Origin of the sequence: Pseudoselenomonas ruminis (assembly GCF_008271295.1) — a bacterium.
GTDB lineage: Bacteria > Bacillota > Negativicutes > Selenomonadales > Selenomonadaceae > Selenomonas_A > Selenomonas_A ruminis.
In genome coordinates this window covers 57672-112072 of record NZ_VTOY01000008.1, presented here as the reverse complement: position 1 = coordinate 112072, position 54401 = coordinate 57672, and the positions used below count along the sequence as shown (strand labels likewise).

At 50.2% G+C, this 54401-nt stretch carries 47 protein-coding genes, 2 pseudogenes, 1 riboswitch and 1 other annotated feature (1 of these 51 only partly in view); of the genes and pseudogenes, 46 read left to right on the top strand and 3 right to left on the bottom strand.

Annotated features, from left to right (window positions below; translation table 11 throughout):
- Nucleotides 1-266 precede the first annotated feature (266 nt).
- Together FZ040_RS10005 and lgt are read right to left on the bottom strand one after the other, a co-directional pair.
- Entirely contained in the window at nucleotides 267-725 is a 459-nt protein-coding gene (locus tag FZ040_RS10005) for an S-adenosylmethionine decarboxylase family protein (RefSeq protein WP_149171845.1), read from the bottom strand.
- Nucleotides 726-791: 66 nt separating this feature from the next.
- Entirely contained in the window at nucleotides 792-1580 is a 789-nt protein-coding gene (lgt, locus tag FZ040_RS10000; RefSeq protein ID WP_149171844.1) for a prolipoprotein diacylglyceryl transferase, read from the bottom strand.
- A gap of 413 nt (nucleotides 1581-1993) precedes the next feature.
- On the opposite strand from lgt, the gene ileS reads away from it, so the two are divergent.
- The 40 genes and pseudogenes from ileS (at nucleotide 1994) to cbiE (ending at nucleotide 47142) form a co-directional block, all read left to right on the top strand.
- A complete protein-coding gene (ileS, locus tag FZ040_RS09995) occupies nucleotides 1994-5125 on the top strand; it encodes an isoleucine--tRNA ligase (RefSeq protein ID WP_149171843.1) in 3132 nt (1043 codons plus the stop codon).
- A gap of 132 nt (nucleotides 5126-5257) precedes the next feature.
- Entirely contained in the window at nucleotides 5258-5638 is a 381-nt protein-coding gene (locus FZ040_RS09990; protein ID WP_149171842.1) for a metal-sensing transcriptional repressor, read from the top strand.
- A gap of 29 nt (nucleotides 5639-5667) precedes the next feature.
- Nucleotides 5668-6036: a histidine kinase gene (locus FZ040_RS09985; protein WP_255448837.1), complete on the top strand. Its 369-nt coding sequence runs from the start codon at nucleotides 5668-5670 to the stop codon at nucleotides 6034-6036.
- Nucleotides 6037-6230: 194 nt separating this feature from the next.
- Nucleotides 6231-6758 carry an acyl-CoA thioesterase gene (locus FZ040_RS09980; protein ID WP_149171841.1) on the top strand — a complete coding sequence of 176 codons (528 nt, stop codon included), beginning with the start codon at nucleotides 6231-6233 and terminating at the stop codon, nucleotides 6756-6758.
- Nucleotides 6759-6829: 71 nt separating this feature from the next.
- Nucleotides 6830-7071, top strand: a binding site (T-box leader).
- A 36-nt stretch (nucleotides 7072-7107) separates the two neighbouring features.
- A complete protein-coding gene (locus tag FZ040_RS09975; protein WP_255448836.1) occupies nucleotides 7108-8778 on the top strand; it encodes a 2-isopropylmalate synthase in 1671 nt (556 codons plus the stop codon).
- Nucleotides 8779-8854: 76 nt separating this feature from the next.
- Complete coding sequence (locus FZ040_RS09970; protein WP_149171840.1) at nucleotides 8855-9823, top strand: alpha/beta hydrolase; 969 nt, start codon at nucleotides 8855-8857, stop codon at nucleotides 9821-9823.
- A gap of 9 nt (nucleotides 9824-9832) precedes the next feature.
- Complete coding sequence (dtd, locus tag FZ040_RS09965; protein WP_149171839.1) at nucleotides 9833-10276, top strand: D-aminoacyl-tRNA deacylase; 444 nt, start codon at nucleotides 9833-9835, stop codon at nucleotides 10274-10276.
- Nucleotides 10276-11508, top strand: coding sequence for an aminopeptidase (locus FZ040_RS09960; RefSeq protein ID WP_149171838.1), 1233 nt, complete (start codon nucleotides 10276-10278; stop codon nucleotides 11506-11508). Before dtd ends, FZ040_RS09960 begins: the two co-directional genes overlap by 1 nt.
- A gap of 93 nt (nucleotides 11509-11601) precedes the next feature.
- Nucleotides 11602-12261, top strand: a complete 660-nt coding sequence (locus tag FZ040_RS09955) for a hypothetical protein (RefSeq protein WP_149171837.1) — start codon at nucleotides 11602-11604, stop codon at nucleotides 12259-12261.
- Nucleotides 12258-13169, top strand: coding sequence for a YitT family protein (locus tag FZ040_RS09950; RefSeq protein ID WP_149171836.1), 912 nt, complete (start codon nucleotides 12258-12260; stop codon nucleotides 13167-13169). Before FZ040_RS09955 ends, FZ040_RS09950 begins: the two co-directional genes overlap by 4 nt.
- Nucleotides 13159-13905 (top strand): MBL fold metallo-hydrolase, encoded by a 747-nt coding sequence (locus tag FZ040_RS09945; protein WP_255448834.1) that lies wholly within the window; start codon nucleotides 13159-13161, stop codon nucleotides 13903-13905. The genes FZ040_RS09950 and FZ040_RS09945 overlap by 11 nt, the downstream gene beginning before the upstream one ends.
- Nucleotides 13902-14474, top strand: coding sequence for a peptidylprolyl isomerase (locus FZ040_RS09940; RefSeq protein ID WP_149171834.1), 573 nt, complete (start codon nucleotides 13902-13904; stop codon nucleotides 14472-14474). The genes FZ040_RS09945 and FZ040_RS09940 overlap by 4 nt, the downstream gene beginning before the upstream one ends.
- Nucleotides 14474-14743: a GIY-YIG nuclease family protein gene (locus FZ040_RS09935; protein ID WP_149171833.1), complete on the top strand. Its 270-nt coding sequence runs from the start codon at nucleotides 14474-14476 to the stop codon at nucleotides 14741-14743. The genes FZ040_RS09940 and FZ040_RS09935 overlap by 1 nt, the downstream gene beginning before the upstream one ends.
- A gap of 45 nt (nucleotides 14744-14788) precedes the next feature.
- Nucleotides 14789-15265: a transcription elongation factor GreA gene (gene greA / locus FZ040_RS09930; protein ID WP_033170528.1), complete on the top strand. Its 477-nt coding sequence runs from the start codon at nucleotides 14789-14791 to the stop codon at nucleotides 15263-15265.
- A 32-nt stretch (nucleotides 15266-15297) separates the two neighbouring features.
- The gene (gene lysS, locus FZ040_RS09925) at nucleotides 15298-17235 is read left to right on the top strand and encodes a lysine--tRNA ligase (RefSeq protein WP_149171832.1); all 1938 of its coding nucleotides are present in this window, start codon (nucleotides 15298-15300) and stop codon (nucleotides 17233-17235) included.
- A gap of 113 nt (nucleotides 17236-17348) precedes the next feature.
- Nucleotides 17349-18983 carry a hypothetical protein gene (locus FZ040_RS09920; protein WP_149171831.1) on the top strand — a complete coding sequence of 545 codons (1635 nt, stop codon included), beginning with the start codon at nucleotides 17349-17351 and terminating at the stop codon, nucleotides 18981-18983.
- 145 nt (nucleotides 18984-19128) lie between these two features.
- The gene (locus tag FZ040_RS09915) at nucleotides 19129-21693 is read left to right on the top strand and encodes a type I restriction-modification system subunit M (protein WP_149171830.1); all 2565 of its coding nucleotides are present in this window, start codon (nucleotides 19129-19131) and stop codon (nucleotides 21691-21693) included.
- A complete protein-coding gene (locus tag FZ040_RS09910; protein WP_149171829.1) occupies nucleotides 21693-22967 on the top strand; it encodes a restriction endonuclease subunit S in 1275 nt (424 codons plus the stop codon). Before FZ040_RS09915 ends, FZ040_RS09910 begins: the two co-directional genes overlap by 1 nt.
- Nucleotides 22968-23141: 174 nt before the next feature.
- Nucleotides 23142-24176, top strand: a pseudogene (locus FZ040_RS14250) (restriction endonuclease subunit S); the annotation flags it as partial.
- Between the two features lie 60 nt (nucleotides 24177-24236).
- A complete protein-coding gene (locus FZ040_RS09905) occupies nucleotides 24237-27395 on the top strand; it encodes a type I restriction endonuclease subunit R, EcoR124 family (RefSeq protein ID WP_255448839.1) in 3159 nt (1052 codons plus the stop codon).
- A gap of 48 nt (nucleotides 27396-27443) precedes the next feature.
- Nucleotides 27444-28385: a site-specific integrase gene (locus FZ040_RS09900; RefSeq protein ID WP_149171827.1), complete on the top strand. Its 942-nt coding sequence runs from the start codon at nucleotides 27444-27446 to the stop codon at nucleotides 28383-28385.
- 95 nt (nucleotides 28386-28480) lie between these two features.
- Nucleotides 28481-29300, top strand: a pseudogene (locus tag FZ040_RS09895) (Rpn family recombination-promoting nuclease/putative transposase).
- Between the two features lie 184 nt (nucleotides 29301-29484).
- Entirely contained in the window at nucleotides 29485-30735 is a 1251-nt protein-coding gene (gene pepT / locus FZ040_RS09890) for a peptidase T (RefSeq protein ID WP_149171826.1), read from the top strand.
- Nucleotides 30736-30775: 40 nt separating this feature from the next.
- Nucleotides 30776-31243, top strand: a complete 468-nt coding sequence (def, locus tag FZ040_RS09885) for a peptide deformylase (protein WP_149171825.1) — start codon at nucleotides 30776-30778, stop codon at nucleotides 31241-31243.
- Nucleotides 31240-32175, top strand: coding sequence for a methionyl-tRNA formyltransferase (gene fmt, locus FZ040_RS09880; protein ID WP_149171824.1), 936 nt, complete (start codon nucleotides 31240-31242; stop codon nucleotides 32173-32175). The genes def and fmt overlap by 4 nt, the downstream gene beginning before the upstream one ends.
- 63 nt (nucleotides 32176-32238) lie before the next feature.
- Complete coding sequence (locus tag FZ040_RS09875; RefSeq protein ID WP_149171823.1) at nucleotides 32239-33051, top strand: DUF116 domain-containing protein; 813 nt, start codon at nucleotides 32239-32241, stop codon at nucleotides 33049-33051.
- A 19-nt stretch (nucleotides 33052-33070) separates the two neighbouring features.
- Nucleotides 33071-34402 carry a 16S rRNA (cytosine(967)-C(5))-methyltransferase RsmB gene (rsmB, locus tag FZ040_RS09870; RefSeq protein WP_149171822.1) on the top strand — a complete coding sequence of 444 codons (1332 nt, stop codon included), beginning with the start codon at nucleotides 33071-33073 and terminating at the stop codon, nucleotides 34400-34402.
- Between the two features lie 4 nt (nucleotides 34403-34406).
- On the top strand, nucleotides 34407-35450 hold the full coding sequence (gene rlmN / locus FZ040_RS09865; protein WP_149171821.1) for a dual-specificity RNA methyltransferase RlmN: 1044 nt from the start codon (nucleotides 34407-34409) through the stop codon (nucleotides 35448-35450).
- A gap of 87 nt (nucleotides 35451-35537) precedes the next feature.
- The gene (locus tag FZ040_RS09860) at nucleotides 35538-36281 is read left to right on the top strand and encodes an FhaA domain-containing protein (protein WP_149171820.1); all 744 of its coding nucleotides are present in this window, start codon (nucleotides 35538-35540) and stop codon (nucleotides 36279-36281) included.
- A 10-nt stretch (nucleotides 36282-36291) separates the two neighbouring features.
- Complete coding sequence (locus FZ040_RS09855; RefSeq protein ID WP_149171850.1) at nucleotides 36292-36735, top strand: FHA domain-containing protein; 444 nt, start codon at nucleotides 36292-36294, stop codon at nucleotides 36733-36735.
- Nucleotides 36736-36739: 4 nt separating this feature from the next.
- Nucleotides 36740-37444 (top strand): Stp1/IreP family PP2C-type Ser/Thr phosphatase, encoded by a 705-nt coding sequence (locus tag FZ040_RS09850; RefSeq protein WP_149171819.1) that lies wholly within the window; start codon nucleotides 36740-36742, stop codon nucleotides 37442-37444.
- Nucleotides 37441-38712: an FtsW/RodA/SpoVE family cell cycle protein gene (locus tag FZ040_RS09845; RefSeq protein WP_149171818.1), complete on the top strand. Its 1272-nt coding sequence runs from the start codon at nucleotides 37441-37443 to the stop codon at nucleotides 38710-38712. Before FZ040_RS09850 ends, FZ040_RS09845 begins: the two co-directional genes overlap by 4 nt.
- Nucleotides 38705-40102, top strand: a complete 1398-nt coding sequence (locus FZ040_RS09840) for a peptidoglycan D,D-transpeptidase FtsI family protein (protein ID WP_149171817.1) — start codon at nucleotides 38705-38707, stop codon at nucleotides 40100-40102. The genes FZ040_RS09845 and FZ040_RS09840 overlap by 8 nt, the downstream gene beginning before the upstream one ends.
- Nucleotides 40103-40148: 46 nt before the next feature.
- The gene (pknB, locus tag FZ040_RS09835) at nucleotides 40149-41921 is read left to right on the top strand and encodes a Stk1 family PASTA domain-containing Ser/Thr kinase (protein WP_149171816.1); all 1773 of its coding nucleotides are present in this window, start codon (nucleotides 40149-40151) and stop codon (nucleotides 41919-41921) included.
- A 32-nt stretch (nucleotides 41922-41953) separates the two neighbouring features.
- Nucleotides 41954-42862, top strand: a complete 909-nt coding sequence (gene rsgA, locus FZ040_RS09830; protein ID WP_149171815.1) for a ribosome small subunit-dependent GTPase A — start codon at nucleotides 41954-41956, stop codon at nucleotides 42860-42862.
- Nucleotides 42859-43503, top strand: coding sequence for a ribulose-phosphate 3-epimerase (gene rpe / locus FZ040_RS09825; RefSeq protein ID WP_149171814.1), 645 nt, complete (start codon nucleotides 42859-42861; stop codon nucleotides 43501-43503). Before rsgA ends, rpe begins: the two co-directional genes overlap by 4 nt.
- A 23-nt stretch (nucleotides 43504-43526) precedes the next feature.
- Entirely contained in the window at nucleotides 43527-44315 is a 789-nt protein-coding gene (folE2, locus tag FZ040_RS09820) for a GTP cyclohydrolase FolE2 (protein WP_149171813.1), read from the top strand.
- 28 nt (nucleotides 44316-44343) lie between these two features.
- Nucleotides 44344-45333, top strand: a complete 990-nt coding sequence (locus FZ040_RS09815; protein WP_149171812.1) for a lysylphosphatidylglycerol synthase transmembrane domain-containing protein — start codon at nucleotides 44344-44346, stop codon at nucleotides 45331-45333.
- Nucleotides 45334-45394: 61 nt separating this feature from the next.
- Nucleotides 45395-46507: a cobalt-precorrin-5B (C(1))-methyltransferase CbiD gene (gene cbiD, locus FZ040_RS09810; protein ID WP_149171811.1), complete on the top strand. Its 1113-nt coding sequence runs from the start codon at nucleotides 45395-45397 to the stop codon at nucleotides 46505-46507.
- Nucleotides 46489-47142, top strand: coding sequence for a precorrin-6y C5,15-methyltransferase (decarboxylating) subunit CbiE (gene cbiE / locus FZ040_RS09805; RefSeq protein WP_149171810.1), 654 nt, complete (start codon nucleotides 46489-46491; stop codon nucleotides 47140-47142). The genes cbiD and cbiE overlap by 19 nt, the downstream gene beginning before the upstream one ends.
- 73 nt (nucleotides 47143-47215) lie before the next feature.
- Here cbiE and FZ040_RS09800 read toward each other — a convergent pair whose 3' ends face one another.
- Nucleotides 47216-48283 (bottom strand): type II asparaginase, encoded by a 1068-nt coding sequence (locus FZ040_RS09800; RefSeq protein ID WP_149171809.1) that lies wholly within the window; start codon nucleotides 48281-48283, stop codon nucleotides 47216-47218.
- Nucleotides 48284-48529: 246 nt separating this feature from the next.
- Between FZ040_RS09800 and FZ040_RS09795 the strand changes: the two genes are divergently transcribed.
- From FZ040_RS09795 to FZ040_RS09770, 6 genes are all read left to right on the top strand, one after another.
- Nucleotides 48530-49126, top strand: coding sequence for a biotin transporter BioY (locus FZ040_RS09795; protein ID WP_149171808.1), 597 nt, complete (start codon nucleotides 48530-48532; stop codon nucleotides 49124-49126).
- 2 nt (nucleotides 49127-49128) lie between these two features.
- Nucleotides 49129-49815 (top strand): dethiobiotin synthase, encoded by a 687-nt coding sequence (gene bioD, locus FZ040_RS09790; protein WP_149171807.1) that lies wholly within the window; start codon nucleotides 49129-49131, stop codon nucleotides 49813-49815.
- A 10-nt stretch (nucleotides 49816-49825) separates the two neighbouring features.
- On the top strand, nucleotides 49826-51175 hold the full coding sequence (gene bioA / locus FZ040_RS09785; RefSeq protein ID WP_149171806.1) for an adenosylmethionine--8-amino-7-oxononanoate transaminase: 1350 nt from the start codon (nucleotides 49826-49828) through the stop codon (nucleotides 51173-51175).
- Between the two features lie 91 nt (nucleotides 51176-51266).
- On the top strand, nucleotides 51267-51845 hold the full coding sequence (gene cbiT, locus FZ040_RS09780; protein WP_149171805.1) for a precorrin-6Y C5,15-methyltransferase (decarboxylating) subunit CbiT: 579 nt from the start codon (nucleotides 51267-51269) through the stop codon (nucleotides 51843-51845).
- A 64-nt stretch (nucleotides 51846-51909) separates the two neighbouring features.
- A riboswitch (cobalamin riboswitch) is annotated at nucleotides 51910-52102 on the top strand.
- A gap of 146 nt (nucleotides 52103-52248) precedes the next feature.
- Nucleotides 52249-53241, top strand: a complete 993-nt coding sequence (locus tag FZ040_RS09775) for an ABC transporter substrate-binding protein (protein ID WP_149171804.1) — start codon at nucleotides 52249-52251, stop codon at nucleotides 53239-53241.
- Between the two features lie 26 nt (nucleotides 53242-53267).
- Nucleotides 53268-54401, top strand: the 5' portion of a protein-coding gene (locus tag FZ040_RS09770; protein ID WP_187620303.1) for a TonB-dependent receptor plug domain-containing protein. It continues 762 nt past the right edge of the window; only the first 1134 of its 1896 coding nucleotides appear in the window; its start codon is at nucleotides 53268-53270; its stop codon lies off the right edge, out of view.

Below are 54401 nucleotides of genomic sequence, written 5' to 3'. Positions count from 1 at the left end.
GCAGCGAATCAAAGATGAAGGAATGAAGTGACGCACAGATTTGTATGAGTCGCTTACTCCGAGCGAAACGAAAGTGGAGCGAGTGAGTTTCCTTTAAAAAGAAATGTTCGTGATATATTTTAACTTCTGTATAGTTTTGAGTGGACATAATGATTATCAGGCGAGCTTTTGGCTCGCTTTTTTGGTATATTTTTTGTATATATATCAGGAATCGTAAAATAAAAACAGCTATCGCGTAATGCGTTAGCTGTTTTTTCATAAATATCTTATTGATGATTTCTTCTCGCTAGGATGCGGATGACCTTGGCGCCCGTGTTGTGAATCTTACGCAGGGGAGCAACTTTGGTCTTGACTTTTGGTTTGATGTCTTTGGCGTTGCCAAAATTGCCGCGTTTTAAAACCGTTGTTTTCGTCTTGTCTGGTTTAAAGAAGTTGCGAATCTCTTTGGAAATTTTATCCGGCTCCGCATCTTCATGGCAGAGGAAAATGTCTAAGGCGACATATTTGAGGTCTGCATAGATATGAAGCGTGATGTGACCATCGGGCAGGATAGCCATGAGAAGATAATGTTCCTCGCTTAATTGCTGGATTTTCGAATCGATGACCTGGAGATTGTGGTCAGCCAGAGCATCGTCGAGGTTTGCTTTGATTAAGTCTATATCAGTAAGTTTGTTGTTTTTGCAGTTGAATAAATCGGCCGTTAAATGACGGGCTAAGATTTTCACTATGTTTTTCGCTCCTTTACTTCAATACATACTTATGTATATTATAGTTTATCGTATGGAGGACCGTCAAGTGTTCGAGACCGAGGAGGTTTTTTTCCAACCCAGATACAGGAAGATGAGCAGGGCAATGGTGAAAGCAAAGAAGCTGGTGGTTTGGGCGCTGGTCATAAATGCCAAAACCTTTTCGGCATAGTCGCCGCGCAGAAATTCCAACCCGAACCGGGCCGCACTGTATAACATCACATAGAGGGCAAAGCACTGGCCTTTGGCGTGATTGGTGCAACGGAACATCAACAGCAGGGCGAAGATGACCATATCGAGCTGGCCTTCCCAGATTTCAGCAGGCCAGAGTGGCTGTGTACCATAGGTGTGAGCGGCAAGGGTCGTCGATGGATAGACGATTCCAAAGGAGCTGCCAGTAGGCGCGCCAAAAGCATCGCCGTTTAAGAGATTGGCGCAGCGGCCAAGTGCCTGTCCGAGGATGATGGCTGGGGCTAGTACATCCATGAGGTGGACGGTATCAAGCTGATGATGACGGCAGTAGAGAACTCCGGCCAGTACGCCGAGAAAGACGCCGCCCTGGATGGCCATGCCGCCCTGCCAAACATTGAAGAGCTCGGTGAGGTGGTGGCTGTAATAATCCCAATCGAAAAAGAATACATCCCATAGCCGGGCTCCGAGAAGCCCCGCTATGCCACAGTAAATTCCCAGGTCAATCAAATATTTTTCTTCGCCATGACCCTCTTTTTTGACGAGAAAATAGCCAACACCGGTGGCTAATATAATGGAAAGCGATAAGACGAGCCCATAAGCACGTACAGGAAAATCGCCAATAAAGAACAAATACTGATGCATGAATATCCTCCTGCTATTTTAATAAATTCACAATCCATTATAACGCCATCCTTCCTATTTTGCCAAAGTCAAATCAGAAAGGATTTTTATTCCACTGAGGAAAATATCATTTGAATTATGTGCGCGCCTATGGTAAAATATGTCATGTTAACATGTAAATGCGTAGATGAAGAGAGTAGGCTTTTACAGAAAGCTAAAGCGAACCGGGGCAGGTGAGAGCCGGGAGCGAGTAGGAAAAGCAGAAAATCACTTCGGAGCAGCAGGCTGAAAGATGACGACTAGGCCGGGCCGGTATTCCCCGTTACGGAATAGCGTATGATGGTACGTGAAAAATAGGTGGTTTTTGTGTAGGTATTACAGCCTGCATCCTGTTTTGGGGTGCAGGCTTTTTCTATTATGAGGAGGAATCCGCTTTGTACAGTAAGGTAGACACCAACCTGAACTTCGTGGAACGCGAGAAAGAAGTCCTGAAGTTCTGGAAAGACAACAACATTGCCCAGAAGGCTATCGACCAGCGCGAAGGCTGCGATACGTTTACGTTCTATGATGGCCCGCCGACGGCTAACGGCAAGCCGCATATCGGTCACGTACTGACGCGTGTCATCAAGGATATGCTGCCGCGTTTCCAGTCGATGAAGGGCAAGAAGGTCCTGCGCAAAGCTGGCTGGGATACGCACGGCCTGCCGGTTGAGCTCGAGGTCGAGAAGGCTGTCGGCATCAACGGCAAGGAGCAGATTGAAGAGTACGGCATCGAGCCGTTCATCAAGAAGTGCCGTGAGTCCGTCTGGAAATACAAAGGCATGTGGGAGGAATTCTCCGATGTCGTCGGTTTCTGGGCTGATATGGACAACCCGTACATTACTTATGAAAACAACTTCATCGAGTCCGAGTGGTGGGCCCTCAAGGAAATCTGGAACAAGGGCCTCCTGTATAAAGGGTATAAGGTTGTTCCGTACTGCCCGCGCTGCGGCACCCCGCTGTCGAGCCATGAGGTAGCCCAGGGCTATAAGGACGTAACTGAGCGTTCGGCTATGGTCACGTTCAAAGTCAAAGACGAGGATGCGTATTTCCTCGCCTGGACGACGACGCCGTGGACGCTGCCGTCGAACCTCGCGCTCTGCGTCAACCCGGCTGTTGATTATGTAAAACTGCGTGTGAATGGCAAGGTATATATCCTGGCTGAGGCCCTCGTGGAACGCGTCTTTGAAGGCGTGGAAGGCGAGCGCGAAGTCCTGGAGAAATTCAAAGGGCAGGAGCTCGAGGGCCGTGCCTATGAGCCGCTTTATCCGTTTGCCAATGCCGCTATTGCCAAACAGCCGGGCAAGAAGGCTCATATCGTGACCTGCGATGATTATGTCACGACCGAAGATGGTACGGGTATTGTTCATCTGGCTCCAGCCTTCGGTGAAGACGATAACCGCGTCTGCCAGAAGTATAATATCGCATTTGTCAACCTCGTCAATGGCAAGGGCGAACTGACTGAGGAGACGGATTGGGCTGGCGTATTCGTCAAGAAAGCTGACCCGATGATTCTGGAGGATTTGGAGAAGAAGGGCCTGCTCTTCAAGGCACCGGAGTTCACGCACAGCTATCCGCATTGCTGGCGCTGCGATACGCCGCTGCTCTACTATGCGCGTTCGACCTGGTTCATCAAGATGACCGATGTCAAAGACGAGCTTGTTGCCAATAACAACACGGTCAACTGGATTCCAAAATCCATCGGCAAAGGCCGGTTCGGCGACTGGCTTGAGCATGTTCAGGACTGGGGTCTTTCGCGTAACCGCTACTGGGGTACGCCGCTGCCGGTTTGGGAGTGCGAATGCGGTCATCAGCATACGATTGGTTCCATCGAGGAACTCAAATCGATGTCGGACAACTGCCCGGATGAAATCGAGCTGCATCGTCCGTTCATCGATAAGGTTACGATCAAATGCCCGCAGTGCGGCAAGGAGATGCACCGTGTATCCGAGGTTATCGACTGCTGGTTCGATTCGGGTTCGATGCCGTTTGCCCAGTGGCATTATCCGTTTGAGAACAAGGACATCTTCGAGAAACGCTTCCCGGCTGACTTCATCTCCGAGGCTGTCGACCAGACGCGCGGCTGGTTCTACTCGCTGATGGCAATCTCGACGCTGCTGTTCCACAAGGCACCGTACAAGAATGTCATTGTTCTCGGCCATGTTCAGGATAAGGATGGCCGCAAGATGAGCAAGTCGAAGGGCAATGCCGTTGACCCGATGGATGCACTGCGCCAGCATGGTGCCGATGCTATCCGCTGGTACTTCTATGAGAACAGTGCGCCATGGCTGCCGAACCGCTTCCATGATGATGCGGTACAGGAAGGTCAGCGCAAGTTCATGGGCACGCTCTGGAATACTTACGCTTTCTTCGTGCTCTATGCAAACATCGACCAGTTCGATGCGACGAAATACACGCTGGACTACGAGAAGCTCAGCGTCATGGATAAATGGGTACTCTCGCGTCTCAACACGATGGTCAAGGAAGTCGACAAAGACCTTTCGAGCTATCGTGTAACTGAGGCTGCCAAAGCCCTGCAGGAATTTGTTGACCAGCTGTCCAACTGGTATGTCCGTGGCAGCCGCAGCCGTTTCTGGGCTAAGGGCATGGAGCAGGATAAGATCAATGCCTATATGACGCTCTGGACGGCGCTGGTCACGACGGCCAAGGCGGCCGCTCCGATGGTTCCGTTCATCACGGAGTCCATCTATCGCAACCTCGTCTGCAGCATCGACAAGGCGGCACCGGAGTCCGTACATCTGGCTGACTTCCCGGTTGCTAATGAAGACTGGATTGACGAAGAGCTCGAGGCCAACATGGAACTCGTACTCGAAATCGTTGTGCTCGGCCGTGCGTCCCGCAATGAGACGAATATCAAGAACCGCCAGCCGGTTGCCAGCATGTTCGTTCATGCGGAGCGCGAGCTGCCGGAATTCTTCAAGAAGATTGTCGAGGATGAACTCAATGTCAAGGCTGTGACGTTCAAAGACGATATGGAGGAATATCTCTCCTACAGCTTCAAGCCGCAGTTCCGTGTACTCGGTCCGAAGGTTGGCAAGCAGATCGGCGAAATCAAGGCTGCCCTTGGCAAACTTAACGGCTCTAAGGCTAAGGCTGAGCTTGACAGCACGGGCACGCTTAAACTGGCGCTTGCCAGCGGCGAGGTCACGCTGACGCCGGAGGATGTCGAAGTCTCGATGGCACAGAAAGAGGGCTTCAACTGCCAGCGCTACAATGGTGTGACGATTGCGCTCGATACGACGCTTACCGAAGAGCTGCTCGAAGAGGGCTTTGTGCGCGAGGTCATCAGCAAAGTCCAGACCATGCGCAAGGAAAATGGCTTTGAAGTTACGGATCATATCACGGTCAGCCTCAGCGGCAACGAGAAACTTGAAGCTATTGTCAAGAAAAACGAACAGTATCTGAAAGATATCACGCTGGCCGATGCAGTATGCTACGGCAGCCTGGAAGGTACGGAAAAAGAATGGAACATCAATGGTGAGTCGCTTACGATTGCCGTAAAGTAATTGTTCCAGCATAATGAGGAAAACCTTCTCCGCTTGCGAGAAGGTTTTTCTTATAATTATTTGCTTGTCGGCAGGAAAATCGTAGAAAAAAAAAGAATAGATAAAAAAGATTCTAATCGAGGAGGGCAGTTCATGGAGGAAAAAATAAAAACGGAATCAGTTGATAAGCAGCACGAATATGAGCACGAACATGAACATACTCATCAATTGGCAGATGGGACGATTATCCGCCATTCTCATGGACATCATCATAGTCATACCCAGACAAAGGCGGTGCTAAATCGCATGGCAAGGCTTATTGGCCATTTGGAAGCGATTAAGCGCATGGTGGAAGAGGGGCGCGACTGCAGCGAAGTCCTCGTGCAGCTGTCCGCAGTACGCAGTGCCATCAATGGCGTCAGCAAGATTATCCTTAAGGATCACATGGAGCATTGCGTGGTCGATGCAGTACGGGATAATGATAAAGAAGCTCTTGAACAGTTGAACAAGGCGATCGACCAGTTCCTGAAATAAGCGAACGGTCAAGGAGGGAGGGCGAATTTATGGAACAACTTCAGATAAAGGCGATGCTTGAGCAGGTCGGTGTAGATTATGATAAAGGGTTGGAACGCTTTATGGGGAATGTGGCGCTTTATCACAAATTCCTGTTGAAATTTCTAAATGATGGTTCCTATGAAGAATTTGTCACGAGCTTGTCGGTTCAGGATATGGCTATGGCAGAAAAAAGCGTTCATACCCTGAAGGGAACCGCTGGCAACTTAAGCCTGATGAAATTATTCCAGGCAGCTGATGATACCGTACAGGCCATTCGCACGGCACAAGACCGTGAGGAAATCCAGAAACTGGCTGATTCGGTAGGAGAAATTTACCGTGAAACTTGTGATGCCATTCGCAAGAGTGTCGGGGATTGATGACAAAGGCATTCTTCCTAAAGAAGGATGCCTTTTGTGTTTGTGATACATGTTACGGTAAAAATGGGGAAAATCCGCTATGCTGGATGTGTTGTTAACGCGTAATGGATAAAAGAAATATATTTTTATATTGATACGTGATACAATATAGTTATATCAAACGTATGGAAATCGTTTCCTAGGAGGTCCCATTTATGGCACAGAATAAAATCGTAATCAGTCAGGTAATGATGCCGAGTCAGGCGAATCCGAATGGCAATGTCCATGGCGGGGAAATCATGAAAATGATGGATTCAACGGCTTATGCGGCAGCTCGCCGGTATGCTCGTTCCAATGTGGTTACGGCTCGCGTTGATGAGCTGGAATTTCATCTTCCCATCTTGATTGGCGATTTGGTGACGTGTTCTGCGGAAATCGTTTTTGTGGGTCATAGTTCGATGGAGATAGCGGTCAACGTGGATGTGGAGGACCTGGAGCAGGAGGGAAAACCGCAGCGCGCGCTTACGGCTTATTTCACGATGGTGGCATTGGATCGCAATGCTCGCCCGAAGGCTGTTCCCCCGTTGATTCTTGATACGGAAGAGGCAAAGCGGGCCTTTGAAGATGGACGCCGCCGCTATGAGGCACACAAAGAGCGCAAAAGAGTCCAGCGTGAGAAGGAAAAAGCCCGCCTGGTGGCGAAGAAATCTCCGAGAGAACCGGAAGACAGTCACAAAAAATAAAAAAGTTTACAGTTTTACACAGAAAAGCTTGCAAAATGTATTTTATTGTGATATTGTAGTATGCAACACAGGGAAATGCATTGCAGAGGAATAGTACGCATCCGGATATTACCAGCGAGTTGTCGGTTGGTGTGAGACAATAGTTGATGGATGGGGAACTCGCCTTGAAGCAGTCCGCTGAAAGCCCGGCAGGGTGAGTAGACCGGAACGGTTCCTGACCGTTATCGAACAGGAGGACTTGATGGAGTCTGTATGAGGTGCCGGCAGGCACGAATTGGAGTGGTAACACGTAAGCTAGCCTTTCGTCTCTTGGAGATGAAAGGCTTTTATTTTTAGGAGGGATTCGCAGATGATGAATTATCAGAAGTACAGCAAGGGTTATTTCATGCCACCGGAGATTGACCTGGAATGGGCGAAGAAAGATGCGCCAGACCATGCGCCAATCTGGTGCAGTGTGGATATGCGTGATGGCAATCAGGCCCTTATCACGCCGATGAACCTTGAAGAAAAGCTGGAATTCTATAAGATGCTCATCAAAGTCGGATTCAAGGAAATCGAAGTTGGTTTCCCGGCAGCTTCCGAGACCGAGTACGAGTTTTTGCGCCGCCTTGTCGAGGATGACCTGATTCCCGATGATGTGACAATCCAGGTACTCACGCAGGCCCGCGAGCATATCATCCGCAAGACGTTTGAGGCACTTAAAGGCGTCAAGAATGCCATCGTCCATGTCTACAACTCGACGTCGGTTGCTCAGCGCCAGCAGGTCTTCCGCAAGTCGAAAGAGGAAATCAAGCAGATGGCAGTCGATGGGGCAAAACTTTTGCAGCAGCTGACCGAAGAGGCTGGTGCCAATTATCGCTTTGAATATTCGCCGGAGTCCTTCACGGGAACGGAGCCCGAGTATGCTCTCGAGGTCTGCAATGCCGTGCTCGATGTCTGGAAGCCGACGGCTGACCGCAAGGCGATCATCAATCTGCCGGTAACAGTCGAGATGAGTATGCCGCATGTTTATGCAATGCAGGTCGCTTACATGAATAAGCACCTCAAATACCGCGAGAATGTCGTCTTGTCGCTGCACCCGCACAACGATCGCGGCTGCGGTGTCGCCGATACGGAGATGGGAATCCTGGCTGGTGCTGACCGCGTGGAAGGGACGCTCTTTGGCAACGGTGAGCGCACGGGCAACGTGGATATTGTGACCGTGGGCATGAACATGTTTGCCCTGGGCGTTGATCCTGAGTTGGATTTCTCGAATATGTCCGAGCTGGTAGATACCTATGAACGTCTTACGCGAATGGAAGTCAGCTATCGTCAGCCTTATGCGGGGAAATTGGTCTTTGCCGCGTTCTCCGGTTCGCATCAGGATGCCATCGCCAAAGGCATGAAGTGGAAAGAGGAAAAGAATCCGGATAAATGGACGCTTCCTTATCTCTATATCGATCCGAAAGATGTTGGTCGTGAATACGACGGCGATGTTATTCGCATCAACAGCCAGTCCGGTAAGGGTGGTGTCGGCTTTATTATGGAGCAGAAATATGGGATCGAGATGCCGAAGAAGATGCGTGAGGATTTTGGTTACTGTGTTAAGAGTGTATCCGACCACAAACACAAAGAACTCATGCCGGATGAAATTTTCCAGATTTTCCAGAACGAGTATGTCAACATCGTGGAGCCTTATGAGTTAGTGGATTTCCTGCTCAAAAAAGAACCAGATGGAACGCGTTCTGGTACGGTCGACCTCAAGGCCGATGGGAAGGAAGTCACGTTTGAGGCACGTGGTAATGGCCGCCTGGACGCTGTTTCAAATGCCCTGCAGAAAAATCTGGGAATCGTCTACAAAGATTTGACGTACAGTGAGCATGCTATGGAGGTTGGCCAGAATTCCCGGGCTATGGCGTATATCGGCATTACTGCGGAGAATGGTCACATCACTTGGGGCGCTGGCATGGACACGGATATCATCACGGCATCCATTCAGGCACTATTCAGCGCGATCAACCGTATGAAGGCTGGGAAATAATTTCATACTTTTCTAGGAAAAAGATGTTATAATGGAATCGCATTTTGTTTGGTGTGATAAATAAAAGGGTGATTCCATGAAGAAGCTTCTCTTATCCTGTCTCCTGACAGCGGTTATTACGATAATCGTTGCTGTGACGGCCTTCGTCATGGGGACAGGATATTTTATTGGCAATTATGCCGTTCATTTTGGTTTGGAACGCGGTACGGCGGATAATCCGCAGGAACCGCCAAGGGCGTATGCGTTATTGATGCCACCTGAGGCACGGCGGTTCAACAAGCCGGACTATACCGATGAAACCTGGCACATGACTTCTGCGGATGGCCTTAGACAGACCGCTACGCATTTTATGCCGGACACGGATAGCGACCGTTGGGTTATCGTTGTCCATGGTTATGGCTGTACGCAGCAGAATTCCTGGTATATCGCGGAGAATTATCTCATGATGGGGTATCATGTGTTGACGCCGGATCTTAGAGCATCGGGAGATAGTGAAGGAAGGTTCTTGACGATGGGCTGCAGAGAAAGCGAAGATATTGCCGCTTGGGCAAGGCTCGTAGCGCAGCGTCATCCGCAGGCAAAGATTGTGCTGCATGGAGTATCGATGGGGGCAGCTTCGGTTATGATGGCCGCCGCTCGAGAGGATTTGCCCACGCAGGCAGTTGCCTGTGTCGAAGACTGCGGATATACCAGTGCGTTTGATTTGCTAGTGCATCAGATAACAGAGTCTTTTGGGCTGCCAGCTTTTCCAGCTATGCAGCTTTTGGATTGGCGCTGTCAAAAGGTGGCTGGTTTCAGCCTGCGGGAGGCAGAACCAGTCGCGGCAGTCAAAAAATCCAAGCTGCCGATTCTCTTTATCCATGGCTCGAAAGACCCATTGGTGCCAGTGTCTATGGCAGAGGAGCTATACGAGCAGGCGGAGACGCCGAAAAAGCTTTTGATTATCGATGGAGCTGTTCACGCTATCGCATCACAAAAAGAGCAGGAAAAGTATTTTAAGACGGTCAATGATTTTGTAAGTCCCTATGTGGGGAAAAAGGAGTAAAGATAAGGTATGAAGGCTGTTGTCACGCGGGTAAAATCTGCGTCGGTAATAATCGAAGGAAACGTAAACGGAGCGATTGAACAGGGCTTTTTGGTCCTGCTCGGTGTTGGGCCGGAGGATACGCCTGAGACTTGTGCACGGCTGGCGGAGAAAGTCGCTAATGTGCGGGTGTTCTCGGATGAAGCCGGCAAGATGAATTTGAGCATCAGCCAGGTCGGCGGGGCGTTTCTGGTTGTTTCTCAGTTCACGCTTTATGCCGATTTGAAGAAACGCCGCCCCGGTTTTAGCCACGCGGCGAAACCGGACCTGGCCAATGTACTTTATGAACAGTTTATGCAGGAGCTGCGCGATAAGGGCTTTGCGGTCGAGCATGGTGAGTTTGGTGCCGATATGCAGGTTGAATCGGTCAACGATGGTCCGGTGACGCTGCTTTTTGATACGGAGGAATTGTAATGGAAAAAGCATTATTGCAGAAATATGCAACGTTAGTCGTAAAGGTCGGGGTTAATCTGCAAAAGGATCAGATTCTCGTCATCAATTCGCCGATTGAATGTGCCGAATTTGCGCGTTGCATTGCCGAGGAGGCGTTTGCCGCCGGGGCCCATGATGTCGTGGTGAGCTGGGGCGATGAGCTGCTGGCACATATCCGCTATCAGCAGGGGCAGAAAGAACTGTTTACGGAGTTTCCGGAATGGCGTCAGAAGTTTTATATGGATTACGCTGAGCAGGGCGCGGCGTTTGTTTCGATTGCCGCGCGTGATCCGGAGATATTCAACGACATTGAGCCGGAAAAATTAAAACTTTCCCAACAGGCGGCTGGGGCGGCACTGCTGGAGTATCGTGCCCGCCTGATGAATAACCGCAACACCTGGTGCGTGGTTTCGGTGCCAACGGCCAGCTGGGCGGCGAAGGTTTTCCCAGGCGTTTCGGAAGAAACGGCAGTCGCAAAACTTTGGGATGCGATTTTTAAGACTGTCCGCATTGAGCCAGATAATGACCCGGTGGCTGTCTGGCGGGAACACATTGCGTTCCTGCAGAAGGCGGCAAAGTTCATGAACGAACATGACTTTGCTTCGCTTCACTACACCAACAGTCTGGGGACGGACCTCACCATCGAGCTGCCGGAAGGCCACATCTGGGCAGGCGGCGCCGAGCTTTCGGAATTGGGCATTGAGTTTGCCGCCAATATGCCGACGGAGGAAGTCTATACGCTGCCGAAACGGGATGGTGTCAATGGCACCGTCGCAGCGGCGAAACCGCTCAATTTCAATGGCAATCTGATTGAAGGATTCAAACTGACCTTCAAAGATGGCAAAGTCGTGGATTACTCGGCCGAAAAGGGCGAGGAAATCCTAAAGGGCTTGCTTGAAACGGACGAAGGGGCATGCTATTTGGGCGAAGTGGCCTTGGTGCCGTACGATTCGCCAATTTCCAAGAGCGGTATCCTGTTTTACAATACGCTCTTTGATGAAAATGCCTCCTGTCATCTGGCGCTGGGCAAGGCGTATCCGACCTGTATCAAGGGCGGTGAGACGATGGACAGCGTAACGCTTTTGCAGCACGGTGTCAACGATTCACTGCTGCATGAGGATTTCATGATTGGCACCCGGGATCTGGCGATTGTCGGAACGACGAAAACAGGGGAAAAGATTCAGGTATTTGCCAACGGCAATTTTGCCTTTTGATGAATTTTTCACGGCAAAAGACAAATAATGATGATATAATAAGGGCCGGATTTATAGGAAAAGCTGCGCGATGGCGCAGGGAAAGAGGCTGTTATGAAACAAAAATGGTTTTCGGCCGGCGTTTTTCTGGCGCTGGTGTTTTGTCTGCTGGCTGCCTGGCCGGCAGCGCCGGCAGGGGCTCAGGCGAAATTGCTCGATGAGGATTTTGCCTGCCATACGGTTACGCTTGGTGACGATGACGATAAGGTAATCGTGGCGTTTGGTGCACCAATTTTTGACCGCACGGTGCGCATTGCGGGAATTTTGGTAAAGGAATGCGACTTTGCAGGTGACTTTACGATTGGTTTTGCGGTAAATACCGGCAAAGTCGTGGACATTACCATCAAAAACAAAAAGTATGAGGCGCGCAACGGGGTCCGCTATGGGGCGACGGCTTCCTGGATTCAGCAGACCTATGGCACGAAGAAAGCCCGCCGGATTGATGGGAATAGATTTTACGTTTACGACAATCCCAAGGACCGCTTTCAGCACTTGATGCTGCAGATGAATGCGGAGGATAATTCGCTGCTGGTCATGCGCATTACGGCACTGCCTATCGATGATAGCGAACGGCAGGAGCTCATGATTCGCAAACCGGAACTCTTCCGTGAGAAAGAGCAGAAGAGTGTTTGGTTCATTCCAAGCGAAAAGGAAATCGATATGTCGGCAATGCCGGAGGATAAGCCAATCAGACTGGGAGGTTTGACAGAATGATTCAGCTGCGGATGCTGGAACATCGCTTGCTGCGCTATTTGGGAATTACCCTTGGCTGCTTGATTGCGAGCTGTTCCATCAATCTGTTCCTGGTGCCGGCGCATTTGCTTACGGGTGGTGCGACGGGCATTGCAATTATTGTTTACTATTTGGCCCAGCTGCCCATTGGTTTGCAGACCTTTGCCTACAATATTCCGCTATTGGCGGCGGCCTGGAAAACCTTGGGGCGCGGGTATACCTTTGATGTCATTATCGGCACGGCGATTTTTTCGTTTTGCCTGGACTTTACCCGGTTTTTGAACGCCTATGCACCAGTCAATGATATCATGCTCGCGGCGATTTTCGGCGGCGTGTTCAACGGCATTGGCTATGGCATCGTATTCCGCATGAATGGCAGTACGGGCGGCTTTGATATCATTGGCGCCATCGTGAAGAAGTATTATTCGCTCAACATGGGGGGCGTAATCTTCGGGTTCAACTGCCTGATCATGCTGGTGGCCGGTTTTCTGTTTGGCGTCGCTCCGGCGATGTTCACGCTTATCTGCATGTATATGAATGCCATGGTCACTGACAAGGTCATCGCGGGCTTCAACAGCCGCAAGGCGGTGCTGATTGTTTCGAATCAGTCGGAACATATCGCGGAGGCCATCATGGAGGTCGGCCGCGGGGTTACGTTCCTGCACGGGCAGGGCGCTTTTACGCGGCGCGAACGCAATGTGGTCTTTGTCGTGGTAACGCTTACCCAGGTGGCCAAAATCAAGATGATTGCCAATGCCATCGACCGCGATGCCTTTATGATTATCATGTCGGCTAACGAGGTCATGGGGCGCGGCTTCAGCTCGCCGGGGATACGCGTGGGCAATGTCATCAAGCGGTATGGCAGAAAGGATGAGGAAGATGAAGGCTGAGGTTACCTATCTGCTCAACAGCGGATTTCTCGTGCGCGTCGGCCGCACGCTGCTGATTTTTGATGATTTTGAAGATGAACAGGATTTCGTCGGCAGGGCATTACGAGAGACGGCGGAGTACGATGCGGCTTATCTTTTTGCTTCGCATGCGCATTTTGACCATTTTGACGAACATATTCTATCGTATCAGGAAGTGGCCAGGCGCTATGTTTTTGGTTATGACATCCGCCGCACCAAACGGGGGCGCAAATTCCCTCAGGATAAAGTCACCTATATGAAGCCCTATGAACTGTGGGAGGATGAGAATATCAAGGTGGAATCGTATGATTCTACGGATATTGGCGTCGCGTTCCGCGTCACGGAGAAAAAGACTGGGGCCGTAATATTCCATGCCGGAGATTTCAACTGGTGGGATTGGACCGGGGAGTCGGCTGAGAACCGCAAATTGGCGGAAAATGCCTTCCGCAAGCAGCTCAAACGGCTGGAAGGCATGAAGGCGGACCTGGCATTTTTCCCGGTGGATGGGCGCCTCGGTCCCATGCAGGATAAAGGTGTGCGCGCGTTTATCCGCGTGGTGGATATCGGTGCGCTGATTACGATGCACGACCTGGAGGAATCCGGCTGGAAGCCCGGGGCGGACTTTTTCCCCGAGGGAAAGCACTTCCCCGTGTGGTCACCGGCTGCGCATGGGGACAAAAAACTGGTTGAAATGACGGGAGGTATTACGGTAAAATGAAGAAGATAATGATTTTGCTGCTCGCAAGTATTATGGTGCTCACTGGCGGGTGCCTGGCGGCGGACGGCTCAGATAATGGAGGAAACAAAAAAGTGGCTAATCGCATTGCAGTAATTCAGACGAATAAAGGAACGATTGAAATCGAGCTCTTCGAGGACAAGACGCCGATTACGACGAAGAATTTCATCGATCTGGCAGAAAAAGGTTTTTATGATGGGGTTATCTTCCATCGCGTTATCGATGGTTTCATGATTCAGGGCGGCGACCCGGATGGCCTCGGCACGGGTGGCCCAGGATATACGATTGAAGATGAGTTCCGTGATGACTTGAAGTTCGATAGCGAGGGCATCCTGGCTATGGCCAACACGGGCATGCCGCACACGGGCGGCAGCCAGTTCTTCATCACGCTGGATAAGACGCCGTGGCTCAACAACCATCATACGATTTTCGGCAAAGTCGTAAAGGGCATGGATGTCGTTCGTGATATCGGACACACGCAGACTGGTTTCCAGGATCGTCCGGTTCATGACGTGGTGATGGAAAAGGTTACCATCAAAGAAGCAGAATAATGGCTGAGGCCTACACCTATATCCTTGAGTGTGGGGACGGCAGCCTCTATACCGGCTGGACCAACGATCTTAGGAAACGGGTGAAGACGCACAATGCCGGGCAGGGCGCGAAATACACGCGTTCCCGCCTGCCTGTGCGTCTTGTCTATTTCGAGACCTTTGCGGACAAGCAGGCGGCGCAGAGCCGTGAGTGGCAGATAAAGCAGCTCACGCGGGCACAGAAGCTGGCTCTCATTGACAAGGATTTAAAAAAAAATTATAATAAATAAGTTACTATGGAATATTAATCTGATTTTGCAAAGGGGCGTTTCTACATGGCAGATAAAAAGGTCATGCTGACCGAAGACGGCTATAATAAACTGGTGGAAAAGGTTAACTATCTCAAGAGCGTACGCCGTATTGAGATTGCTGAGCGACTGAAGGCAGCAATTGCCCTCGGTGACCTTTCGGAGAACTCCGAGTACGATGATGCGAAAAACGAGCAGGCATTCCTCGAAGGTGAGATTCAGGAACTCGAGGCTAAAATCCGCAATTCCGATATCATTAAAGCTGGCAGCAGCGATACGGTACAGATGGGTTCGAAAGTCGTCGTTCTCGATGTAGAGTTCGCCGAAGATGGCCCGCAGACGTTCATGCTGGTTGGTTCGACTGAGGCAGACCCGGACGAGGGCAAAATCTCCAACGAGAGCCCGCTTGGTCAGGCGCTCTTGGGCCAGAAGGTCGGCGCTACGGTTGATGTACACGCCCCGGCTGGCATCATCCAGTACAAGATTGAAGAAATCAAAGGCTAAGAATCGCCGTATAGATAGGAGTAATTGCTTTTATGGCAGAAAACAAAGAAAATGCGCAGCAGAGCCAGGAGCAGGATCTCAATGAGATGCTTAAGGTTCGCCGCGAGAAAATGGAAGCGTTCAAGGAACTTGGCGTTGCACCGTTTGGTCATCGCTACGAGGTGACGGATTACGCCGAGGACATCAAAAAGAATAACGATGGCCTCGAGGGCGACGAAGAGGGCCCGGAAGTAAATATTGCCGGCCGTCTTATGGCTATCCGCGGGCACGGCAAGGCTTCGTTCTGCACGCTCAACGATCGCACGGGCAACATCCAGGTTTATTTCAAGATTGATGTCCTGGGCGAGGAGAAATACAAGCAGCAGTTCCGCAAACTCGATATCGGTGATATCGTCGGTATTCGCGGCGTAGTCTTCAAGACGCACCGCGGTGAAGTTACGGTCCGCGTTGAGGATTTCGAACTGCTCAGCAAATCGCTGCGTCCGCTGCCGGAGAAATTCCACGGCCTGCAGGATGTCGATATCCGTTACCGCCAGCGTTATCTCGACCTCATCATGAATCAGGATGTTCGTGAGACGTTCCGCCGCCGCACGAAAACCATCAACTCGATTCGTGAATATCTCGATGAGCGCGGCTACCTTGAGGTAGAGACGCCGGTACTGTCGACGATTGCCGGCGGTGCTGCTGCCCGTCCGTTCATCACGCATCACAATACGCTGGACATTGACCTGTATCTGCGCATTGCCACGGAGCTGAACCTCAAGCGCCTTATCGTTGGCGGTTTGGACCGTGTTTATGAAATCGGCCGCATCTTCCGCAACGAAGGCATGGACGTCCGTCACAATCCGGAGTTTACTTCCATTGAGTTCTATCAGGCATTCGCTGATTACACGGATATGATGGACCTCACCGAGGGCATTGTTGTCAATGCTGCCATGAAGGTTCTGGGCACGCCGGTCATCAACTATCAGGGTGTTGAGATTGACCTTTCCAAGGTTAAACGCATCAGCATGAACGATGCGGTCAAAGAAGCTACGGGCAAAGACTTCATGTCCTGCGAGACGGTCGAAGAGGCCCGTAAGATGGCCGATGAAATCGGGGTACCTTACGAAGAGCGTCATGGCATTGGTGGTATTCTCAACGCTGCATTCGAGGAAAAAGTGGAAGAGACGCTCATGCAGCCGACCTTTATCACGGGACATCCGACGGAAATCTCGCCGCTGGCGAAACGCAATGCCGAAGACCCGCGCATCACCGATCGCTTTGAGTTCTTCATCTATGGCCGTGAACTAGCCAATGGCTTTACCGAGCTCAACGACCCAATCGATCAGAAGGGCCGTTTCGAGGATCAGCTCAAACAGCGTGAAGCTGGCGACGATGAAGCACATGGTATGGATGAAGACTTCGTCATGGCACTGGAGTATGGCTTGCCGCCAACGGGTGGTGTCGGTATCGGCATCGACCGTCTCGTCATGTTCCTGACGGATGCCGCTTCGATTCGCGATGTCCTGCTGTTCCCGACGATGAAACCGCTTAATGCACCGGCACATATTGACCGTCCGGAGAATTCGGCTGCCGCTGCTCCGGAGAAGATTGACTTCTCGAAGGTTGAAGTGGAGCCGCTCTATGAAGATATGGTTGATTTTGATACCTTCTGCAAATGTGATTTCCGTGCGGTTAAGGTAAAGGCTTGTGAAGCTGTCAAGAAGAGTAAGAAGCTCCTGCAGTTCACGCTGGATGATGGTACGGGCACGGATCGCACGATCCTTTCGGGAATTCATGCGTTCTATGAGCCGGAAGAGCTCATTGGCAAGACGCTCGTGGCAATTGTCAACCTGCCGCCGCGCGCTATGATGGGCATTGAGTCCTGCGGTATGCTGATTTCTGCCGTTCACACGGAGGAAGGCGAAGAGAAACTGCATCTGTTGCAGCTTGACCCGCATATTCCAGCTGGCGCTAAAATGTGCTAATCGGTCAAAATTGACATTTGACTTTTGACAAATGACCGGTCAAATCTGACTTTTGTTGGATTTGACCGGTCATTTTTTGACTTGTCAAACGGTATGCTATAATAGGAGTAATTATGGAACGTACCCCGCGTGAGAAAGGATATGACGAAATGACAGCAGCGATAGAACCGCAGAGGGCAACCGAGGATAGACCGATAATCGATGAATCGTTTCACTTACGGCTGGAGACGGGCGAAAAGCGCTGGATTCCCTGGGATGAAACCGAGCGCGCCAAGGTGTACCAGGCCATGCGCCATATGAAGAATCACGAGGGCGAAAGCGATGAATTGGAAATAGAGCTGACGTCCTCGTGCCTGCGCGGTTATGCGGAAAAACGTGGCTTTGCCGTTGATGCAAGCTATCGCGGGCTGGCGGCTGTGCAACAGCATATCGAAATGATGCGGGAACCGCAGGCGGCGGCGTACCGCACGCCGCTTTTTGCCGATGCGGTACGCTGGGCGGGAAATTATACCGAAGCTTACGAAAGCATGGCAGCTGCGGAGGCAGAACTCGATGAAACGGCCAAGACGGAATATCTGCCGCAGGAGGGCATTATCTTAACGGAAAACGAAGGGATGGATTCTGCCAAATGGGATTGCCAGGTCATGATAGCGGTGAAACTTTTGGCGCTTCAGCAGCGTTTCGCGGAAGAAGCACTGCCGGAGGAAGCGCGGGTGGTCTTTTTTGAGCAGCTGGCAGCTGTTGTGCAGAAATTTCTGTACCATCAGATAACCGATGCGTATCGGCTCGAAGATTTTTCGCCGCAGGTTTTGGAACGTCAATATCATGAGCTTGCTTCAGGTCATTCAGCAGAGCAAACGGGGGAAGCAAATGGCCTTGCTTTTGAACTCGCTGCGATTAAACAGGAAAAACCTGACTTGTTTGAACGGCTCAGGCGGGAGACGGAACTACTGCTGCCCAAACTTACGGCGGAAGAATACGCCGATGAACTGCGGGAAAAAATCGAGCAGCAAGGGCTGGCGGCGGAATTTATCGCGGCAGAAGAAGTGGTAAGGCGCCACGAGCGGGAGGCGCGATCATGGCTTCGCCACCAGCGCCGTCTGCGGGAAAGTGGCGAGGAAGAAGAAAATTTACCCGAAGAGGTGTTACCCGAAGCAGCTTTGTCCGCAGAAAGTTTGTTAGAAGAAAATATGCCTGAGGAAAAGATGCTGGGAGAAGGAGAGCCCGTTGCACCCGAGGAGCCTTTGCTGCCGGAAATAGAAACCGTATCGCTAAAAGAATGGGTACCTGAGCCGGTGACGGCGGCAGAATTTGATTCGCTTACGAAGGATGGAGCCGGTGAGATGCTGGAACTTGCGGCGGAAGAACAACTGGCGGATGAGGAAGAACAGGAAGTGCCCCATCGGAACCGGGCCGTCATTCCCTGGACGACTTGTGAGTATGTTTATCTTGTCGACTGGTTCCTGCATCGGGAGGCCGAGGCGGATATTTCTGCTGAGATTCAAGGGATTTCTGAACGGCTTATCCGGTATCAGCAGCAAAAGACGGGCTTTGATGAAGCTGTGCAAGAAAATCGCTCGCCTGCTCAAGTCGGAGAGCGCGTCTTTACCATGACCCTTTTGCAGCACGGCGAGTCCTGGCAGCAAAGCGGTGCCACGCGCAAAGAAGCCGAACTCTTCTCACAAGGGGCAGGAGAAGAGCCGCTATTTCAGCAGCTGGCCGTGCTGGCCAGAAATATTATCGGATAATTTTTTATAGAACCTACGGAGACTGGACTTTCCGCCTGTGAACTGTTGGCGAATCCTAGAGATTCGCCTGCTTTTGTGATATACTTTACCTTATCTGAAATTTAAGATTAGTTTTAGCAATTAATCATATAGGGAGAGCAGGTTCATGAATAAACAGCAGTTAGCCAACAAGATATGGGAATCCGCCAACCGTATGCGGTCAAAAATTGAGGCGAATGAATATAAGGATTATATTTTAGGCTTTATTTTCTATAAATATTTGTCGGACAAGGAAGAACAGTGGCTGGAATCTGAGGGCTATACTGCTGAAGATATTAGAAATGACGTCAATGAGGATAAAAAAGAAGAGTTGTCTTATATTCAGTCTAATATGGGATATTTTATTTCCTATAAAGATTTGTTTTCTACATGGATTGGCATGAAGACGGATTTCACGGTGGATAATGTCAGCACGGCACTGTCTTCCTTTACCCGGCTTATGTCACCGACGCATGCAGATGTGTTCAAGGATATCTTCAAGACACTGGAAACAGGGCTGGGAAAGTTGGGCGACAACACGCAGTCCCAGACTAAGGCAGTGCGTGACCTCATCCATCTTATCAATGAGATTCCTATGGATGGGCGGCAGGATTATGACGTGCTGGGGTTCATCTATGAATATCTGATTGAAAAATTTGCCGCTAATGCTGGCAAGAAGGCGGGGGAATTCTACACGCCGCACGAAGTGTCACTTTTGATGTCGGAGATCATTGCCAGCCATTTGCAGAACAATCAGCAGGGAATCAAAATCTATGACCCCACGAGCGGCTCAGGTTCCCTGCTTATCAATATCGGCCATGCCATTGAGAAATACACAGGCAGTCATGACAAAATCCGATACTATGCCCAGGAACTGAAGGCGAATACCTATAATCTGACTCGCATGAATTTGGTTATGCGGGGGATTAAGCCTGCCAATATCGTAACCCGCAATGCAGATACGCTGGAGGAAGACTGGCCTCAGGATGCTGATGGAACCGGACAGCCGCTTTATGTGGATGCGGTGGTCAGCAACCCGCCATATTCCCAGCGTTGGGATTCTAAAAATAAGGAACTAGACCCGCGCTATGCCCGCTTTGGTCTGGCCCCCAAGGCAAAGGCTGACTACGCATTCTTATTGCATGACCTCTACCATTTGAAGCCCAATGGCATGATGACCATTGTTCTGCCGCATGGGGTGCTGTTCCGTGGCGGTGAGGAAGGGAAAATTCGCCGCAACCTCATAGAGGAAAATCACATTGATGCAATTATCGGTTTGCCCGCCAACATCTTTTATGGCACGGGGATTCCTACGATTATCATGGTTCTGCGTCAGCAACGTGAAAATGATGAGGTGCTGATTGTGGATGCTTCCAAGGGATTTATCAAAGAAGGCAAGAATAATAGACTGAGGGCTTCGGACATTCGTCGCATTGTGGATGCGGTTATCGGGCGGCTGGATATTGCCAAATTCTCCCGTCGTGTCACTCGTCAGGAAATTCGTGACAACGATTACAATCTGAACATTCCCCGCTATGTGGATTCCTCGGAAGAAGCGGAAAACTGGGATACTTATGCCCTGATGTTTGGTGGGATTCCTGAAACAGAACTGGCAAGCCTGAATAAGTTCTGGCAGGTGTTCCCTACGTTGAAAGCAGATATACTGGATAGTGATGGACAGTATGCAAATCTGAAGGTAAAGGATATAAAGACTGCTATTCGGCAAAATGGGGATGTGCAGAACTTCCTGCAAAAATATGAGGGGAGTCTGGCGGACTTCAAGGATATAATGCGTAGTGCGCTGATTGAAAATGCCACACAGCTATCCATTGCTAAAACACAGGAAGAGGAAAATCGTGCCTTGTTGGCAAGGTATGAGAATATCCCACTGATTGACAAATATGAGGCTTATGAGATTTTCCATGAGGGTTTTGTTGACTTGTCCGGGGATTTGGAAATCATTCAGGCCGAAGGCTGGGAGGCAGTGCGTCAGGTTGATGCCAATATGGTCATCAAAAAAGTACGTGGCCGTGAACAGGAAGTGCAGGACGGCTGGAAAGGTCATATCCTGCCCTTTGAACTGGTACAGCAGGAAATGCTGCCGGAAGAACTGGCATCCATAGAAAGCAAAAAGCAGAGACTGGCGGATATTCCTTCCTTGCAGAATGACATTTTCGAGGAATTGAGTGAGGATGACAAAGAAACCATCAGCGATGCCCTGACGGATGATAACGATGCCTTTGTGCTGAAAAATATTCCTGCTATGCTGAAATCACTGGCTGGGGACGAAGAACAAAAGGAATTGGTTCAGAAACTAAAAAAGGTTGATGCCCTGACAAAAGAGGAAAAGCAACTCAAAGCTGCTATCAAGGAGGAAGAGCTTCGCTTGCATGAAGAAACCAAGCAGGTAATCGAGGCTCTTACTGATGAGGAAATGAAGGATTTGCTGCAAGTCAAATGGATAAACCCCATTTATGATAGCCTGCTATCTTTGCCAGCGAATATGATTGATTACCTGCAAAAATGTCTGTCAGCCATGCACGAAAAATATGCAGATACTTATGAGGCTATTGACAGCGAAATAGCAGATGTAGAAGCGGATATATCTTCCCTGTTGGCCGATATTACAGGCGATGAGGCCGATATGGCAGGCGTGCAGGAACTGCAAAAATTGCTGCGAGGTGAATCCTGATGAGTGAGAGAAAACCAAAATTAAGATTCAAAGGATTCACGGATGATTGGGAACAGCGGAAGTTTCATAATGTCTTTGACGGATTGCAAAATAATACGCTATCGCGAGCAGAACTGAATTATGATGGCGGTGAGATTCAAAATGTTCATTACGGAGATGTGTTGGTAAAATTCGGAGATTATGTTGATGTGTCAACTGAGCAACTACCGTATATTTCTAACACGGCTTTAGCTAATAAATTCAGCAATTCTTACTTGCAGAATGGAGATGTTGTAATTGCTGATACTGCCGAAGATGAAACTGTTGGTAAATGCACAGAGATAGTCGGGGCTGAAGGAAAGAAGCTCATATCTGGCTTGCATACGATTCCATGCAGACCCAAACGGGCATTTGCGTCTAAGTTCTTGGGGTACTACATGAATTCCAATGCTTATCATGCTCAGTTGATACCTCTCATGCAAGGAATTAAAGTGACTTCGATTTCAAAAGGAGTGCTTCAAGATACTGACATGATTTTGCCAGCATCCTTTGATGAGCAGAAGCAGATAGGTTCTTACTTTTCCAACCTCGACAACCTTATCACCCTTCATGAGCGTAAGGTGAAAAAACTAAAAAACATAAAAAAATCAATGCTTATAAAAATGTTTCCTGCAAATGGACAGAAAAAGCCGGAAATTAGATTTGCAGGCTACACTGACGATTGGGAACAGCGGAAGTTTAGTGATATTGCTGAAATTAGGAGAGGACTGACATATAAGCCAACTGATATTAGTAAAGAAGGCGTAAGAGTTCTTCGCTCATCCAACATAAATGAAGAACTTTTTGAGGTTCATGAAGATGATGTGTTTGTAAATGCAAATGCAGTGAATATACCATATACAAAGAATGGAGATATTCTAATTACATCAGCTAATGGGTCCAATAGATTGGTTGGTAAACATACAGTAGTTAGAGGAATTGAAGTAGACTCAACGGTTCATGGAGGATTCATGCTAATAGCATCATCTGATGAACCTGAATTTGTCAATGCTTCTATGAGTTCGGCTTGGTATACAAATTTTATAAAAGTTTTTGTGGCAGGTGGGAATGGGGCCATAGGTAATCTTAATAAAAAAGATTTAGATGAACAAGATGTTCTAGTTCCTTATAGAGAAGAAAGGGATAGGATTGGCTCGTTTTTCTCCAACATTGACAACCTTATCACCCTTCATGAGCGTAAGGTGAAGAAGCTAAAAAAAATAAAGTTATCCATGTTAAATAACATGTTTGTGTGAATTAAATGGCAGCATTGGTAGCGGTTTATGTGTTACCATGTTGCCATTTATAGCAAATGGTAAGAATTACGTATTCTGAATATAAGCGTTAGATGATTTTGACCGAATTGGATGGAAGATAACATTTAAATAATGAAATATTTGTAAAAATTAAATCCTTTTTCTTGGGAACAGCGGAAGCTTGGAGATATAATTGATAAATTGACCGGTGGGGCTTCAATTACTCCTGATGATTATGTTGAAGAAGGATACAGAACTATTCCTAAAGGGGCAGTTAATGGCACAGGCGTTGCTGATATGTCTGGTTGTAAATGTGTATCTGAAGCCTTCTATAACAAAAATATATCAAGCAAGACATCAACTGGTGAGTTAGTAACGTCATTAAGAGACTTGGTTCCAACAGCACCGAACATGGGCAGAATTGTACGTATTTATGGTAATTCGGAAGAGTTTCTTATGCCGCAGGGTGTATATAGTATTGTGCTTAAAAATGATTTTGATGAAGACTTTTTGATTGCTTATTCTAACAGCTCTGATTATAGGAAAATAATATCAGCTGAAAAGAATGGCTCCACTCAGGTACATATTCGTAATGGTGAGTTTCTGAATATAGATATTCCACTTCCATCTTATGATGAACAGAATAAAATTGGAGCTACAATAAAGAACCTCGACAACCTTATCGCCCTTCATGAGCGTAAGTGGAATTATGTGATATGTCATGACTTCAATTATACTTGGGAACAGCGGAAGTTGGGGGATGTAGCCGAAGTTAACCCAAAATCGGTGCTGCCAGAAGAGTTTGAGTATGTAGACTTAGAATCAGTAGTTGGAACGGAAATCATTGCCCACAGAACAGAATCAAAGGAATCTGCTCCTTCCAGAGCACAGCGGTTAGCTAAGGCAGGCGATGTATTTTATCAAACTGTCAGACCATATCAGAAGAATAACTGCTTGTTCGAAGGAGCTGAAGAAAGCTACGTATTCTCTACAGGTTATGCTCAGCTTCGTCCACATGGTGACAGTTATCTCTTGCTGACCATGCTTCAACGTGATGATTTTGTTAATAATGTAATGGAAAGGTGTACTGGAACAAGCTATCCTGCTATCAATGCCAATGTGTTGGCGGATTTTACTGTTAGTTATCCAGCTGACGTACAGGAACAGGCAAAAATAGGACAGCATTTCAAGAACCTCGACAACCTTATCACCCTTCATGAGTGGGAGTTTAGTGCAACGAAAAAATATGAATTAGGAGATGTTTTTGTGATGGAATTTGCAAGTGAAAAAGAATTTGAAGATGCCCTTATCGTTGCGTTGCAGCGTCATGGCTGGGGGGATGAGGTGCTGGAGTATCCTACGGAACAGGAATTGTTGCAGAATTGGGCAGACATCCTGCTGGGGAATAACCGGGATATCAACCGTCTGAATAATTTCCCTTTGACTGCTGATGAAATGAAACAGATTCTTGACCAGCTGAAGGGGAAGACACCGCTGGAACTCAATCAATTCATCAATGGCAAGTATATCCAGATACGGCGGACGAATCCAGATGACAAGCTCCATTATGGCAAGGATGTGAGCCTGAAAATTTACGATCCGTTGGAAATTGCCGCTGGACAGACGCGCTACCAGATTGCTCGTCAGCCGAAGATTGCGCGGCGGGATAAGATTTTACAGGACAGACGCGGGGATTTGCTGCTGCTAATTAACGGTATGCCCTTGTTTCACATTGAACTGAAACGCTCTGGTGTTCCAGTTACGGAAGCATGTAATCAGATAAAGAAATATTATCACGAAGGAATATTTTCCGGGATTCTTTCACTGGTGCAGATTTTTGTAGCTATGAATCCAAGGGAGACGCTTTATTTTGCCAATCCTGGCACGGAGGACAACTTCAATCCTGATTTTTATTTCCATTGGGCAGATTTCAACAATGAGCCGGTGAATGACTGGCAAAAGATAGCCAGCCAGCTTATTTCCATTCCTGAGGCACATCAGTTGATTGGCTTTTATACTATTGCTGACACCATGGATGGGATTTTGAAGGTGATGCGCAGTTATCAGCAATATGCTACGCAGAAGATATTGAACCGTGTCCAGGGGCACGATTGGGAGCAGCCTAACCAGCGAGGCGGACATATCTGGCATACTACCGGCTCTGGCAAGACCATGACTTCTTTCAAATCTGCACAGCTTATCGTGGATTGCGGTTTTGCGGATAAAGTGGTGTTTTTGCTTGACCGTATTGAACTTAGCACACAGTCCTTGCGCTTATACAAGGCTTTTGCCGGGGATAGTATAGAGGTGCAGGACACAGAAGATACCATGACTTTGATTACGAAACTGGCCAGTGATAATCCCAATGATTCCTTGATTGTATCTTCTCTGCAAAAGATGGGGACGCTCAGGGAAGATAGTGAGATTCTGGCTAAACGTAGCCGGGAGATTGAGAAAATAAACGCTTTGCGGCTGGTCTTTATCGTGGATGAGTGCCATCGTTCTACCTTTGGTGAAATGATGAATACGGCCAAGGAAGTATTTCCCCATGCATTGTTCTTTGGCTTTACAGGGACGCCGGTATTTGAGGAGAATGAAAAGGTAAACAGCACTACCACGGATATTTTCGGTGATGAATTGCATCGGTATACTATTGTCGATGGCATTCGGGACAAGAATGTTCTGGGCTTTGACCCTGTAATGGTCAAAGTATACAAGGATAAGGATTTGCGTCAGCAGGTAGCCTTGCTGGAGGCTAAGGCAAATAGCGTAGAGGAGGCCGTGGCGGATGCAAAGAAATCGAAGGTCTATTACAAATTCATGAATCCGCAGGAAGTTTCCATGGCAGGGACTATGGGGGAAGATGGCAATTATCACAAAGGCATTGAGGATTACATTCCTAAAGCACAGTATGAAGAAGATAAATACCAGTATAAAGTAGTAGAACATATGCTGGAGGATTGGCTAACGACCAGCCGTAACGGCAAATTTCATGGCATATTCGCCACAAGCAGTATTCCTGAAGCTATGCGGTATTACCGAAAATTCAAGGAAAGGGCTCCGCATCTGCATATTGCCGGGCTTTTTGACCCGACCATAGACAATAAGGGCAAGTCCATCGAAAAGGAAGATGGCCTAAAGGAGATGTTGGAGGATTATAATGAGATGTTCGGGATGAACTTCGACATTGCATCCTACGCCAATTATAAAAAAGATGTGGCCTCCCGCTTGGCGCATAAGGTTCCTTATAAGCATATCAATGAAGAAAATCGGCTGGATTTGCTGATTGTGGTCAATCAGATGTTGACAGGCTTTGATTCCAAGTGGGTAAACCGCCTGTATTTGGACAAGGTTCTGGTTTATCAGAACCTGATTCAGGCTATATCCCGTACCAATCGCCTGTTCAACATCAATGAGAAGCCATTTGGGCAGATTTATTATTATCGTATGCCCCATACCATGCATCGTAATATCGAAGATGCGGTGAAGCTGTATTCTGGCGACCGTCCGAGAGGATTGTTCGTTGACCATCTGGCGGACAATATCCTGCATATGAATGACCGTTACCGAGAGATGAAGGAATTGTTTGTCAAAGCAGGAATTCCGGATATGGACAGGCTGCCGGAAGACAATGCTGCAAAAGGCAAATTTGCCAAGTTGTTTCGGGAGTTTTCCAATTACTATCAAGCTGCACAGATACAGGGCTTTAACTGGAAACAGACAGAATATGAGGATGTGGATCCTCTGGATGATCGTGTGAATAATGTTATCCATGTGGAAGTCAGCAGAGAACAGTATGAGATTTTGGCACAGCGTTACAAGGAATTGCGCAAGCCAACGGACGGCGAAGGCGAGCCAGAAGAAGTAACGTTTGATATTGACCCGTACCTCAGTGAGCAGGAAACCGGAATTATCGACTACAATTACATGAATTCCCGGTTTGTGAAATGGATGAAACAGTTGCATGACCCGAATGTGCCGGACGAAGTGCAGGAGCAAACCTTGGCAGAACTCCATAAATCCTTTGCATTCCTGTCTCAGGCTGACCAGAAGCTGGCGAATCTCTTCCTGGGCGATGTAAAAAGCGGCGATGCAGAGATAAGAGAAGGCTGGACATTGCAGGACTATATTGCCCATTATGCGGTAAGCACACAAAAATCACAGGTGGAGAAGATTGTTTCTTATCTGGGATGTGATGAAAAAATGCTATTGGGCTTTTTGGAAACGGAAGTTACGGAAGCAAATATTGATAATTATGGACGTTTTTCAGCATTAAAGGACAGTATTGTCACAGAACAGGCAGGACGATATTTTGCCAGTGCTATTGGTAGGGAGGTAAAGTTAAAGGAGATAAACAGATTGGCAGATGTAATGTTGCGTAAGTTTGTTCTCTCTGGTGGTCAAGAAATTTTGGAACCAAAGAAATAAATAGGGGCTGTATCCTTTCATCAGCATGATGGAATCAGGAGGTTTGTTATGCTGAATGAATTTACACCACAGGATTTGTTCGTTTCTTATTACGAGCAATGGATTCGGGTCTATAAGGAAGGGGCAATACGGGAGGTGACGCTGGCTAAGTATTATGTGACGCTGGCGTGGACGAAAAAATTGGCTCCGGATATGACTTTAGGTGGAGTGACACGCATAAGTTATCAGCAGCTTATCAATGATTATGCCAAAGAGCATGAACGTCAGACCGTGATGGATTTTCATCATCAGTTAAAAGGTGCAATCCTCGATGCAGTGGATGAAGGACTGATTACCCGTGACCCCACCAGAAAAGTCATCATCAAGGGAAAGTCGCCGGCGGATAAGAAAATTAAGTATCTGAATCAGTTCGAACTGCATACTTTGCTGAAAAATCTGCATTTGGATAAGGTGGTGAATTGGGATTGGTTTATTTTATTGGTAGCCAAGACCGGGATGCGGTTTTCAGAAGCCTTGGCACTTACCCCTAAGGATTTTGATTTTGCCCATCAGATGCTGTCCATCAATAAGACTTGGAATTACAAGGGAGACGGGGGCTTTATGCCGACTAAGAATAAATCTTCTGTACGTAAGATACAGATTGACTGGCAGATGGTGATGCAGTTTTCGGCACTGACGAAGGACTTGCCAGCGGATGAGCCTATTTTTGTACAAAAAGGTGAACGGTATGCAGCAGTCTATAATTCTACGGTCAACGGATTGTTGGAGCGGTACTGCAAGAAGTTGGAACTGCCAGTAATCTCTGTTCATGGTTTGCGGCATACGCATGCGTCGTTGTTGTTGTTTGCCGGGGTATCAATAGCCAGCGTGGCAAGAAGGTTGGGACATGCCAGTATGACTACGACACAAAAGACATACCTGCATATTATTCAGGAACTGGAAAGCAGTGATGTGGATTTGATTATGCGGTCGATGGCTAATCTGACTTGATGAAGTATTGATGATAAAGCTGATGGAAGGAGCAGCATAAAATTCTTGAAATGCCAAGGTAGCTCGGTTACAATTTAGGTAGAGGTGATGATGGCATGTATAGAATCAAACCATGGGAAGACCTTACCATTCAGGATGATTATATGTTTAAGCTCATCATGAGCCGTAAACGGATATGCAAGAAGATGCTTGAGAAAACTCTTGCAGATACCGATTCGTGACATCAAGTATATAGATGAAGAGAAGACGATGAAGGCACGCTATGAAAGCAAGGGTGTGCGGTTGGATGTCTATGTTGAGGATGATAAGAACACGGTCTACGACATCGAGATGCAGGTGCGCCAGCCCGAGGGGAACGGTCTTTTCAAGCGTACGCGATACTATCAGTCCATGATAGATGCTGACCTCTTGGCTATGGGGGCGGATTACGATACGCTCAATCCATGTATCATTATCTTCATTTGTCCCTTTGATGCATTCGGCCAGGACAGGCACATTTATACCTTCAATAACTACTGTGAGCAGGATAAGACATTGTCGTTGGGCGATGGTGCGACGAAGATTTTTCTAAACACCAAGGGGACGGCAGATGATGTGCCAGAAGATGTACGATTCTTTTTGGATTATGTTGATGGAAAAATTAGCGATGATGCTTTTGTTCAGGAAATCGAACAGGAAATCCGTGATGTCAAGAAAATCGAAAGCGAGAGGGTGAGTTATATGACTTTAGCTATGAAGATGATGGAGGAGCGCAAAGAAGGGATCAAAGAAGGAATCGAAAAAGGCGTGACAAGGACCGCTGTTGGAATGTTGAAGTTGAAGATATCCCTTGATGTGATTCAAGCTGCTACGGAACTTTCGCGGGATGCTATCCGTAAAATAGCAATGGAAAATGGCATTACTATCGAAGAATAAAGGGAGTTTCAGAAATGACCGCCCGGGCAGATACTCGGCGGTTATTTTTGTGCTTTGGTTCAGGCGGCGGGAGGCTGAGGCTTTTTCCCTTCGGAACGTAGGTCGCTTGGCCGGATGACATTTCCAGGGGAGAATGTTATAATATAGGGATGTATGAATAAAAGATCAATCGAGGTGTTTATCCATGGAATTAGATATGGATGTAATGGTAAAACGGTTTAAGGACTACATCAGCTTTGATACGCAGTCTGATGAGGAAAATGATAAAGCCTGCCCGAGTACGCCGGGACAGATGGTTTTGTCGAAACATCTCGCCGAAGAATTGAAGGCTATTGGCCTTACGGAAGTAGATTTGGATAATCATGGCTATGTTATGGCGACGCTGCCGGCCAATGGTGCCGACGATGCGCCGGTAGTTGGCTTTATCGCGCATGTCGATACGAGCCCGGATGCTGCGGGCGGTCCGATTAAGCCGCAGATTGTCAAGGAGTATGATGGCAAAGACATCGTTCTGAATGAAAATGGCCCCATCGTATTTAAGGTGAAGGATTTCCCCGAGGTCCTCAAATACAAGGGACAGGACATTATGTTTACCGATGGCACGACGCTTTTGGGGGCTGATGATAAAGCCGGCGTAACGGCTATCGTCAGTGCCATGGAATATCTGGTAAACCATCCGGAAATCAAACACGGCAAGATTCGCGTAGGCTTTACGCCCGATGAAGAGACGGGACGAAGTGCGGACCTCTTTGATGTGGAAAAGTTTGGCGCAGACTTTGCCTATACCATCGATGGCGGCGAACTGGGCGGCCTTGAGTATGAAAATTTCAATGCGGCCAATCCGGTCATCACCTTCCAGGGACGCAGTGTCCATACGGGCGATGCCAAGGGCAAGATGATCAATGCCATTACGCTGGCTGCCGAGTGGCAGCAGCTGCTGCCGGCCGGGGATAAACCGGAGTATACGGAAGGTCATGAGGGATTCTTCCATGTCTATAAGATTGCTGGTGGCGTCGAGAAGTGCACGATGAATATGCTGGTCCGCGACCACAGCCGGCAGAAGTTCGAACAGCGCAAGGCTTACCTCGAGTCAATGGCGGACTTTTTCAATAAGAAATACGGCGAAGGCACCGTTACGGTTACGCCGCATGATGTTTATTACAACATGCTGGAAAAAATCGAGGATGGCAATATGTATGTCGTGGAGCTAGCCAAACAGGCAATGGAAGCTGCTGGGGTTACGCCGGATGTGCAGCCGATTCGCGGCGGCACGGATGGTGCCCGCCTTTCCTTCATGGGACTGCCGTGCCCGAATATCTTCACGGGTGGTGCCAACTTCCATGGCCGCTTTGAGTATTTGCCGCTGAACTCGCTGAAGAAAGCAGGCGAGACAGTTCTTGGCATTGCCACTGGGGCGGCAGCGTTAAAGAAATAAGAAATGTTATCGTATACGAAAGAATTAAAGGAGTACCTATATGGCTTTATTGGATATTAAAAAGGCAGGCGATCCGGTATTAAAAGAGGTCTGCGCGCCGGTTGAAAAAATCGACAAGCAGCTGAAAAAGCTCATGGATGATATGGCAGAAACCATGTATGAAAGTAATGGCGTTGGCATTGCGGCCCCGCAGATTGGCAAGGCAATCCGCCTGGTCGTCATCGATTGCCAGGACGAACATGGTCTGCTTGAGCTCATCAATCCGGTCATCACGTTCCGTGAGGGGACGGAGACCGATACGGAAGGGTGCCTGTCGGTTCCCGACATTTATGGCGAAGTAGAGCGGGCGGCGAAAGTCAAAGTGGAGTTCCTGAACCGCCGTGGCAAAAAGCAGCGCGTAACGGCAACGGGTCTGCTGGCCCGCTGCATTCAGCACGAGCTTGACCATTTGGAAGGCCAGCTCTTTATCGACATCGCACAGAGCATTCATAGGGGGAGTCAGGCTTGAAGAAGTTTCGCGTAATATTCATGGGCACGCCGGAGTTTGCCGTGCCGTGTCTTGAGGCATTGCATAAGGACTGCGAAGTCATCGGCGTTATCACGCAGCCGGATAAACCGCGCGGCCGCGGGCAGAAACTCATGCCGTCCCCGGTAAAGGCCTGGGCGGTAGAACATGGCTTGGACGTGTATCAGCCAGAAAAAATCAAGACGGAGGAGTTTACGGCAAAGCTTGAGGAACTCAAGCCAGACTTGATGGTCGTCGTTGCCTTTGGTCAGATTTTGTCCCAGCGCATTTTGGATATTCCAGAGTACGGCTGCATCAATGTCCATGCGTCGCTTTTGCCGCGCTATCGCGGAGCGGCACCCATGCAGTGGTGCGTCATCAATGGCGAGGAGAAAACCGGTGTGACGACGATGTTCATGGATGCAGGGCTCGATACGGGCGACATGCTGCTAAAAAAAGAACTTCCGATTGGGCCGAATATGACGCTCGAAGAAGTTCATGACAGCCTCATGGCGATGGGGGCAGGCGTGCTGATGGATACGCTCGAAGAGCTTTCGAAGGGCACGCTTAAGCGGACGCCGCAGACTGGGGAGTCAAACTATGCGCCCATGCTTACGAAGGAAACCGGTCATATTGACTGGTCAAAATCAGCCCAGGAGATTCACAATCTCGTCCGTGGGTTAAATTCCTGGCCAGGCGCATTTACGGAAATGGATGGCAAAAAATACAAAATCTGGCTGACGAAGCGGACCGGTCAGCCGGCTTCAGCTGCGCCGGGAACCATCGTCAAGGCCGACAAGAAAGAGGGCCTTTGGGTGGCTGCTGCCGATGAGCTCTTGCAGATTACGGAGCTTCAGGCGCCAGGTAAGAAGAAAATGAAGGCATCCGATTATCTTAATGGACATGGCATCAGCCTGCCGGCTGCCTTTGCTTAACGGGATTTTTTCGATGAGGGGAAGCAGGAACTATTTTCGGGTGAGATTTGTTGGAGGTAGACAATGACAGATCAATCCAAACAGGTAAAAAAGAAAATCGTGATTCCGGGACGGCCGAAGAAACGGTTGTTTCTTGGCATGTTGTCGCTGGCGGCGGTGCTGGCGGCAGCCGTACTCTACGGAATTTGGTATATTGCCAGTCCGGGGCTTGCCAACATCGCTGAGGTGCTGCCGACGATTGTCGGCGGCATCTTTGCCGTCAGTGTGGCAATTTCGCTGCTGGGAATAATGAATATGGGACTGGCTGTGGCCGATTGGCCGTATTTGCCACTTTTGCAGCGGCAGACGTATGAATTGGTTAATCTGCTGTTTCCCGTGTCGGTGCGGCTGGCTAAATTGTTTGGCATCAGCAAGCGCCGGCTGGAGGGCTCTTTTATCGCCACGAGCAACCGGATGTTTACGCGCATGGGAATCCGCGTGCCGGCAGACCGCCTGCTGGTCGTGACGCCGCATTGCCTGCAGTTGGCAACCTGCCCGCATAAGATTACGCGTGACCCGAAGAATTGCAAACGCTGTGGCGGTTGTGACATCGGGGTCCTCGTGACCCTTTCCGAGGAAATGGGCTTTCACTTTTTTGTCGCTACGGGTGGGACTTTGGCCCGGCAAATTGTTTATAAGACGCGGCCAAAAGCCGTGCTGGCCATTGCCTGTGAGCGCGACCTCATGAGCGGAATCCAGGATGTTTACCCGCTGCCTGCCGTGGGCGTTTTAAACATTCGTCCCAATGGGCCGTGTTATAACACGCATGTGGACATCGATGAGGTAAAAGCCCAGCTGGAGAAGATTATACTTCCGGCTAAAACGAATGAGAGCTGAATCCGCAGAGGAGGATTTTATGGATAAAGCGCGTGATACCGCGGTCAGAATTTTACATGAGGTACATGAGAAGGGAGCTTATGCCAATGTGGCATTGGCACGAGAGTTTCGCCGGACGGATCTATCGGATATGGACCGCCGCTTTGTGACGGAACTGGTCTATGGTGCCGTAAAGGCCGGCGATACACTGGATTGGATTCTGCGCCGCTATGTGACCCGCCCTTTGAAGAAAATTGAGCCGATGGTCCGTGATATTTTGCGCCTTGGACTGTATCAGATTTTTTATCTCGATAAGGTGCCGGCTTCGGCTGCCTGCAATACGGCGGTAGAGCTGGCAAAAAAATACAGCAACATCGGCACGTCGAAGTTTGTCAATGCCGTGCTCCGCACAGCAGTGCGCGAGCCGGACAAGGCACAATTCCCAAGCGGCAAGGGTCATGGTGTGGAGGAATTGGCTCTGCAGAGCATGCATCCTTTCTGGCTGGTAAAACGCTGGGTCAAGGAATTCGGCTTTCATGGGGCAAAGGATTTGTGCCTGTTCAACAACGGTGAGGCACCGCTTTCGGTGCGGACGAATACGCGAAAGACCAGCCGTAAGGAGCTGCTGAAGGCTCTAGCTGATGCTGGCTGCGAAGCCAGAGAGTCGGACTGGACGCCGGAGGGTGTTATCATTGAAAAACACGGGGCCCTTGACAATTTGCTGCCACTGCAGCAGGGGCTCTGCCAGGTTCAGGATGAAAGCTCGATGCTCGTAGCCCATGTCGTGGATCCGCAGCCTGGTGAGTTCATCATCGACTGCTGCAGTGCGCCGGGCGGCAAGACTACGCACATGGCGGCACTGATGCAGGATAAGGGCCGCATTGTTGCTGGAGATATCTATGAACACAAATTGGCGCGCATTGAAGAAAATGCCCAGCGCCTTGGCCTTGCGATTATCGAGACGGATTTGCTCGATGCCCGTGAAGTCGGAGAGGAATACTTGGCGATGGCCGACCGCGTGCTGGTCGATGCACCGTGTTCCGGACTTGGTGTCCTGCGCCGTAAACCCGATGCCCGTTGGAATAAGACGGCTGAGGAAATCGATGCCCTTCCGGCACTGCAATTGGAAATACTTACCAGTGCAGCCAAAGCCGTCAAGGCAGGAGGCGTGCTCGTATACAGCACTTGTACGATTGAGCCGCAGGAGAATCAGGAAGTCGTCAAGGCGTTTTTAGCGGAGAATCCGGAATTTACGCTGGAAAAAACGGGTGCATTCCTGCCGGGGAAAAAGCGGGATGAGCAGATGATTCAGCTCTATCCTCAGGTGGATGGAACCGATGGGTTCTTCATTGCGAGAATGCGGAGGAAATGAGAGAATGATTGATATATTTGGCATGACGCTTGATGAGCTGCAGGCGGCACTGGCGCCTTATAAGGTGCAGAAGTTCCGGGCGAAACAGATTGCCCAGTGGATGTACCAGCGCGGCGCCCGCGACTTTGCGGCCATGACCAACTTGTCCAAACAGCTGCGGGAGACGCTTTCGGCAGACCTTGTCATCGGCAGGCCGAAGATCAAGGATCGGCTGGATTCGCAGGATGGTCATACGACCAAGTTCCTGCTCGAATACGCGGATGGAACGGCCGTGGAAACCGTGCTCATGCGCCAGCCCTATGGAAATAGTATCTGTGTTTCAACCCAGGCCGGCTGCAATATGGGCTGTGCCTTTTGTGCGTCAACGCTTCATGGCATGGCCAGGGACCTTTCCAAGGGCGAAATCCTCGCGCAGGCGGTTACCATCGAAGATATGCTCCGCGAGGAGGAAGCCGGTGCCAAAGTGGATACGATGGTTATCATGGGCTCGGGAGAACCGCTGATGAATTATGATAACGTGATTGCTTTCCTGCGGCTCATTCATGAAGATTACACGCTCGGAATGGGGTATCGCAACATCACGTTGTCTACTTCGGGCATAGTTCCGAACATGCTCCGTCTGGCTGAAGAGGGGATGCCAATCTCCCTTTCGGTGTCCCTGCATGCTCCCAATCAGGAGCTTCGCTCGCAGCTTATGCCGATTAACCGCAAGTATCCGCTGGTAGATGTCATTGCGGCGGCTAAAAATTACGCGGATAAGACGAAGCGCCGCGTGACCTATGAGTACATTTTAATCGACCACTTGAATGATGGCGAAGAACAGGCACGCGAGCTTACGGCGCTGATGAAGGGACAGCTCGCAAGTGTCAACCTCATCCCCATCAATCCCGTGGTGGAACGCAATCTCATGCGTCCGTCGAAGGCACGCATTGACTGGTTTGAGAAGTATCTTATGGACCATCATGTAAATGTCACGGTCCGCCGTGAGATGGGCGTGGACATTCAGGCCGCCTGCGGCCAGCTTCGCAACAAGCACCTGAAAGACTGAGCGCCAGAAAATGAAACCTAGGCATTATAGTAGCTTTCTGCTATAATGGACAGAAGGAAAAAGGCGAAAATAAAGGAGTCTTATTTCATGGGAATTGGTAAGCTGGAATCTTTCCTCGAAGGACACATCGAGGGATTTTTCAATAAACGCTTCAGCAGTGATTTGGAGCTGGCAGAGCTTATGAAGGGCCTGGAAAAAGAAATCGGCCGTCAGGGCCGTGGCAAAGCGATGCATCTGGTACCGAACCGGTATGTCTTTACGCTGGCAGAAGATGATTATCAGCGTTTCTGTGCGCAGCGGGTTGTCGATGAACTCTATGCGGCTGTGGAAAAGCAGGTCATTTTGCAGAATTACCGTATGGAGGGGAAACTCCGTGTCAGCTGCCAGAAAGAGGCGGACAGAATCAAGGGGACGTATGCCTTGACGTCGCGCTATGAAGAAGAGACAGTGGCAAGTACCAACGAAGCGTCATCCCAGACCATCGTGCTCGAACGGCCGGGACTGTCGGCGTCGACGCCGCTCAATCTGCCCACCGAGCATAAAGTGGTTTCCCTCACCGTAATCGAGGGGGCCGATACGGATGCGTATCTGGAGTTTGGCGAAAAGCAGATTTACATCGGGCGCCGGGATAAGAATGAGTTCATCCTGACGGATGTAAATGCTTCGCGCCTTCATGCGTGGATAACGTATGAAGACCATCGTCATATCCTGCACGATGCACAAAGCACGAATGGCACGTATGTCAATGGCAAACGGATTGATACCTATTGTCTGGTGCCGGGCGATGAGATTCAGATAGGCTCAACGGTTTTAGTTTACGAGGTGATATGATTTGCCAACTATGGCGGTTATTTTGAAGGGCGTCCGCGTGGTGCTGGAGTATGGTATGCTGCTCTGGCTGCTGTGGTTTGCCCTGAAGCTTACGAAGAGAATGTTTCGCGAGGTGCGGAAGGAATCCATCCGGCAGCGCCGCCCGGAAACCAGCCAGAATGAGGCTGTGATTTCGGTGGTGGATGCCAGTGAGGAGAATCTTGCCGGACGCCGGTTTGCGTTCAGCGAGCAGATTTCCATCGGCCGTGGCGAAGACAATGATATTATGATTCCGGAGGGATTTGTATCCCACCATCACGCCGTCATCTATCAGCATGGCAGCCAGTATGTCATTGAAGACCTTGGCAGCGTGAACCATACGTATGTGAATGATCAGGTGCTACAAGGCAGAGCCTACATTAAGTCGGGGGATATAGTCCGCATCGGCATGGTCGCACTGAGATTCGAGAGGTGAGCAGATGATTCAGGTATATGAAGCTACCGACGTTGGACTCGTAAGAAAAGGCAACGAAGACAGTGCGGATGTATTTGAACCGGCAACTTATGTCGTTGCCGATGGCATGGGGGGGCATGTGGCAGGCGAGGTAGCCAGCCGCATGCTGGTCGACAGTGTACGGCGGAAACTGACCGGTACAGCAGCAATCGGGGAGGATGCGTTGTGCGAGGCAATTCTGGCTGGCAATCAGGCAATCCTTGATAGTGAGAAGGATCATCCCGATTATAAGGGGATGGGAACTACCGCTACCGTCATGCACATTGAAGGTGATGAAGCGTGCTGGGCACATGTTGGTGACAGCCGGCTTTATCTGCTGCGGAACGGGGAAATGAAGCAGGTGACCAGAGACCACTCGTATGTTGAGGAGTTGGTAGCCGAGGGAACGATAACCGAGGCCGAGGCCAAGGTGCATCCTAAGCGCAATTTCCTGACGCGGGCCGTAGGCGTTGAGCAGAACCTTACGGTGGATTCCGGTCATTTTTCGCTGCAGCCACAGGACATTCTGATACTGGCTACCGATGGGTTGATGAAACTTGTAGAGGATGATGAAATCCGTCAGGTTATCGAAGCAGCTCCAATGGATCCCGCTAAAGAATTGGTGACGCGGGCACTAAATGCTGGCGGCAATGATAATGTAACTGTAATCGTGGTGGTGTACAATTCATGAAGAACTGGGGATTAATGGCAGCTCCGCTGGGCATCGTCCTCTTCGGCATGAGCGTGCTTTATTTGAAAATGAATCCGGGCGGTTCCAAACTGACAGCAGAAGTCCTGCAGGGACCGCTCAATTATGTGCCGTGGCTGGCAGCGGTGATTTTGTTGGCGCTGTTCATTCAGGCGGTTATCATCAAGCGGCGTGAGGATACATTCCTGTTTCCGATTGTGCTGACGCTTTGCAGTGTCGGTATCGTAGAAATCGCCCGGCTAAAACCGGCGCTTTTGGTTCGCCAGCTGCAATGGCTTTGCGTGGCCATGATCGTGATGATTCTGGTACTGCGGTTTTGGGGGCGCATCCGGCGCATGCTTGGCTATCCGTATTTGCTAGGCGTGGCCTGCATTTTCCTGCTGGGGCTGCCTTTGTTGTTCGGTACGGAAATCGGCGGCAGCAAAAACTGGTTGGTCTTGGGACCGATATCGATTCAGCCGTCTGAGTTTGGCAAGATACTGATTGTATTTTTCCTGGCGGCTTATTTATCGGACCACCGGCGCGTGCTGACGCTTCCGGCGCATCGCATCTTTTTGCTGCAGCTGCCGCCGCTTCGCTTTATCGCTCCGCTCATTTGCATTTGGGGCATGGCGGTCCTGATGTTCGTCGTCGAGAAAGACCTTGGTTCGGCCTTGTTGTTCTTTGGCATGGCCGTGCTCATGACGTATATGGCGACCGGCAGTAAATCGTATGTATTTTTGGCACTGGCGTTTATTGGCGTGGCCGCAGCGGCCAGCTATGCCGCGTTTGGCCATGTGCGGGTGCGCTTTGATATCTGGCTCAATCCCTGGCAGGACCCCAATGGCATGGCTTATCAGGTCGTGCAGTCGCTGTTTGCCTTTGGCACAGGCGGCATTTGGGGAACAGGTTTTGGCTATGGGCATCCGGGCTTTATTCCCGAGGTTCATACGGACTTCATCTTTGCGGCCATTGCCGAGGAGATGGGCCTTATTGCAACCATGATGCTGATGACCTGCTACGTACTCTTTTTCTGGCGTGGCATCAAAACGGCGCTTTCCTGCCGCAAGGAAAAGGAAGTGCTGCTGGCGGCAGGCTGCTGCTCGCTGATGCTTCTGCAGGCCTTTATCATCATTGCTGGTGTTACGAAGTTCCTGCCACTGACAGGTATCACGCTGCCGTTTATCAGTTATGGCGGCAGTTCGATGGTTTCCAGTTTTGTACTGTTGGGACTTTTAATTTCGTTATCAAAGGAGCAGGAACATGGCTGATTGGAAAATCAAGCGGCAAATCCTGCAGGCGGCATCGTTTTTGTTGGTGCTGACAGGTCTTTTGACCGCATATATTATCTATCTGTCGACCTGGGAGGCCGACAGCCTGGCCAATAATCCCCTGAACATGCGCGGAGCGGCAGCCCGGGCGGATATCCGCCGCGGCGCCATTCTCGATGCCAAGGGCCGGGTTCTCGCACAGAATCGGGCCGATGGCAGCCGTAGTTATCCCATGGGCGAATCCATGGCCGCGGTAACCGGATACAACGGGGAGAAAATCGGTAGTGCCGGCGTGGAAGGTCATGCTAATCGCGAGCTCTTAGGGCTTTCCGATGATTTGAGCCATCTGGGCCCGGCTTCCCAGCTCTTTCAGTCGGAGCAGGGCAACGATGTCAAATTGACCATTGAATCCGATGCGCAGCAGGCCGCATTTGATGGCCTTGATGGCCGCAAGGGCGCCGTGGTGGTACTCGATGCGGAAACTGGTGCCGTGCTGGCCATGGTCAGCTCGCCGTCGTATGACCCGAACGATATCGAGGCCAATTGGCAGGCGCTTTCCAAGCAGGCCGATGGTGCGCTGCTGAACCGTGCAGTTCAAGGCATGTATCCGCCAGGCTCAACGATTAAGCCGATGATTGCCGATGCGGCGCTCGCGGAAAGCGTGACCAATGAGCAGGAAGTTTTCGACTGTTCGGGAACGTTGGATGTCGGCGCTGGCGAAACAATCCGGGAAAGTCATGGCGAGGTTCACGGCAAAGTGAATCTGCGCAAGGCGCTCACCGAGTCCTGCAACGTCACGTTCGGTACTTTGGGAATGCGCCTCGGCGATGAGAAGCTCAAGAAATCTTTCGAACGCTTTGGATTCGACAAGGGATTGGGCGGAGAAATCCTCATGGAAGGATCGCATCTGCCAGCGTTTGGCAAATTAGGCAGTGGCGACCTGGCCCAGACTGGTATCGGCCAGAGTACCCTGCTGGTCACGCCGATGCACATGGCGTTGATGGCTGCCGCGTTTGCCAATGGCGGTGTCATCATGAAACCATATCTGGTTCAGCAGGTCATTACACCGGGCGGAACCGTGATTCAGGATACCCGCCCGACTAAATGGCTGACGGCGACGACGCCAACGATGGCTGCCAAGATTGACAGCTTCATGGAGGATGTCGTCACCAAGGGGACGGGCCGGGCCGCACAGGTAAGCGGCGTTCGCGTAACCGGCAAGACCGGTACGGCGGAAAATGCCGCTGGCGAAGACCATGCCTGGTTTATCGGTTCGGCAGAACTTCGCAACCGCCGCATCGTTTTTGCCATCATCGTAGAAAATGGCGGCAGTGGCGGAACCCAGGCCGCACCGATTGCCCGTAAGGTAATCTTATCCCTGCAGAATTAACGGGCAGAGATTTCCGATACTATATCTTAACCTAGGAGGAACATGAATGATACAGCGTGTCTTAGATCAGCGCTACGAGCTGCAGGAGCAGATTGGCGGCGGCGGTATGGCCGACGTCTACAAGGCAAAAGATCTGCTCCTTAACCGGCCGGTAGCCGTTAAAATCCTGCATGATCAATTCAAGAGCGATACCGAATTTATTGATAAATTTAATCGTGAAGCTCAGGCAGCTGCGCGTCTTTCGCATCCGAATATCGTCAATATCTACGATGTAGGTGTGATGGATGATGCGCATTACATTGTCATGGAATATGTTCCGGGACGGACGTTGAAGGATAAAATCAAACAGGAAGGCCATTTATCCGTGGCCGAGGCTTTGACGGTGGCCAAAGGGATTGCCAGTGCGCTGGCGCATGCTCATGCCAACAACCTCGTTCATTGTGACATCAAACCGCATAATATCCTGATGATGCCGGATGGCAGCGCCAAGGTGGCGGATTTTGGCATTGCCCGCGCCGTTACCGAATCGACGATGACGTATACCGGCAATGTGGTTGGCTCGGTTCATTACTTTTCGCCGGAGCAGGCAAAGGGCACGATGATTACGCCGAAGTCGGATGTTTATGCGCTGGGCGTCGTCCTTTATGAAATGCTCACGGGGGCGCTGCCGTTTACTGGTGAGACTCCGGTAAGCGTCGCGATGAAACATTTGCAGGAGGAGCCGGTGCCGGTCCGTCAGCTTGACCCGTCAATTCCGCCGGTCGTCGAGGCAATCGTTGCCCGGGCAATGAGCAAAGACCCGGCAATGCGCCCGGACGCTGCCGAAATCGTGAGGGATATCCAGCAGGCAGAGCAGATGGTAGGAAGCGGCCTGGGCTATGCAGCCGCCCAGCCAGACCCGTTTGCTACGCAGGTATTGCCCCGCATGGAGGAGCCGGTGGCACCGATGCCGTCGCGCCGCGATATGCGCAGCATGCCGTCCGGCTACGGTTACGATGAGCCCGAACAGGAAAGCTCGGTGTTCAAATCAAAGAAATTCATCGCGGGCCTTATCCTGGTGCTGTTCATGGGCTTTTTCGTCGGCGCGTTCCTGAGCTATGGCAAGTTCTGGAGCAACGAAGAAGTCATTGTGCCGGATGTAACGGGCAAGCAGATGACCCTGGCACGTCAGATTCTCGAGGATAAGAAACTGCGCGTCAATGTGGTAGAGACGTTTGATGCCAGTGTTCCAGCAGGAACCGTTGTCTCGCAGGACCCGGAAGGCGGCGCCAAGGTAAAAGAGGAGCGCCTCATCACCATTCATGTCAGCAAGGGCGGCGAGAGCCTGGAAATGCCAGACCTCAAAGGTCTCACCAAAGCCGATGCCGAAGCCAAATTGAAGAAGATGGGCCTCAAGGTCGGCTCTGTCTATGAGCGCAATTCCGAGGAAGAGGCAGGAACGGTAATCGCTACGGACCCGAAAGCCGGCAGCAAGATTACCAAAGGGCAGAGCGTTGACATCACGGTCAGCAAGGGCAAGAAAGAAACTAAAAATACTGTGCCCGATGTAACGAATCTGCAAGTGGAAGGCGCAAAGGCTGCGTTGACGAGTGCTGGCTTTAAAGTCAGTGTGACGAAAGAGGAAAGCTCGAAGGCAGCCGGAACGGTAATCAGCCAGACTCCGGCAGGCGGCAGTTCGGTTACTGCTGGTTCTACCATTACGCTGGTCGTAGCAGAACCCAAGAAATCGGGCAGCAAAGATCCCGGTAAGGAAAGCGGCAAACAGGAACAGGACAATCCGTCGGTATCCCGTAACGGTGAAGGTTCCAAGAGCCGCTGAGGAAATATAACGAGTTAGGAAAAGGAGCGTTCATGCAAGAAGGTCGAGTCATAAAGGCGTATAACAGCTTTTTCTATGTGCTGGCAGCTGGACAGGATGGCCCGGAAATGGTCACCTGCAAATTGCGCGGGAAATTCAAAAAGACCCGGCGCAGTGCTGGTGTAGTGCCAGGAGATTTGGTCCGCATCAATCGCCTGCCAGACGGCAGCGGCGTGGTGGAGGAGCAGCTGCCGCGCACCAGCTTGCTTAAACGTCCGGCGGTTGCCAATATATCGCAAGTTGTGCTGACGTTTGCCGCCGCACAGCCGGACCTTCATCCGCTGCTCCTGAACCGTTTCCTGGTGCTGGCCGAGTGGTCAGGGATTCCCAAGATTGTCATCTGCGTAAATAAAAAGGACCTCTATGCGGGGGACATTTCGGATTTCCTCAAGGACTATGAAGCAATCGGGTATCCGGTACTGCGCGTCTCGGCCGAGGAAAACGAAGGGATTGAGGCGCTTAGGCAGTGCCTTTCCGGCGAGGTGACCGTATTTGCCGGACCTTCCGGTGTCGGCAAATCGTCGCTGCTCAACCGCATTGACGAAAGCCTGGCGCTGCAGACTGGTCACGTCAGTGAGAAAATCAAACGCGGCCGTCATACCACCCGCGTAGCAGAATTGCTTTCCTATGGGGATGGCTTTATCGTGGATACACCGGGGTTTAGTGCCATGGAACTTACGGAGCTTGAAATCCAGGAATTGCCTGGTTATTTCCCGGAGTTTCGTCCGTATCTTTCGGCTTGCCGCTTTGCGCCCTGCAGTCATACCCATGAGCCGGACTGTGCGATAAAGCAGGCCGTAGAAGCTGGCTGCATCACAAAAGAACGCTATGACGCATATGTCAATATTTATGAAGAAATCAAAGAAAATCAAAAGATTGCGCGAAAGAAGGAATATAAATGATTAAGATAGCACCCTCCATCCTGTCGGCTGATTTTGCCCATTTGGCGGATGAAGTAAAGAAAGTCACCGATGCTGGGGCGGAATACATTCATATCGATGTAATGGATGGTACCTTTGTGCCGAATATCACGCTGGGTTCGCCGGTTGTCAAAAGCCTGCGCAAAACGTCCCAGGCTGTGTTTGATGTCCATTTGATGACGGAGCATCCGGAAACGCAGATTGAGGCCTTTGCTGAGGCTGGTGCCGATATCATTACGTTCCATGCCGAGGCGGCGAAACATCATCACCGCATCATCCAGCAGATTAAAGCAGCTGGATGCAAAGCAGGTATCGCGCTCAATCCGGGAACTTCGCTGGCTATGATTGAGGAATTGATTGCCGATGTGGATATGGTCCTCATCATGACGGTTAACCCGGGCTTTGGCGGCCAGAAATTCATCGAGTCACAGCTTGAAAAGATTCATATGCTCTATCACACGATTCAGGATATGGGCTTTACCTGTGACATCGAGGTTGATGGTGGTATTAACGCCGAGACCAGCAAGCTGGTTCGTGAAGCTGGTGCCAATGTATTGGTTGCCGGTTCGGCTATTTATGGAGCCAGTGATGTCAGCGAGGCTATCAAAGCAATTCGCGGATAATTCGTTCAGTGAGGAAAGCGGATATGCAGGATGTACAAAACCGGGAAGATGCCCGGGGGATTGCCATACAGCGTGTCGGAATCAAGGACGCGCATTTGCCATTCCTGATAAAAACAAAAGAGGGCGGGTTCCAGCAGGTGCTGGCCCGCATACGCTTCACCGTTGCGCTGCCTAGTGAGTACAAGGGAACGCATATGAGCCGGTTCCTGGAGATTCTTATGCCCTGGAGCCAGAAGCCGTTGGCAGAGCCGGAAATGGACAAGATGCTGATGGAAGCATTGGACCGTCTCGATGCACAGTCGGCAGAGGTGGAGCTTAACTTTAAATATTTCGTGGAAAAAACAGCTCCGGTCAGCGGCCGGAAATCGGTATTGGATTTGGATTGCTGTTTTAAAGGACGGAAAGAGCGGGGCGGCGAGTTGGAGTTCCAGCTCGGAGTTGATGTTCCCTTTACGTCGCTTTGCCCTTGCAGCAAGGAAATTTCCCAGTACGGTGCCCATAATCAGCGCTCGGTGGCCCGCATTCAGCTTCGTTTCCAGCAGGGTGTGGAGTGTATCTATATCGAAGATTTGGCAGAGCTCGTGGAGAAGCAGGGCTCCTCGCCAATCTATCCGCTGCTCAAGCGTGAAGATGAAAAGTTTGTCACGGAAGCAGCTTATGAGAATCCGAAATTTGTCGAAGATATTCTTCGCGATACCGTGCTGGCTATGCGCGGACTAGAGGGGCTGGCCTGGTTCTCGGTCGAGTGCGAGAACTATGAATCCATCCACAATCACAGCGCGTATGCTTCACACGAGGAAACGTTGGCTTGATGAGAAGCTATCCTAAGGGACGGTTTGCATGAATAAATTTTATAAGCGGTTTGTGTTCCTGATTTTGCTGGTGCTGGTTATCTCTGGTATCGTCATTTATTCGACGGTTGATATCAACACCTTGCAAAATCTTGATAAGTTTCAGCCGTGGTCGATTGTATTGGCGGTGCTGGCAGTCAGTCTTGGCATGTTTTTTGACGGCAGCCGCTTGATGCATATGGTAAAAATTTCAAATGAGAAAATAACCCTGTATCAGGCAGTACAGGTGGTATTTGGCAATTACTTTCTGGCACTGTTGACGCCGGGAGCAACTGGCGGGGCAGTGGCACAGCTGATGTTTTTGCGCCATGCTGGCGTGCCAACCGGAAAGGCAACGGTGCTCGTCATCGTGCGGACGCTGTTGTCGATTTTGTTTCTGGTTCTCTGTATGCCCTTTATCTTTTTGCATGACGAGGGAATTTTGCCGGGCGTATCCAACACGACGCTCATGGGAATTACCCTGACGGCCTTTGTGGTGATTATCGCGATTGTCGTCGGTGCCCGCCGCGGGTATCTTGATTACGTTGTCATGAAAGCCACGAAGCGCATGAAGAATCAGCGCCGCCGCAAGGTATTTGCCTTTTATCGCGATACCAAGTGTGCCATCAGCCTGTTATCGAAAGCACCGAAGTGCATGCTGCTGGTATTTGCGGAGTCAGGCCTTAATCTCTTGTGCATTTATGCCATTGTGCCGTGCCTGCTCTTAGGTCTCGGCGTGACCGATGCCGATTGGTATACGGTAATGGGGCGCATGATTTTTTTGAATATGCTGCTTTATTTTACGCCGACTCCCGGTGGTTCCGGCGTGGCCGAAGGCGGTTTTGTCTATCTGTTCAGCGAAACGGTTCCGGCGGGAACTGTGGGAATTATTGCGGTTTGCTGGCGGCTTATCGCAGAATACATTCCCTTCCTGATAGGGCTCTATTACACGTTGACGGTCTTTGGCCGCGACTTCTTGAACCGGCAGTTGAATAAGTAAAGAAATGCCTTCTTCATGGGAAGAAGGCATTATCTGTATCATTGGATAGGAAGGTGCGCGTATGGAAAAGAAACTTCGCAGCGGGTATACTACTGGCGCCTGTGCGGCTGCGGGCGTCAAAGCGGCGCTGCTTTACGAGGCGGGCGAAAGCTGGCAGGTGGTTGAGCTCACTGCGCTGGATGGAACAAAGCTTACGATTCCGGTAAAAGACGTAAGGGAAACAGACGATGGCCTGCAGGCAGAAGTAGTAAAATTTTCCGGCGATGACCCGGATATTACTAACGGCGTTTCGGTGTTTACGCTTACGCGTCACTTGACCGGTCAAAAGCCGGAAGTCATCTTTAAAGCCGGGAAAGGAATCGGAATGGTGACCAAACCGGGGTTATCACTGCCGGTGGGGGAACCATCCATCAATCCGGGACCGCGCCAGCTGATACGCAATGCCGTGGCCGATGTGCTGGGAAGGGAAGATGTGCCGCTCGAGGTGACCATTTCCATTCCGGCAGGGGTAGAGCTTGCCAGGCAGACGCTCAATCCAATTCTCGGGGTAGAGGGCGGCATTTCGGTTATTGGCACTACGGGCGTGTTGCGGCCCATGTCGGAAGAAGGCTTTAAAAATTCTTTGGTACCGCAGATTGATGTGGCCAGGGCGGCTGGCTTTCGCGAGTTGATATTCGTCCCCGGTAAGATTGGTGAGCGGATTGCGACGGCTTGGAAGCTGCCGCAGGAGGCTATGGTACAGACAAGCAATTTCATCGGTTTTATGCTCGACGCGGCGGCAGAACGCCAGATAGACAAAGTGCTGCTCTTTGGCCACATCGGCAAGCTCAGCAAAGTGGCCGCCGGTGTCTTTTACACGCATAACCGCATCGCCGATGGACGGCTCGAGACGATGGCGGCCTATGCCGCGGCGGCTGGCCTTAGCCAGGATAAGGTAAAGGAACTGCTCGCCGCGAATACCACCGAAGACGCGCTGGTGATTTTGGAACAAGCCGGGCTGAAAGAAACGGTTTGCCGGACGCTGGCCATGCGCGCCAGTGCCCGGGCCGAGCGGTACCTGTTTGGCAAAATGAAAGTCGGAACGGTCATGGTGACTTTGACGGGCGAGTTGTTGGGAATGGATGACACCGCCAGAGAAATCGGGGAGGCATTGGGATGGAAGATACCAGAATAACGCATAAGATTATCGTTGCCGGAATTGGCCCGGGCAATCCGGATTACATGGTCCCTATGGCCCGCAAGGCAATTGAAACTGCCAGGGCGTTGGTCGGAGGGCGCAGGGCACTGGCGCAGTTTGCCGCCAGTGATGAATCCGCGCAGCATACCATGGCCGTAACGCGTGACATTGCGGCCGTAATGACTTTCATCCAGACGGAATTAAATGCGCATGATGTAGTGGTCATGGTGTCCGGCGACCCAGGGTATTATTCGCTGCTCGATGCAATTAAACGGGAGTTTCCAGCCGGCTGCATTACCGTGATTCCGGGCATCAGCGCCATGCAGCTGGCCTTTGCGCGGCTGGCACTGCCTTGGCATGATGCCCGTCTCGTGAGCTTTCATGGACGGGAGCCGTCACGGGAGGCAATCGCGTATCGTGATGGGGCAGTGCTAGGCATGCTGACCGATGCAAAATTCACTTCCCGGACAATACCGGTCATCCTGCAAGAAGCCGGTTGGCCGGCGGATGCTAAACTTCATATTTGCACGCGCTTATCTTACGACGATGAAAAAGTAGCAACGATACAACTCAAGGATGCCGCCGTCTATCCCGAGGCGAAAAATGGCATCCTGATTGCAGAAGGAAGATAATTGGCGGGAAAGGAAAAGGTCCATTGACTCGAGCTAAGAGTCAATGGACCTTTTGTATTACCAAAATATATCATCAATATTTATGGAACATTTCCTGGATTGCCTTGGGGTCATGGGTTTTGGTCAAGGCAAGCTGAAGCAGGATGCGGCATTTCTGTGGATTGAGGGAATCGCCGTCAATGAAATGCTCATCGATATAGGACTGTTCGGCCGGAATGACAGAGCCCGAGACAAGGCGCGTGCTGCGAACGACGACAATGCCTGCGGCGCTGGCTTTGGCCAGCGCTTTTTCGGCATCTTTGTGAACGGAGCCGTTGCCCGTGCCGGCATAGACAATGCCTTTTACTCCTGCTTTGATGGCGGCGTCGACAAACAGTGCATCATCATTGGCCGTGCCATAGATGACCTTGACATACGGGAGTTTGTCGAGTTTTGACACGTCAAATTCTGACTTGACCGTATTGAGTCTCGTCGTCTGGCCGTAGAATTCGGGGACGCCATCGTTGACGACACCGAGGGAACCAAACAGCGGGGACTGGAAGGTGTTGACGGAAGTCGTATTCGTCTTGGTGACATTGCGGGCGGCATCAATCTGGTCGTTGAGGGCAACCAGCACACCGCGGCCAGCCGATTTTTTGTCGGCAGCAATGCGAACGGCATTCAAAAGATTCATCGGTCCATCGGCGCTGATGGCAGTTGCTGGACGCATAGCACCCGTGATGACGACGGGCTTACTGCTCTTGACCGTAAGGTTCAGGAAGTAAGCCGTTTCTTCCAGCGTATCGGTACCATGCGTGATGACGATGCCGTCAACTTTTTTGTCGCTAAGCAGTGCATTGCAGCGTTTGGCCAGTTTGAGCCAGATATCATCGGTCATGTCCTTGCTGTCGATGCTGCAAATCTGTTCTCCCGACAGGTCAGCATAATTTTTGGCTTCAGGAACGGCGTTTAGCAATGTGTCAATGCCGAGTGCACCGGCCTTATACCCGGTGGTCTTGGTGTCAGAGGCTGCACTTCCGGCAATCGTTCCCCCGGTTGCCAGCACCTTGACATCTGGTTTGTCAGCAGCACCTGCATAGCCCTGGCCGCTGACCATCATAGCGGCCAGCATCATAGCCACCAATGGACGTTTCATTTTCATACACAACACCCTTTCTAATGATAAGTATTTATTATGAACCTATAAATGATTTTATCCACGAACTACAAAAAACTATGAAATGTTACAAGAATACTACAAAACTATATTTTAAGACCAATAAAATCCGAAAAGATGTTAACATAATAAATAATTCAGTAAACCTAATATAAACAATATAGTTGACAATAAAATAGCAGAGTCGTATGCTAGTGGTTGTGAGTTTATTACGATTAGGAGATGTTGGTTATGAAAAAACTCAAACTGCGCGAATCGATCCTTTGTGCGTTGTTTATCGCCTTGATTACGGTAGGGACTTTTGTGCGCATTCCAGTGGGAACGGATGTATACACGCTGCAATTTTTGTTTACTTTGCTTGCTGGACTCATGCTCGGTGCGCGCCTGGGCGCCTTGGCGGTGGCTGCTTATATCGCGTTAGGTCTTATTGGAGTCCCGGTCTTTGCTTCGGGCGGCGGGCCTGCTTATGTATTGCAGCCTACGTTTGGTTATTTGCTGGGCTTTGTACTGCAGGCCTGGTTTTGCGGACGTTTTTCGCGCAAAGTGCAGGCGGTTTCCTTTCGCTCGCTGCTGGCGGTAAATTTTGGTGGGATGGTCATCGTTTATATCATAGGTATCAGTTGGTTTTATCTGTTTTCCAATTATGTAGTCAGTGCGCCGATTGCCTTGTGGGCGGCCATTTTTTACTGCGGGGTACTGCAGGCTGGGCCGGATTTTCTGCTCTGCATGGCAGCTGCCGGGCTGGCCTTGCGTTGCTATCATGAAGGCCTGTGGCTGCAGGCGGCCAATGATTTGCCTGAACGCCAGGCAGTGGCAAAGGAGGTTTGATTATGGGAAAAGCATTATTTATAACGGGAACAGGAACCGATATTGGCAAGACGTATGTAACGGGGCTTATCGTCAAAAAACTTCGTGATGCGGGGTTAAACGGCGGTTATTATAAGGCGGCTTTGTCGGGAGCAGTGACGGATGAACAGGGAAGGCTTCAGCCAGGGGATGCGCTTTATGTCAATGAGGTGGCAGGCATCGGGGAATCCATTCCCAATCTTGTTTCGTACATTTATCCTGAGGCGGTTTCGCCACACTTGGCAGCCAAAATCAATCATGAGCCCATCGACTTTCTGCGGGTGGAAAAAGATTATCGCCGCGCCAAGGATAAATACGAGTATTTGACGATGGAAGGCAGCGGCGGAATCATCTGTCCGCTTCGCTGGGATGAAACGCAGCATGTCATTCTGGATGATTTGGTAAAGCAGTTGGATTTAGGCGTGCTGATTGTGGCTGATGCGGGACTGGGGACGATTAACAGTGCTGTACTGACGATTGAACACTTGCAGGCGCGGGACATTCCCATCCGCGGAATAATCTTTAACAACTATATTCCCCATGACCTGATGCAGGATGACAACGCCAGGATGATTGAAGCCATGACTGGAGTTAAGGTTTTGGCCTATGTAAAAAAAGGCGACAGGGAACTTGATATGGACGTTGCTGTGCTCAAAGGACTTTACGAATAAGAGGGATAACATGCAGAAGACATTCGAAGAACGCGATTTGGATTTGATTTGGCATCCGTGCTCACAGATGAAGGATTATGAAACCTTGCCGCCGATGGTTATTGACCATGGCGAGGGCGTCTGGCTTTATGATATTTACGGCAAAAAATATTTGGACATCGTCAGCTCCTGGTGGGCAAATCTTTTGGGGCATTGCAATAAAGAAATCAATGCGGGAATAAAAGATCAGCTCGACAAGCTGGAGCACGTTATCTTTGCCAATTTCAGTCACAAGCCGGCCATTGAATTGGCGGAGCAGTTAAACGAGATTACACCGCCGAAAATCCGGAAATTCCATTTTAATGACAATGGTTCGGCGGCGGTAGAATGTGCGCTGAAAATGGCGTTTCAATTCTATCAGCAGGGAGGTAAGCCCGAGAAAAAGCGCTTTATGTGCCTGACCGAAGGCTATCATGGGGAAACAATCGGCGCGCTTTCGGTGGGAAGTCTGGACCTTTATGCCAAGCTTTACCAGCCGATGATGATGGATAACATTCACATTGAAGCACCAGACTGTTATCGCTGTCCTTATGGCAAGACGCGGGATTGCTGTCAGTGCGAATGCTTTGAAAAGGCGGAGAAGGCCTTCGCCGCACATGGTCATGAGACGGCGGCCATGATTGCGGAGCCTTTGCTGCAGGGCAGTGCCGGCATGCGTATTTATCCGCCGCTTTACCTGAAGAAACTGCGCGCGCTATGTGATAAATACGATGTGAAGCTGATTCTTGATGAGATTGCTACGGGCTTTGGCCGCACGGGAACGATGTTTGCCTGTGAGCAGGCCGGTATCAGTCCGGATATCATGTGCATCTCCAAAGGGATTACGGGCGGGTACCTGCCGATGTCAGTGACCTGTGTCAGCGAAGAGATTTATGATGCCTTTTATGCGGATTACAGTGAAGGCCGGGCGTTTATGCACAGTCATACCTATGCAGGCAATCCCTTGGGGTGTGCGGCGGCGCTGGCCGTGCAGAAAATTTTCCGCGAGCAGCAGGTGCTGGAAACGGCAGGCGAAAATGCGAAGTGGCTTACGGCTGAGATGCAGAAAGCCTTTGGTCATCACAAAAATGTTGGAGAAATCCGTCATATCGGTTTGATTCACGCCATCGAACTCGTCCAGAATCCGGAAAGCAAAGAACCGTTTGCCGAGGCAAAGCGTATGGGCTATGCCATTTATAAAAAGGCGTTGCAGTATGGCTTAGTGCTGCGGCCGCTGGGGGATGTGCTCTACTTTAATCCGCCGCTTAACATTACGCGGGCAGAACTCACCTTGGCCATTGAAATGGCACAGCAGGCTATGGTGGATATACTGGGGAAATAAGGAGACATTTTGCCCAAGCATTGAGGTTTAAGGGGGAATCTGCTAAGATTAGCACAGAGTAATTTGTTGGGCAAGTAATGGAGGTCTTCGGATGAATTATTTGGGAATTGATGATGAAGCTTTTATCCGCAAGAATGTGCCGATGACGAAACAGGAGATTCGCATTTTGAGTTTGGCCAAGGCACGGATTAAACCAGATGCCATCGTTTACGATATCGGGGCTGGTACGGGCTCGCTGTCTGTAGAAGCGGCGCGGCTGGCTCCACAGGGAACTGTTTATGCGCTGGAGCGGAATCCGGAGGGAGTAGCTTTGATCCGGGCAAACGCCGCCAACTTTATGGTTTCGAATGTTGTGGTCAAGGAGGTTGAGGCGCCAGCTGGCATCGATGCGCTTCCCGCTGCCGATACGGTATTGATTGGCGGCAGTGGCAGCAGGCTTACGGAAATACTCGATGCGGTGACGCCGAAGCTCAAACCGGAGGGGCGTATTGTGCTCAACTTCATTACGGTGCAGACGCTGATGCAGGCAATCGATTACATGCGCGAGCATGCAGCCATTTACGAGTATGAAGCAATTCAGGTGCAGGTGAGCCGCCTGCAGCAGCTCGGCCCCTATGATATGGCCAAGGCTGAGAATCCGATTTATATAGTAACCTGCTGGAAAAAGTAATCGGAAACTATTTGACAATAAACAACGGTAATGCTACCATAGAAAACGTGAGTTGTCACGGAACAATCGAATAAGAAAGTCAGGTGTCGCAAGACTTAATAGGGAAGCCGGAGAGCAAGATGCCGGCGCGGTCCCGCCACTGTAACAGCGAGTGAATCTGCATAAGTTATGTCACTGGGAGATGGGTGCATCTTTTGGGAAGGCGCAGAGGAACGATGACCTGGAGCCAGGAGAACTGCCTGATTACAATCACCGTAGATCTACGAAGGATGGGGAGGGGATTGATGTCTGTCAACTGTTATCAGGTGACGGGCTGTTTTTGTGTGGAATATCAGACCCTTTCAGTATATGGAAGGGTCTTTTTGTGTGCGTGAAAAAGGGAGGAATGAGTTTGTCCGGGTCGATGATAAGGAAAATAGGAAAAGCAGTTTTGTTATGTATTCTCGTCGCGGCATTTTGCACAGGCTGCAAGGGAATGGAGCTGGGGGAAAGTGCTGGCGGGACTGCTTATACGGTTACCGATAAGCAGGGGACGGTGGTCAGGATGCCCGCCAAGCCGCATCGCATACTGACCCTTTCGATGAGCACCGATGAAATTGTGCTGGGATTGGTAAAGCCTGACCACATGGTGGCGGTCAATCAGATGCTCGACGACCCGATAAGTTCGAATGTTGTGCCGCTTGCCCAGCAGGTGGAAACAAAAGTGCGAAATCCGTCGGTGGAAGAAATTGCGGCTCTGCAGCCGGATTTGGTTATCGTGCCGGATTGGGGCGACGTGACGCGCGTGCAGTCCTTGCGGGATTTGGGTCTCAACGTAGTCGTTTGCAAGGGGGCTAAAAATCTTGCTGAAGTTAAGGAAACGGTGCGCTTGATTGCCCAGGCGGTCGGTGAGCCGGAACGCGGGGAATCCTTGGTTGGGCAGATGGATGATAAGCTGGCCGAAATCCAAGCGAAAGTGGCGAAGATTCCCGAAGCAGAACGAAAATCCGTAGTCCTGATTTCTTTGATGAAATCGTATGGCGGAATTGGCTGTTCGTTTGATGATGCCTGTCAATATGCCGGTGTTAAGAATGGCATGGCGAAGTTGGACATTCATAATGGGCAGGCAATGACCAAAGAACAGTTGGTGGCCATCAATCCGGATTATTTGTTTTTGCCGACCTACACCAATCACGGCAAATACGATATTGATAAATTCCGGGCGGGCTATTTGCAAGACCCGGCCTTGAAATCGTTAAAAGCGATACGCGACAATGGACTGCGCGACCCTTATGAGGGGTATATATATAACTGCTCGCAGGATTTTGTCTTTGGGGTTCAGGAAATCGCCTATCAGGTTTATGGCGATGCGTTCAAACAAAGCAAAAATGAGCATTTGACAGCAGTAGATGAATGAGAAAGAGAAGCAGGGAGGATATAACTATGTCGACAAAAAAATTGCAGGAAACAATCGCATTAACGTTAACGCTGAGCACATTATGCTTCGGTACCGCTTTGGCGGCTGAGCAGGATAAATACACGGAAGATTTGGGTGAGGTCGTAGTTACAGCGGAGCGGATTCCGGCTGCGGCCAAGAATGTTCCGGCTGATGTAACCGTTATAACGGCGGAAGATATCAAGGACAACCATTATCGCTCGACTGCCGAAGCGCTGAGCCATATCAATGGAGTCGTTATGACGAATGGCGGTGATGGCTATGATGAAACCGTCTGCATTCAGGGCGAGGAGCGAGTAGTCGTTCTAGTAGATGGCGAGCGCATAAACGATGACCAGGGTTCCATGAGCCGGGCCACTGCAACCCTTTCCCGTGTTCCGCAGATTGATAATGTGGAACGCATTGAAATTGTAAAGGGTGGAAGTTCGGCTCTTTATGGCAGTGATGCCATCGGTGGTGTCGTAAATATCATCACCAAGACGCCAACGAAAAATAAAACAACCCTCGACATGAACACGGGCTCTTGGCATACCCATAATTATGTACTGTCGAATGAAGGCCGTGAAGGGAAGACCAGCTGGCAGCTGGTAGGTGGCCTTAACAAGCGCAGTTATTTCTCGTACAAGGGAACGGATGGGGATAGTCACCGTATGCCAAGCAGTGATTACAGCAACAACAACCTGTCGGTGAAAGTAAAACAGGAACTGACGCCGGCCCAGTCCTTGACGCTGCGCTTTAATCATCAGTTGATTAACGGAAATCAGTATTATTATCAAGATTATCCAGTTCCTGTTGGTTTTGTGGCATCGGGCAAGCAGCAGAATAACTTCAACGATGGTTCGCTTACCTGGAAGTTTAAGGAAGATACGAAGCTGCCAGGATTCCTGCGCTATTTTGACCACAATAAATCGGCTGATTTTAGTGGCAAATTCAGCACGCGCCTGCAGGGAATCGACTACCAGAATGGCTGGAAGCTCGATGCGAATAACAAGCTGGTGGCTGGTCTTGAATATCATCACAGCAACTCGTCGAATAAACCAAGCGGCTATGAAGACAAAAAAATCATCAACAAGGCCGCTTATGTGCAGGACACGATGCGCTTGAATCCCAAATGGTTCTTT

Bases quoted from the DNA above. Each gene is read 5' to 3' on its own strand.
- greA (WP_033170528.1), top strand. From the start codon at position 14,789: ATGGCAGATAAAAAGGTCATGCTGACCGAAGACGGCTATAATAAACTG.
- FZ040_RS09775 (WP_149171804.1), top strand. From the start codon at position 52,249: ATGATAAGGAAAATAGGAAAAGCAGTTTTGTTATGTATTCTCGTCGCG.
- rlmN (WP_149171821.1), top strand. From the start codon at position 34,407: ATGATTGATATATTTGGCATGACGCTTGATGAGCTGCAGGCGGCACTG.
- FZ040_RS09910 (WP_149171829.1), top strand. From the start codon at position 21,693: ATGAGTGAGAGAAAACCAAAATTAAGATTCAAAGGATTCACGGATGAT.
- FZ040_RS09900 (WP_149171827.1), top strand. From the start codon at position 27,444: ATGCTGAATGAATTTACACCACAGGATTTGTTCGTTTCTTATTACGAG.
- def (WP_149171825.1), top strand. From the start codon at position 30,776: ATGGCTTTATTGGATATTAAAAAGGCAGGCGATCCGGTATTAAAAGAG.
- FZ040_RS09950 (WP_149171836.1), top strand. From the start codon at position 12,258: ATGATTCAGCTGCGGATGCTGGAACATCGCTTGCTGCGCTATTTGGGA.
- FZ040_RS09940 (WP_149171834.1), top strand. From the start codon at position 13,902: ATGAAGAAGATAATGATTTTGCTGCTCGCAAGTATTATGGTGCTCACT.
- FZ040_RS09955 (WP_149171837.1), top strand. From the start codon at position 11,602: ATGAAACAAAAATGGTTTTCGGCCGGCGTTTTTCTGGCGCTGGTGTTT.
- folE2 (WP_149171813.1), top strand. From the start codon at position 43,527: ATGCAGGATGTACAAAACCGGGAAGATGCCCGGGGGATTGCCATACAG.
- FZ040_RS09935 (WP_149171833.1), top strand. From the start codon at position 14,474: ATGGCTGAGGCCTACACCTATATCCTTGAGTGTGGGGACGGCAGCCTC.
- cbiT (WP_149171805.1), top strand. From the start codon at position 51,267: ATGAATTATTTGGGAATTGATGATGAAGCTTTTATCCGCAAGAATGTG.
- FZ040_RS09815 (WP_149171812.1), top strand. From the start codon at position 44,344: ATGAATAAATTTTATAAGCGGTTTGTGTTCCTGATTTTGCTGGTGCTG.
- FZ040_RS09970 (WP_149171840.1), top strand. From the start codon at position 8,855: ATGAAGAAGCTTCTCTTATCCTGTCTCCTGACAGCGGTTATTACGATA.
- FZ040_RS09915 (WP_149171830.1), top strand. From the start codon at position 19,129: ATGAATAAACAGCAGTTAGCCAACAAGATATGGGAATCCGCCAACCGT.
- FZ040_RS09855 (WP_149171850.1), top strand. From the start codon at position 36,292: ATGGCGGTTATTTTGAAGGGCGTCCGCGTGGTGCTGGAGTATGGTATG.
- dtd (WP_149171839.1), top strand. From the start codon at position 9,833: ATGAAGGCTGTTGTCACGCGGGTAAAATCTGCGTCGGTAATAATCGAA.
- FZ040_RS09840 (WP_149171817.1), top strand. From the start codon at position 38,705: ATGGCTGATTGGAAAATCAAGCGGCAAATCCTGCAGGCGGCATCGTTT.
- lysS (WP_149171832.1), top strand. From the start codon at position 15,298: ATGGCAGAAAACAAAGAAAATGCGCAGCAGAGCCAGGAGCAGGATCTC.
- cbiE (WP_149171810.1), top strand. From the start codon at position 46,489: ATGGAAGATACCAGAATAACGCATAAGATTATCGTTGCCGGAATTGGC.
- FZ040_RS09875 (WP_149171823.1), top strand. From the start codon at position 32,239: ATGACAGATCAATCCAAACAGGTAAAAAAGAAAATCGTGATTCCGGGA.
- lgt (WP_149171844.1), bottom strand. From the start codon at position 1,580: ATGCATCAGTATTTGTTCTTTATTGGCGATTTTCCTGTACGTGCTTAT.
- bioA (WP_149171806.1), top strand. From the start codon at position 49,826: ATGCAGAAGACATTCGAAGAACGCGATTTGGATTTGATTTGGCATCCG.
- FZ040_RS09905 (WP_255448839.1), top strand. From the start codon at position 24,237: ATGGAATTTGCAAGTGAAAAAGAATTTGAAGATGCCCTTATCGTTGCG.
- rsgA (WP_149171815.1), top strand. From the start codon at position 41,954: ATGCAAGAAGGTCGAGTCATAAAGGCGTATAACAGCTTTTTCTATGTG.
- rpe (WP_149171814.1), top strand. From the start codon at position 42,859: ATGATTAAGATAGCACCCTCCATCCTGTCGGCTGATTTTGCCCATTTG.
- FZ040_RS09990 (WP_149171842.1), top strand. From the start codon at position 5,258: ATGGAGGAAAAAATAAAAACGGAATCAGTTGATAAGCAGCACGAATAT.
- FZ040_RS09860 (WP_149171820.1), top strand. From the start codon at position 35,538: ATGGGAATTGGTAAGCTGGAATCTTTCCTCGAAGGACACATCGAGGGA.
- FZ040_RS09985 (WP_255448837.1), top strand. From the start codon at position 5,668: ATGGAACAACTTCAGATAAAGGCGATGCTTGAGCAGGTCGGTGTAGAT.
- FZ040_RS09920 (WP_149171831.1), top strand. From the start codon at position 17,349: ATGGAACGTACCCCGCGTGAGAAAGGATATGACGAAATGACAGCAGCG.
- cbiD (WP_149171811.1), top strand. From the start codon at position 45,395: ATGGAAAAGAAACTTCGCAGCGGGTATACTACTGGCGCCTGTGCGGCT.
- FZ040_RS09795 (WP_149171808.1), top strand. From the start codon at position 48,530: ATGAAAAAACTCAAACTGCGCGAATCGATCCTTTGTGCGTTGTTTATC.
- bioD (WP_149171807.1), top strand. From the start codon at position 49,129: ATGGGAAAAGCATTATTTATAACGGGAACAGGAACCGATATTGGCAAG.
- FZ040_RS09980 (WP_149171841.1), top strand. From the start codon at position 6,231: ATGGCACAGAATAAAATCGTAATCAGTCAGGTAATGATGCCGAGTCAG.
- pepT (WP_149171826.1), top strand. From the start codon at position 29,485: ATGGAATTAGATATGGATGTAATGGTAAAACGGTTTAAGGACTACATC.
- FZ040_RS09845 (WP_149171818.1), top strand. From the start codon at position 37,441: ATGAAGAACTGGGGATTAATGGCAGCTCCGCTGGGCATCGTCCTCTTC.
- FZ040_RS09850 (WP_149171819.1), top strand. From the start codon at position 36,740: ATGATTCAGGTATATGAAGCTACCGACGTTGGACTCGTAAGAAAAGGC.
- FZ040_RS09975 (WP_255448836.1), top strand. From the start codon at position 7,108: ATGATGAATTATCAGAAGTACAGCAAGGGTTATTTCATGCCACCGGAG.
- FZ040_RS09960 (WP_149171838.1), top strand. From the start codon at position 10,276: ATGGAAAAAGCATTATTGCAGAAATATGCAACGTTAGTCGTAAAGGTC.
- FZ040_RS09800 (WP_149171809.1), bottom strand. From the start codon at position 48,283: ATGAAAATGAAACGTCCATTGGTGGCTATGATGCTGGCCGCTATGATG.
- FZ040_RS09945 (WP_255448834.1), top strand. From the start codon at position 13,159: ATGAAGGCTGAGGTTACCTATCTGCTCAACAGCGGATTTCTCGTGCGC.
- pknB (WP_149171816.1), top strand. From the start codon at position 40,149: ATGATACAGCGTGTCTTAGATCAGCGCTACGAGCTGCAGGAGCAGATT.
- rsmB (WP_149171822.1), top strand. From the start codon at position 33,071: ATGGATAAAGCGCGTGATACCGCGGTCAGAATTTTACATGAGGTACAT.